The following is a 57,671-nucleotide window of genomic DNA, read 5'->3' on the forward strand; positions in this document are numbered from 1 at the left end:
TGCCGGCGGGGTAGGTGGTGCCTTCGGCCCAGGCCGGCGCGGCGCAGGCCGCGACGGCGACGTCGGGGACGCCGGTCTTCGCGGCGGCGCGGCCGTCCATGGCGGGCACGGCCAGGGCGGCGGTCAGCGCCGCGCCGGCCAGCAGCGCGGGCATCGTACGTCGAAGTCGCATGGCATTCCTCCTCGTCGATGGCGGGAGGCTATCAGTTAACTTTGTTAAGCGTAAGCCGTGGAGCAGGCCGCCCAGGGTGGCGTGCGTCGGCGGCGTCGGGCGGGCGGAGCCCGGTAAAACTTTTCGCCGATATCAATCGCGGTCATGGAGGTAATCGCCGCGACGGGCTACCCTCCTGTGGACCACCTGCCGTCCATCGTGGAGGAGATCGAGCATGCGCAAGGTGATGTCGGCGGTCGGAGCCGGAGCGATGCTGACCGTGGGGCTGCTCGTCGGCGCCAGCCCGGCACAGGCGGCGAGCTGCACGCTCGTGCAGTCCGAGATCTACAACGGGGCCAACATCATCGCGTGGTCGCAGGGCCTGCAGGGCTGCTCCGGCGACGTCTACTGGGAGATCCAGTCGGGCGATGCCGGTGGCTGGCAGGTCGCGCAGAGCGGCACCACGCACTACGACAACGAGGTGCAGAGCTACTACGGCGACATCGAGCTGCCGTGCTACCTGCGGGTCTACGCGAAGTTCGGCACCCAGGAGAAGCTGACCCAGCCGGCGCGCAACAACAACTGCGCGGGCTGACCACCGGGCCGGACGGGGCGAGGTGCGCGCCCCGTCCGGCTCGGTTTCCCGCAGCGGTTACGGGGCCGGGTACCGCGTGACGTAGACGGGCGCGCCGACCCGCGTCGTGTCAGCCGCCGCACCCACGCCGTTGACCACGTGGTCGATCGTGCCGGCGCTCAGGTTCACGGTCATGATGTGGTGCAGCCTGACGCCCGGGGTGACGGGCACCTCGAAGCCGTTCTCGGTGTGGATCGACGGGTTGTTCTGGTTGAACACGTACACCCCGCCGCCGTGCAGCGTGTGGTGCCGCACCCGGTCGCCGACCTTGTAACCGGCCCAGCCCTCGACCCCGCCGTTCATCCAGTCGGCCTGCGTCGGCGGGTCGTACGGCAGCTCGTTCTGGTAGAGGATCGTCGTGCCGTGCTCGCCGTTCCAGACCGTGTTGTACCGCTGGAAGTGCTCGACGAAGAGGCCGGTGGCCGTCACGTGGTCGCCGTTGATGACGGCGCCGTAGCGACCGGTGTTCGTCCGCCAGCGGTCGGTGTCGCCGTTGACGCCCTCGGTGAAGCCCTCGACGCCGTGGTCTCCGCGCCATACCCAGGTGTGGTCGATCAGGACGTGGTCGGCGTTGACCTCCAGCGCGGTGTGCGTCCTGCCGATGTGTGGCCCGCCGACGCGGAAGTACACGTCGGAGAGCGTGATCGGGTTGCCCGGCGTGCTGGCGTTGCGACCGTGCGCGCGCCCCACCCGCAGCAGCACGGGCGACTCGGTGAGGCCGGCGTCGACGGTGACCCCGGCGACGACCACGCCGGGCACGCCGGCGACGTCGAGCGGGACGGCGCCGTCGACGGCGGTCAGCGTGGCGTGGCCGATGCCGAGGACCACCGTGTCGGGCCGTCTGACCTCGATGCTACGGGCGATGTCGTACACGCCGGGGGTGAGCAGCAGGTGCTTGCCGCGGGCGAGCTGGCTGTTGATGACGTGCACGGGATCGGACGGCTTGGCGATGAAGAAGTCCCGGATGCCGATGGTCCGGCCCGGCGTCATGCCGTCGCCCCAGGAGATGCCCCGGCTGTCGCGTCGGGCGGCGGGGACGCGGACGTGGTAGCGGCCACGGTCGTCCACGAACAGGTACGGCTTCTCCCTGCTCACCGGGGTGGTGTCCAGCGTGGTGTACGGCGGGTCGGGGAAGCCGGCGTCGTCGGGAGCGCCCACGGTGCCCGCGAAGACCTGGTTCCACACCGCGTTGGACCAGCTTTCTACCTCGCTGTTGCGGGTCAGCCACTGCTGCTGGGAGCCGTTGGTGGTGGCGGGCAGCCGGGAGTCGGCGATGAAGCCGCCGCTGGCGTACTGCGGGCCGGCGGTGCAGTAGTCCATCAGCGACAGCCCGCCGCCGCTGATGTCGAGGCGGCGCATCGACACCGCCTGTGACACCGCCCAGAAGTTCGCCGAGGAGCGGCAGCCGTCCTGGCCGGTGGCGTTGATGGACAGCGACAGGTTGGACAGAGTGCGCCAGAAGTTGACCAGGGCGATGCAGTTGCCGGTCCCGCCGCCCTCGAGGCAGCGGTTGTAGGTCTCGATCTTGCCCTTGACGGTGACGTCGGTGGGGGAGGCGCCCAGGCCGGAGACCTCGGTGTAGTAGCCGACCTTCACCTGCAGGGGCTGCGCGGCCGTGCCGTAGCTGCCGGGCTTGAAGAGGTACGCGTGCCGCGCGGTGCCCATCTCGGCGTCGACCTGCCGGGCGTGCGCCGCGTCGAGGGTCGCCTGGATCTCGGCGACCGGCGTGTCGGGATCGAAGATCGTCACGTTGGGCCCGAAGTCCGGGGTGCCGTGCCGGGCCGGCCCGGCGGTGGCGGCGGTGCCGGTCGTGCTGGCGACCGCCGTGAGCACCAGGCCGAGCGCGAGCGTCCGGCGGAGTCGCCGTCGCGTGTCGGGGGACTGCTCTCTCATCGTTCGTCCTCTCCGCCGGCCGGGACAGGGCGCGGCGACGCGGTGGGGAGGCCGTCCGGCCGGGCGCGGGTGGGCGCGCCGGTGCCGGCTCGCGGTCGTCGTCGACCCGCCTCATTGGGCGGCGGTGGGGGACAGCGCGCCGGTGAGAGCGCTCTCTCGCCGCCGCGAACTTGTATCACGCCGTGAAAGAAGGGTTGGCATGTTTCTACCCTGTGAACCGGCCCGGCGCTACCGCTGCGCCGTCACGGATCCCGTGAATGGCCTGGCGCTACCGCTGCGCCGTCACGGATCCCGTGAACGGCCCGGCGCGGAGCCGACATGGTGGCAGGCTAGCCGTGCCCGGCCGGCCGGTGCAGCGGCTGCACGAGCACCGGTCGGTACCCGGCCTCGGGCGGCAACGCCACGCCCTCCACCAGGCCGCTGCGAAGATGCAGCCGCACCAGGGGCAGACCGAACTCGTTGCGTCCGTGGTCGGCCGGGACGAGCACGTGCTCCGGGCTCTCCCAGACCGGTCCGCCCGGGACCGGGCTGGTCGCGCTGCCGCCGGGCAGCGGCAGCACCCGGGGCCGGTCGGGGTGCGCCGGGTCGTGCAGGCGCAGGCTCGGCGGCGCGTACACCCAGGAGTACACCTGCCGGCCGCCGGGCACGAGCGCGGCGGCCGGATCCACGGGCAGCGGGACGACCTCGCCGTCGGGCCGGATGAGCAGCGTCGGGTGGCTCCGGTCGCGGGCCAGCGCGACCCCGCTGTACGGGTCGACCTGGCGCAGCGCGTGCGGCAGCGGCTCCGGCTCCTCGCCCGGCACCCAGCGCACCGAGGCCGCGCCGCCGTCGACGCGGGCGTAGACGGCCCCGTCGTGGATCCCGACGACGGAGAGGTTGTCGGCCTCGTTCCACGGCATGCTCTGCCGGGACCCGTCGGCGAGGTCGACGAGGTGCAGCCGGTCCCGGGAGCGTCGGCCGACGTGGAACTCCACGACGGCCAGCCGGTCGCCGGCCGCGTCCAGGACGGCCCGCCAGCCCATGCTCGTGCCGAGCAGGACGAACTCGCCGTCGGGGCGTACCAGCGCGGTCCGGGTGCTGGCGAGCAGCACGGTGCCGTGTCGGCTCTGCATGGCCTGCGTGACCTGGACCCCCGGCCAGCGCGCCAGCACCACCGGCGTGTCGTCGCGCCACACGACCAGCTCGCCGCCGGAGCCGACGAATCCGGCGCGGGGCGGCGGCCCGGAGGGCGGCGCCGACGACCGGGTGCCCCGCTCCGGTGGCTGTCGGATCTTCGTCGCCACCCACGCCATGGTCGGACCGCCGGCCTGGGGTGGCCGGACAGTGTCGTCGGGGCCGGCGTGCGGGCCGGCCCCGACGTCGCTCGGGGCGACGGCGACGGTGCCGAGCGGTCGCCCGAGGCCGGCCGGTCGTCTCACCGGCTGCGGCGGCGATTGCCGGGCCGCGCGCGGGGTCGGCTGGACGACCAGTGCCAACGGCCCGTCGGCGCTGTCGAAGGGGGCGAGCAGCCCGTCGTCGACGGCGTGGCGCAGGATCGCCCGGACGGCGTCCGGCGTGCTGAGCAGCCGGTCTGCGAGCCAGTCGACGGTGACGGTCGCCGCGCCCTCGCGCGCCCACAGCAGCAACGACAGCAGGTCGGAGGTGGCGTACCGGAAGCCTGCGGAGGGACCGCCGCCGCGGGTGCGCAGGGCCGGCTGGGCGAGGTCGTCCTCGCTGAGCAGCGGGCTGCTGCGCGCGATCCATCGAGGCGGCTCGGGGCTGGCGGACTCGGGCCAGAACCGCAGCAGGTAGCTGTCGCCCTCGTCGGCGGGGCGCCGGCAGAAGCGCAACCGGTACAGGCCCGGCTCCCCCAGGCGGAGCGAGTCACGGGGGGAACCGCCGGTCACCATCGCCAGGCCGACCGTCCCGCTGGTGGCGAAGGGCGTCTCGACGACGTCGGCCCAGTCGTCGTCCCCGGGCGGAGGGGCGTCGTGGCTTTCGAGCCGCACCTCGTGGTAGCGGTCCGACGCGCGGCCGTCGACCCAGCCGTCGCCGGCGCGGGCGATCGAGCCGCACGGCTGCGTCTTCACCGCGTACTCGCGCAGCAGCTCGTCGACCCGCACCCGCGCGGGACCCCACGGGTCCGCCTCGCGCAGCAGGAACGTGCCGTACTCCGGCCAGTATTCGCGATCCTCGAACGCCCGTAACAGTGCCACCGTCATTCCTCCCCGTCGCGCTCCGGCACGCTACCGGCCGCCTCCGACGTTCTGTCGCGTCCGTGATCGGGTCGGGGAGCGGGACGGGCCGCTCACCCGTCGACGACCAGCCGGATCGCCACGGTGTCGCCCACCGCCAGCCCTTCGGCCCGTCGCACGGCCGCCTTCACCGGCACGATGTATCGCCCGTCCTTGGGAAACAGTGACGTGCTCCAGCCGGTTTTCCCGATCCGCGCCGCGACGGGGATCATGCCCCAGCCGTAGCTCACCCCCGCGGACCGCGCGGCCAGCTCCTGGCAGCCCTCTTCCGGGACGGTGACGAAGTGCCAGGGCGCGGGGCCTCTCCAGAACCACAGCTCGCCGCTCAACTCCAGGTCCATCGGCCCAGCATAGGAACGGGGACCGACTCTTCCGGACGGGTGAGGCGCCGCCCGGCGACGCCGGCGACGGGCGGCCGGAGGCCGGATTCGCGGTGGCCCCCGCCCGCGCCGGCCCGGCGGCACTCGCGGCGTCAGCGCCCATGGGGGAGCATTCATCCGTGCTGTTGATCGTTCCCGCGGACCCGTTGCGACCGCGCCGCCCGGATGCCCACTTCGCGCCGGAGGCGCGCGCCGCCCAGGACGTCGGCGTCGACGTCGCCGTCGTCGACCACGACGAGTTGGGCCGTGGCGGCGACCTGCCGCGCGCGGTGGCGCGGGTGGCGGTCGAGGGCGTGGCGGTCTACCGCGGCTGGATGCTGCGCAGCGAGCGGTACGCCGCCTTCGCCGACGCGCTGGCCCGCCGGGGTGTCACCCTGCGTACGAGCGGCGAGCAGTACCGGCGCGCCCACGAGCTGCCGGGCTGGTATCCGGACCTGGCCGAGCTGACGCCGGGCTCGGCGTGGACGGCCGGTACGCGGCGCGCCGACTTCGACCGGGTGAGGCGTGCGCTCGGCGGTGGGGCGGCGGTGCTGCGCGACTTCGTCAAGTCCATGAAGCACCACTGGCACGAGGCGGCGTTCATTCCGGACCTCGATGACGGCGAGGCCGCGTGTCGGGTGGCGAGCCGCTTCCTCGACCTGCGCGGGGACGACCTCGTCGGCGGCCTGGTCCTGCGCCGGTTCGAGCGGTTCACCGGCGCCGAGGTCCGCACGTGGTGGGTCGACGGCGTCTGCGTCCTGGTCGGCGCGCATCCCGACAGCCCGCACGACGCGCCGCCCGAGGCGTTCGACCCGCGTCCGGTGAGTGGTTCGGTGGCGGCGCTGGGGCTGCCGTTCGTGACCGTGGACCTGGCTCTGCGCGCCGACGGCGTCTGGCGGATCGTCGAGCTCGGTGACGGGCAGGTCAGCGACCGGCCATCCACCATCGAACCGGCCGCTCTGGTCGATGCCCTGTTCGGCGGGGCGTGAGTTCCGAAACTTCCGGTCCCGTGGCCGCTGTCTGGCTGGCCGGTGGGCAGGTCGGCTCCTGCGACCGAGGGGACGGTGCGAAGCCGGGACATCGAAACAATCCGATAACCAGGCGTTGAGCTTCCGGACGCGTTCCGATACGGTCCGATGGAAGGGCTTCGATCAACTCACGGTGTCGAGTGCTGACGGCGGCGTGGTCTCCGGGCGACCACTCCAGCGGCCCCACGCCGTGGCGGGCGGTTGTCGAGGCGGCCTTCCTCACAATTCGGCTCATCGAAAGGCTCTGTCATGGACAACATGCTCGCCCGTGCCAGCGGGCGCCCGGTGGCCCGCCGGCGGCCGCGCGTCGCGCTGGCGTCGGTCGTGGTCGGTCTCTCCGTCGCCGCCGCGACGATGACGGTGGCGTCCGGTGCCAACGCCGGGACGACCCTGGGGGCGTCCGCCGCCGAGAAGGGGCGCTACTTCGGCGCCGCGGTGGCCGCCAACAAGCTCTCCGACACCACGTACGTCGGGATCCTCAACCGGGAGTTCACCTCGGTCACCCCGGAGAACGAGATGAAGTGGGACGCGACCGAGCCGTCCCAGGGCCAGTTCACGTTCGCCAACGCCGACCGGATCGTCAACCACGCCCGGGCCAACGGGATGCAGGTGCGCGGGCACGCCCTGGCCTGGCACTCCCAGCAGCCGGGGTGGGCGCAGAACCTCAGCGGCAGCGCGCTGCGCCAGGCGATGGTCAACCACGTCACCCAGGTGGCGACCTACTACCGCGGCAAGATCCACTCCTGGGATGTGGTGAACGAGGCGTTCGCCGACGGCGGCAGCGGAACCCGCCGCGACTCGAACCTGCAACGCACCGGCGACGACTGGATCGAGGTGGCGTTCCGCGCCGCGCGCGCCGCCGACCCGACCGCGAAGCTGTGCTACAACGACTACAACACCGACGGGCAGAACGCCAAGAGCAACGCGGTGTACGCCATGGTGCAGGACTTCAAGGCCCGGGGCGTGCCCATCGACTGCGTCGGCTTCCAGTCGCACTTCAACAGCGCCTCGCCGGTGCCCGCCGACTACCAGGCCAACCTGCAACGCTTCGCCAACCTCGGGGTGGACGTGCAGATCACCGAGCTGGACATCGAGGGCTCGGGCCAGACGCAGGCCGACAACTACGGCCGGGTGGTGCGCGCCTGCCTCGCCGTGACCCGCTGCACGGGCATCACCGTGTGGGGGATCCGGGACACCGACTCCTGGCGGGCCAGCGGCACCCCGCTGCTCTTCGACGGCAGCGGCAACAAGAAGCCGGCGTACACCGCCACCCTCGACGCCCTCAACAGCGGCACCACCACGCCGCCCCCGACCACCGCGCCCCCGACGACCCCGACGCCCACCACGCCGCCGCCGTCGGGCGACTGCGCCGCGGCGGTGTCGCTGAACTCGTGGACCGGTGGCTTCGTCGCGACGGTACGCGTCACCGCCGGAGCCGCGGCGATCAACGGCTGGGCGATCGCCGTCACCCTGCCGGGCGGCACCACGGTCACCAACACGTGGAACGCCCGGGGCAGCGGCGCCAGCGGTGCCGTGACGTTCCGCAACGTCGACTACAACGGCCGGCTCTCCGCCGGCGCCGTCACCGAGTTCGGCTTCCAGGGCACCGGAACCGGCCCGACCGGAACGCCCACCTGCACCGCGAGCTGACCCGTCGGCGGCTCGGCGCGGAAAGCCTCCCGCGCCGAGCCGCCGACGTCGCATGCACCCCCGTCGCACCGGAACGGCGCGCGTGCGACGTCGGCGAGCCGGTCGCGCAGGTGCGCCGCCAGGTCGCCGCGCCCGAAGGCGGCGTCCGTCCTGCTAGCCGCTCCTCACGTGGGCCGCGCGGTTCCCGGCCTAACGCTCCGGCTGCTCGGGAGCAGCTGAACCACGGTGGGCAGGTCGGAAACTCGGCTTCACCAGTCGCAGTTGGCGGCCGGGATCCAGCCGTCCTGCCCCGGCGCCTCGGCCCCGTGGCCGTAGTACCAGGTCTGAATGTCGCTGCCGCCGTAGATCGAGTGAACGCGGAAGCCTCGCCCGGGGCTCAAAGTGCGTAGGACGTTGCCCCAGGGCTGGTCGCGCAGCCAGGTGGCCTGGTTGGTCACGCAGATGTCACCAGGGCCATCGCTGGCGGCGGCCGGCGCGGACGCCACCGTCGATCCGGCGGCGACGACGGCCACGACCGCCAGCAGGCGTACGACGTTGCGCTTCATGCGTTTCCTCTCGATCGGGTGCCTTGCGAGCGGATCGATTATGCCCAATGCTCTTGGCATGGCAAGCGCGGCAGCGGATTGGGCGTACCCGATGTGTTGGTGAGGGACTCTCCGGCTTGCCGTTCGGCAGGAACTCCCATCCCCCGGTCAGGAGACAGACTTGATCAGGCATTCGTTCACGTTGGTCGCAGCGGTCGTTCTCGGCCTTTCCGCCTTGGCCGTGCCCGCACAGGCCGCCCCGGCGCCGGCCCACGCGGTGGCGCAGTCCGACCCCGGCGTCCAGGTCGCTCCCACCGGCTGCACGACGTGGGTGGAGTGGGTGCAGGAAGGCAGCAACAGCTACTACTACGGTCGCGGCAACGTGCAGTGCGCCACCGGCCGCTACAAGGTCAAGCTTCAGTGCCGCAACCAGCAGACGGGCGTCGGGTACGTCGTCTACGGAGGCTATGCGGTGAACGCGCCGGGCACGGCCACCACCACCTGCTACAGCGGTAACGTCGCCGAGGGCGTGTACCCCGTCGAGGACCCACTGCCGACGGTCGGCGTCACCGGTTGCGTCTCCTGGGCGGAGTGGGTCCACCAGGGGAGCAGCCACTACTACGGCCGCGGCACCGCCCAGTGCGACACCGGCACCTACCGGGTCCAAATCCAGTGCCGCAACGCGCAGACGGGCCAGCGATACGTCGTCTACGGCCCGGTGGTCACCGCCCCCAGCATCTCCACCACCACCTGCTACCAGGGCAACGTCGCGGACGTCGTGTCGGGCGTGCCGGCGTGACGGCTGCCGTGGGTCGCGCCGCACCGCGCTGACGCGGGCCGTCAGCGCCTGCTGCGTGGAACGCCGTCGCCGTACGCCTTCAGCCGGCGCCGAAGCAGACGAAGGCGGCGGCGGTGGCATGGGCGGCGCCGCCACCGTCGGCGGTGGCGAACGCGCGCTGGGCGTCGGCGAGCGCCATCGCCGGTGCGGTGCCGGCGCGCATCCGGCGGTGCAGGTCGAGCATCAGCGCGGTGGTCAGATCGGCCGGGACCGGCAACACGGTGGCGATCAGGCTGCGGGCACCGAGGGCCAGCAGTACGGCGGTGAAGCCCATGACCTCGTCGCCCGGCCGGACGCCGGAGAGGCCGGAGTCGCAGGCGGAGAGCACCACGCAGCCCGGTGGGCGGGTCAGGCGCTCCAACTCGTACGCGGTCAACGGCCCGTCGGCCAGTTCCAAGGTGGAGAAGAGCGGGTTGTCGGCGCGGAAGGCGCCGTGGGCGGCGATGTGCGCCAGCCCGGTCCCGTTCAGCGCGTCGGTGACGGCGTCGGCGGTGGCGCCGTCGCCGGTCAGGGCGCGGGAGCCGGGCAGGGCCGCGCGGAGCTGGCGTACCTCGGTCTCGGCGGCAGGCAACCGGGGCCCGGCCACCAGCACCGGTGGGCCGGCCGGGACGGCCCGACCGGTGGCGCGCAGCCAGACCGTCGCCGAGGGGGCCACCGTCACCGGGCGGCCGGCGCAGGTCGGCAGGCCCGACCAGGGTACGGCGTGCAGGGCGCCGATCGGGACGATCACCAGTGGTCGGTCGCCGAGCAGCCGGCGTACCGGGTCGAAGAGCTGCTGGTCCAGCGCGGCAGTGGCGAACTCGACGCCGGCCCGGGCGCTGGCCGAGTCGCCGGTGGTGACGAGTCGGCGCAGCCCGAACCGGTGCAGGCGGGCCCGGGCCAGCGCCTCGTCGAGCGGGCCGAGGTCGTGCAGGCTGGTCCGGCCGTCGCGGACCAGGACCGCCCGCAGCCGTGGCCCGTGCGCCACCAGCTCCAGCAGCACGGCGTCGCCGAGCGCGGCGGCGAGGGCGCGTGCCGTGGGCGGTGTCGCCAGGGCGTCGCCGTCGGCTCCCCGGGTTCCGCCGTCGGCTCCCCGGGCCAGTTCCCGGATGCGCTGTTCGAGTCGGCCCTGACTGCGCCGCAGCGCGTGCACCGGGTGGCCGGCGAGCAACGCGTCCTCCAGGGCGGCGCTGACCATCCGCAGCTCGGCCAGGGCGGTGGCGAGCTCGGGGTCCGGCGGCGGCTGCACCGCGCGCATCCGCAGGGCGTTGGCCCGCCAGCGCTCCGCCCAGCTGAGCACCTGGGCGGGCGTGCCGGTGCGGACGGCGATGTCCAGCCCCTCGGCGGCCAGTTCGTGCCCGTACGCCCCGCTGTGTGCGCGTAGCTCGGTGGCGCCCAGGGAGGCCCGGTGGCCGTCGAGCACCGCCAGTCCCCGGCGCAGGGCCCGGGCCGCGCCCCGCAGGTCACCGTCGAGCCGGCGGTGCAGGGCGAGCGCGTACCAGCCCTGGGCCCGGTGGGGCGCGGTGCCCCGGCGGTGCGCGCGGGCCGCCACCGCCAGCAGCCCGGCCGCCCGGGCGGGCCGGCCCAGCGCCTCGGCCAGTCGGGCGGCCTCGATCCGGGTGGTCAGGGCCGGCGAGGGCCAGCCGGTGGCGTCGAGCTGCTCCGCGGTCCGCACCATGGCGGTGAGCAGGCCGGCCGACCGGGTGCCCCGGGCGACGTCGGCGCGCAGCTCGACGTGCCGGGCGAAGGCGGCCCAGGTGCGGCGGCCCTGGCGGCGGAAGCGGACCCGGGCCGAGGCGGCGGCCTCCGCGGCGGTCGCCAGGTCGCCAGCGAGCAGCGCCGCCCGGGCCCGGGCCAGCAGCGCCTCGGCGAGATCCGAGGCCATGCCCCGCCGCCGCAGCTCCCTCACGGCGGAGGTGGCCACCTCGACGGCCTCGTCGATCAGCGGCACCGAGAGCAGCAGTTCGAACCGGTCCAGCAGCAGCGCCGGCCGGGGCACCGACAGCCGGCGGTACTCGTCGTCGACGGTGGCGAAGCTGCGCAGGGCGCCCGCGACGTCGCCGCGCTGGCCGGCGGCGATGCCCATGTTCCAGCGGGCGTCGGCGGCGGCCAGGTCGAGTCCGAGCTGACTGAAGATCGCCGCGGAGCGGACGAGGTCGTCGTCGGCGTCCCGACTGGTGCCCCGGTGGGCGTTGAGCAGCCCACGGTTGTTGCGCGCCCGCGCCTCCAGCAGCAGGTCGCCCTCGCGCTGGGCGATCTCCACCGCGATGCCGTAGTCCCGGACCGCCTCGTCGAACCGCCCCCGGTAGTGCAGCACGACGCCCCGCTGCATGCGGGCCCGGCCGGCGTCGGCGCCGGTCAGCCGGGGGAGGGCCAGGGTCACGGCGCGCAGTGCCGGGCCGGTGCGCCCGGCGTTGGCCAGGACGTACCCGAGGCTCATCCGGGCCAGCGCCCGCACCCGGGGCGAGTCGGCGACCCGCACCGCCCGGCGCAGGTGCCGCAGGGCACCCGGCAGGTCGTTGAGTTCCCGCAGGGCCAGCCCGACGGCGCGTTCGGCGGTGGACCGCTCGTCGGCGTCGGGGCGGCCGGCGATGAGGACCTGCCGACCGATCGCGATCGCCTCGCGGGGGTAGCGTTGCACGGCGTCGAGCGCGCTCTGGGCCGTGACGGCACCGGAAATGGCGCTGTCGGCCATGCCCAGCAGAATCCCGCAGTCGCGCTCCCCGGTCAATCGCGTCGAGGGTGTATCGGACATCAGTCGCCTGACCGACGATCAATTGACACTCGACTATCCTTTGAAATAATCGTCCGGTGCCTCGGAGAGCGCCTCCGTAGCTGCCCCCGGCCCGTCGCCGCCCATGCATCTTCGACCGCCTGGAGGACCGGTGCCGCCTGACGACTCCTTCGCGTCGCGTCCGCCGGCCGGGTTGTCCCGCCGGCAGGTCATGACCTGGTCCACCCTGGCCGCCGCGGCGGCGCCGCTCGGTCTCGTCGGGGGAGGGACCCCTGCCGTTGCCAGCGAGTCGCCCGACGCGACCTACCAGCGCCTCTTCCTGGAGGCCCTGGCCACCGACCCCGACCTGCGCCGGTACGCCGTCGCCGGCCGGGAGTTCCTCTACCGGCCGCGGCAACTCCTGGTGGCCCGTCCCGACGTGCAGCGGGTGATGACTCGGCTGCGCAGCTACGGCCACTCGGTCACCGAGGGCCTCGGCTTCGGCGGGGTCGCCCGGCTCCGCTTCGCCGCCGAGACCGACGTCCCGTCGGTGGTGACCAAGCTCCGCGACCCGCAGCAGTGGCCCGAGCAGCAGGCTCCCCTGGTCCAGCCGCACCACGCACTGCTCGGCTTCGGCAACATCATGGGCAACCCGGGCGGCCCGCCCCGGGTCGCGGGTGCTCTGCCGGCGCCGGATCCCGCGCGCGCGGGTGAGGGCGCGGGAGTGACGGTGGGAATCTGTGACACCGGCATCTGGCGGCAGGCCGGTGCCGAGCATCCGCAGTGGCTGGGCGGCAGCTATCTTCCCGAGGTCGACGACGAGGACACGGTCTACGTCGGCGCCGACGTGTTGGCGCTGCAGGGCGGTCACGGCACCTTCGTCGCCGGCGTGGTCCGGCAGGCGGCGCCGGGCGTACGTCTCGATCCCGAGGCCGCGCTGAACGCCACCGGCGTCGGCGACGAGGAGATGCTGGTCGCCGCCCTCGGCCGGCTCGGTCCGCAGGTGTCGGTCGTCAACCTCTCCCTGGGCTACTTCACCCAGGACGACCAACCTCCGCTGCCACTGGTCAACGCGCTGGCCGGGCTGCCCGGCAGGGCCGTGGCGGCGTCGGCGGGCAACGCCGGCACCAGCCGGCGGGCCTGGCCGGCCGCCCTGGACCGCGTCCTGGCGGTGGGCGCGGTGACCGCCGGGCCCACCGGCCCGAGCCCGGCGCCGTACAGCAACCACGGGTCCTGGGTGGACGCCTGTGCCGTGGGGGAGCGGAGCAGCACCTACGTCAGGGGCCGGCTGGAGTTGCCGGGCCAGCCGACCCGGTACTTCGACGGCTTCGCCGCCTGGGCGGGCACCTCGTTCGCCACCGGCCACGTCGCCGGCCGGCTGGCCGCGCTGATGACCAGCGCCGGGCTCGGTGCCGAGGCGGCCCGCGCCGCGCTGATCGCCGGTCCTCGCTGGCATCCCGACTACGGCGTACTCGTCGCGTGAGGCCGGCATCGGCGCGCGGGGTGGTGTCCCGGTGAGCGAGCCCGGCACAGCCGGGCTGGTCGCCGCCGCCTGTTCCGGTGACGAACTCGCGTGGGGCGAGCTGGTCCACCGCTACACCCCACTGGTGCTCTCGGTGATCCGGTCCTACGGACTCGACCAGGTCGACGCGGCGGACGTGAACCAGACCGTCTGGCTGCGTGCGGTGGAGCACCTGGGACGGCTGCGGGAGTCGAACGCGCTGCCCGCCTGGCTGATCACCACCGCCCGACGCGAGTGCTTCCGGCTGCTGCGCCTCGGCCGGCGGACCCAGCCGTTCGACCCGTACGACGACTCCGTCGACGGGCACGTCGGCGCCTCCCTGCTGGTGGATCCGGTCACCCCGGACGAGGACCTGCTGCGCGCCGAGCGGCAGCAGGCGCTGCGGGAGGCGTTCGCGCAGTTGCCGCCGCGCTGCCGGGACCTGCTCACCCTGCTGATGGCCGATCCGCCGGTCAGCTACCGCGAGATCGGTACGCGGCTGGGCATGCCGGTAGGCAGCGTCGGTCCGACCCAGGCCCGGTGCCTGCACAAGCTGCGGAACTGTCCGGCGCTCGCCCCTTTCGTCAGGGCGTGCGCGGGCGACGACGGGAGCGGAGGTGACCGGGATGGAGCCGTGGCCGCCAGCCACTGACGACGCCCTGCTGGCCGAGTTGAGGGCCGCCGTGCGGGACTCCGACCCGGTGCCGGAGGAGTTCCTGGCCGCCGCCCGGGCCGCGTTCAGTTGGCGGAGCGTCGACGCCGAACTGGCCCTCGCGGAGCTGACCTTCGACTCGGCCTGCGACCCGCAGCCGGCCGGGCTCACCCGGTCCACCGGCTCGGCCCGCACGCTGACGTTCCGCACGGGTGCGGTCGTGGTCGAGATCGAGGTGACCCCGACCGGCGTCGTCGGGCAGCTCTCACCGGCCCGGGGCGGGCGCGTCACCGCCCGGACCTCCGCCGGCCAGTACGAGGAGGTGCCGGTGGACGCGGTGGGCTTCTTCTCGATGGGGGCACCGCCCGCCGGCCCGGTCCAGCTCCGCGCCCACACCGCCGGGTACGCGGTGGCGACCGCCTGGGTCAGCCTGCGCTGAACGGGACATTACCCGGCGCCGGAGGTCCGCCGGTGGCGCCGGCCGGACAGGTGGAGACGGAGGTCGCGGGGCTCCGTCCGCGACCCCCGTCCACACCCCTGCAGGAGTGCTACCTGGTCTGCGGGTCCACCGTGATGTCGTACCGCACGCCGCCGAGGTCGGCCCGCGCGGCGCCGGTGGTGTCCGGGCCGACCTGGGTCACGTTGACGGCCATCTTCTCCCGGGTCGGCACGGCTGCCGCGAAGTTCAGCGAGAAGGCGATCCGCTCACCGGGACCGAGCTCCAGGTTGTCCAGGCTGGCCTGGCCGATGTCGACGATCTCGACCTGGTTGCGGCCCACCTCACGTACACCCTTGCCGGCCTTGCCGCCCTTGACCCAGCGCTCGAACAGGGTCGGTCCGAGGTCGGCGACGAGGCGGCCACCGGCGGCCTGGAAGGGGGTCCCGGTCTGGCTGAACACCACGCTGCTGCGGGCCGCCCGGGTCAGGGTGTTGCCGATGGCGAACGGCCGGGTCTGCCCCTGGCCGCCGGCGGTCAGCGCCACCGAGTCGACGTTACGCCAGGCGATGTTGTTGTTGTTGCGGGTGTTGACGCCGATGTCCGGTCCCTCGAAGGTCATCGGGTCGTTCGGGGAGATCCAGCGGGCGAGCAGGCAGAAGTGACCCGGGCCGGGCACGTTGTCCCACGGGATCGTCACCGAGGTGACGCCCGGGTAGACCGGCACGGCCATCGCCCCGATCTGCGTCCACGCGCCCGGCCAGGCCGCGCCGCCGCCGGGCGTGGTCCGGTAGACCCAGATCGTGCCCTCCTCCATGACACTGTTGCCGTACGGGCCGGGGTTGCGCAGCTTGATGAAGATGTAGTTCCGCTGCCCGACGATCGGGTTCTGGCTGGTCGGGCACTCGACGGCGGTGTGGCAGACCTTGATGTCCGGGCTCTGCCAGAGCGGGTTGAGCGCGTGGGGCTGGAGCCCGAGGTCGGCGGGGGTGTCCTGCATGTACACGTCGACGGCGGCGGTGGTGGTGCCGCCGCGGCTTTCCGCAGGGCCGGCCAGCGGTGCGGCGCCGGCTGCGGTGACGGACAACAGCGTCGCCAGCGCCGCGCCGGTGAGCAGGGCGAGCGTCGAACGGCGCGCTCTTCCCGCGAGACTGGTAGACACATTTCCTCCCGATGATGGGGGATCGCCGTTCGCCCCGAGGTGGTGGCGTGGGCGGGTGGACGTCCTTACGGAGCGCGATCGATGCGAGTAGATACAGCTGTCGTCGACGGGTGATGTCAGATGGCGGGAGTTCGCGTCAAGCCGGCGAAAGCCGCGCAGCGCCCGGCTGTGGGCCGTACGGCGGACGTCGGGGTCCGGCGGCCGGCCTGACGCCGGCCCGCGCTCATCGGCCCGACCATCGCCTGGTGGCCGACCATCCGGCCGACGGCTCCGGACGATGGGCGCACCCACTGTCCGATGGTCGACGTGCTACTGACTGCCGCGGCCGTTCGGGTGCTACCTCTCTGCCAGCGTTCGGCTGACCAGGCCGGGCCGGCAGAGCGAAGGAGCTTCCACATGTTCCCGTTTCCCGACGAAGCGACCAGGAAGGCACTCGATCTCGGCCGGCGCGAGGTGTTCCAGACCTACCGGGTGCTGATGGCCTGCGAGCTGCAGCGGCTGCGTCGCGAGGCCGGTGCGCTGCCGGCAGGGCGGCGCCGCGACCAGTTGACCGCCCGGCTCGACAGGGTTGCCGCCCTGGCCAGCGGGACCTGGATGGAGCAGATCTCGGTACGCGGCGCGACGGTGCAGCAGGCGGCCGCCCTGTTCAAGGAGGTGCAGGACTCCCTCGACGGGGTCGTGCCCTCCGCTGCCGGCAACGCCTGTCTCAGCGCCGCCGTGGACGAACTGAAGAGCAAGATCGTCGACGTCATGAACGACGCCAGGAATCCCACGCACACCGCGGTCAACACCGCGTTCGCGCGTCTGTTCGGGTCCACGTCCTCGGTGGCCAAGGCGCGTTTCGCGCAGACGGTCACGGCACTGCAGGAACTGCTCAAGCGCACCGACGGCCGACGGTCGGGATTCGTGTACAACCCGTCGTTGCCCGACGGAATGGGCGCGCTCGCCAGCGGTCAGGGGGACACCGCGATCATCAACGTGGGCCGCTCCGCGCTCGACGGGACGATGCCCCTGGGGGAGCTCGCCGCCACGCTCCTCCACGAGGGGACGCACGTTCTGGTGGACAACCCCACGGTCGACATCGTCTACCGCCACCGCAACGCCGCCTACTACCTGCAGGGCCAGATCGCCCTGCACAACGCCGCCAACTTCGAGCAGACCGTCTACGAGGTGCTGGGTCAGAGGGGCCCCTTTCCCACCGACGTCGAGGTGGCCGCCATGCGGGGACGCGCCGCGCCCCGGATGGACTCGCTGCACACCGTGCTCGCGTCCCGTATCACCCGTGCGTGGGTGCGCAGCTACGACTTCACCTGCCTCGACTTCACCAGGGTCGACCTGCCCAAGCCGGTCGCCCTCGTGCTCACCGACCTGCCGCAGGACCGGGCGTACGCGCCGCTGGTCAAGGCCTACATGGAGGCACTGCACGGCGCGATGCTGGCGCTGATGCGGGCGGAGGAGCGGCTGGTGGTGCGAACCGAGCCGAAGGTGCTGAACCACTCGACGGTGGTCAACGTGGACGGCACCATCCGGTTCACCATCAACTCCGACCTGGCTGCCCAGGCGCCCATGGCCCAACTCCTGCACTGGATGCTCGACGAACTCGTCGCCGAGGCGAAGTGCCAGATTCCCAAGGACACCACGCAACTGCTGGCCCTCATCCTCGGGATCGAGAACTACGACCGGGACAACGTGCACAACGTGCTCAACGACTTCTACAGCTCCTTCCACTGAGCGGCGGCTGCTGAGCGGCGTCCCCGGGACGGCGCCGCTCAGCGCCAAGCGGCGAGTCGACCTCTCGGGCAGCGGGCCCGCTCCAGCGGCCATGGTGCGGTGGAGTCGCTCGACCTGAGCTAAGCCGTCCCGGCCGGAACGGTAGCGCTCCGTCGGGCGTCCCTGACGAACACGATCCCGTCGGTGCTGGCCACGTGGGTCGGATCGAGCGGGGAGTAACCGAACCAGGGGGACACCCGGGCGGCGGGCGGCACGTCGGCGAGGGTGGTGGCCAGGCGACGGGCGTCGACGATGCAACGCTCCTGCGGGAGCGCGTACAGCAGTCCCTCGATGGTGTCCGGAGGCGGGGCGTCCACACCCTGGTGGGGGATCGTGCCGAGGGCTGTGGCGAGGAAGGCGTACCCCTCGCCCAGGTGGGCGCTGACGATCGCGCCGGCGCTCCACCATTCCAGCGGCAGGCCGCCCATCCGCATCCTGCTCTTGTCGCGCTGGAGGTGACCGTTGTGCGCGTTCACCAGCGCCGGGCCCCGCTCGGCGATGGCGAGCAGGTTGGCGGCCATCATCGAGTCCCGCAGGGCCAGCAGCCGCGCCAGACGACCCGGTGACGTGTCGGCCATCCAGTAGTGGTAGCGCAGCAGCCCGGTGGCGGTGCGCCCGTACAGGCGTGCCCGGTCCCAGTCGTCCGGTGTGGACGCCGCGACCAGCTGTGGCGTCTGCGCGTCGAGCAGCGTCACCAGGTCGTCGGCGAGCAGCCGCAGCTGCCTGGCCTCGGATGTCTGCCCCACGGACCGGGACGGGTCCGTCATCGCGGCGGGATCGGTCCAGCGGTCGTCGGCACCGAGCAGGCGGTCGAGCGTGTCGGCGTCGCAGGGGAGCAGGTCGGCGTCTGCCGATGCGGCGAGGTAGGCGTGGAGTGCGGTGAGGGCCTGCCGGGGGCTCGCGGCGCCGGTGATCTCCAGCGGGCCGTCGAAACCGGCGAAGCGCAGCCGCTCGGAGGCGGGCCGGCCGTCGTTGTACGCGCGCATCCAGCGCACCAGCTCGCGGTTGGCCGGGAAGGCGCCCCACTCGTGACTGAAGCCGCGCTCCATCACCTCGTCGAGGGCACCCGTGCCGGACGTGACGTAGTCGTCCACGACCAGGCCCATCACGCAGTCGCTCTCGATGGCGATCGTCCGGTAGCCCTCCTGCTCCACGAGCTGCCGGAAGAGTTCGTTGCGTACGTCGAGCAGGAGGTCCTCGCCGTGGGTGGGCTCGCCCAGGGCGAGCAGTCGCGGCCGGGTCGGGAGGAGCCGCATGACGGTCGGGGCCTCGACGGGGTGGGCGATGTCTCTGATGCCGGTGGTCATTGCCTCAACGGTATCGTTGAACCTTCGGTGGAAGCTTCTCCGCGACATTGGCAGGACAGTGGGGCGAAACCTTCAAGACGGCGGGCGGCTCAGGCCGATCGACCTGGCACGGGCGCACGGGCTGTCCACCCAGGCAGTCAGGAACTACGAGGCGGCCGGCATCCTTCCGCCCGCCGAACGCACCCCCCACGGCTACCGCACCTACACGCCGCTGCACGCGCAGGCACTGCACGCGTTCCTGGCCCTCGTGCCCGGACACGGGCACCAGACGGCCACGGCGATCATGCGGGCGGTCAACCGGGACGCGACCGAGGACGCGCTCCGGCTCATCGACGAGAGCCACGCCCAGCTTCTCGACGACCGCCGCACCCTCCAGGCCGTCGAGGCCGCTGTCGGTGACCTCGCACCGGTGCCGCAGGAACGCGGCGACACGTTCGTCGGTCCCCTGTCGAGGAGGCTCGGCGTCCGCCCCGCCACGCTTCGCAAATGGGAACGCGCCGGCCTGGTCCAGCCGCGCCGTGACCCCCAGACGGGCTACCGGGTCTACGGCGCGGCCGACGTGCGTGACGCCCGGCTGGCCCACCAGCTCAGGCGGGGCGGCTACCTGCTGGAGCAGATCGCTGCGCTGATCGCCCAGGTCCGCTCCGCCGGAGGCGTCGCGCCGCTGGAGTCGGCGCTGCGCGACTGGCACGCCCGCCTCTCGGCCAGGAGCCGCGCCATGCTCACCGGCGCCGCCGCACTGGACGCCTACCTCGAGACACGCCGACGACGTCGTTGAGAAGAGCTCAGGCACGACTCCGAGAGGCGGGCGCCAGTCGGCGTGGCGGGGCCGTCGAGCGCAGCGCCAGCCGCGGCGGGGTGAGCCGCATGACGGCGTTGCGCGCCGCCTCCCTTCACCCGGTGAGAGCCCGCCGTGGCGGTGGGGTGCCACATCGACCACAATCAGAGGCCGTCACCGTCCACTCTCGAAAGGACACGAGTGAAACGCCGACTTCTGCACGCCCTGACGGTCACGACCGTCGTCCTCGCCGGCTCGGCTGTGGCAGCCGCGCCGGCCTCGGCGAGCGACGCGTGGGGCATCGTCTGCAACCTCCGGGAGAACACCTGGCTGCGTGCCGAGCCGCACGGCCACGTGCTGCTCACCCTGACTGCCGGGCGCGGGTTCCGCTGGCACGGTCAGGCCTCGGCTGTCGACGACGACGTCTGGATCTACGGCCACGGCGCCGAGTACCCGTCCGTGGACGGTTGGGTCCCGGCCCGCAACACCACCTGCTGAACCGGCACCTCCGCCGGGACGGCCGCCGAGCGCTGCCGTCCCGGCGCACGGCGGCAGCCCTGAGCCGCTGAGCCAGGGCACCGGACGCCACCGCGGCGCCGACCCGATCGAGGGCGGCGCCGCGGGTGGTTCCAGCGCAGTCTCGCTTGGGCGCGGCACCCGCGATGCGGAGGCGGCGGCGGGTCGGCCGTTCGTCGCGGTCTGCCCCGCCCTCGACCACGATCACCCGCTGGCGCGCCTCGGCCCGCCGGGCGTACCGAGGCGGCCCAGAGGCTGGTACGTCCGAACCGGCGATCCGAGCGACCTGCTCGTCCGGTTGGCGCCGCTGCTACGGGCTCGTTGGCGTACGCCGGCCGCTCGCCGTCCTGGTGTGACCTAGGTCATTGCCATTGTCTCCCGCCGGGGCGGCGGACGGCCGCGTGCCGTGCGCTCCGGCCGGCCGGACCTGCGCCTTCCGTGGGCCCGCACGGTCGCGTCGCGCGGCCCCCGGGCTCGGCTACTCGGCCGATGGGTCGCGGTCGTGTCGGTCACTACTGTTAGCGTGCCCTCGTTGTCGATCACGGCCGATTCCTCACGAAATCTGCCTGTTTTGCCACTGCGGAGGGTGTTCCTGATGGGCTGGCTACCGGTGGGAGACTCGTACGAGATCTCTCTCGTGGACGGAAAGGTGGCGGCCCGGTCCACCGGCCCGCGGGCCGGTGGCCGTCCACTGAAGACGCTGCCGAAGGCGCTGCGGGACGACCCCGAGGTGGACCGGTTGCGTCAGCTCGCCCAGTGGTTGGACCGGCACTCCGCCGAGTGCCTGGCCCGGGTCGACGCCTGGGTGGTGTCCTCGCTGCCGGTGCCGACCGGGCTGCTGGCCCGGGTCTGGCCGGACCCGGCCTGGCGGGACGCGCTGCGCGACCTCGTGGTGCTCGGGGACGACCCGACCGAGTCGGGCTTCCTGCGGGACGTCACCGACACCGGCGACCTGCGCGTGGTCAACCTCGACGGGGAGACCGTCCGGCTTTCGCCGGTCAGCGCCACGCTGCCCCACCCGGTGCGCCTGCCCGACCTGGCCGACCTGCGCGAGTTCGCCGACGAGCTGGACGTCACCCAGCGGATCGAGCAACTGCACCGGGGCACCTGGGGAAGACCCGACGACCTGAAGCAGCGGGACACGACGGTCACCGACTTCCGCGGCACCACGGTACCGAACCGGCTGGCCGCCCGGGCCGCCACGCTCGGCTTCCGGGTCTCCGGCTCGCAGGTCAAGTGCCGGGTCTGGGAGGCCGGCCGCACGATCGAGGCCGCCCTGCGGTTCGACGAGGACTACTGGGACTCCGAGGCGACCCTGGGCACCCTCTCCTGGTCGGTCGTGGACGGCGCGACGCTGCGGTTGACCGAGGTCGGGCCGGTGGCCTGGTCGGAAGGAATGCGAATGGCGACGGCCCTCTCCGGCGCCGCGACGGGAACGGGGAAGAAGGCGTGACCGGGATGACGACAACGGCTGGCGAGCACCCGGTCGAGAGCCTGCTGACGGCCGGCGCGGTGCTGCCGGCCGACACCGCCGTGGCCGGCGACCTGGCGGTGCCCCTCACCGCCCGCACCTACCGGCACCCGGCCCTCGACGACCGGCCGGTGGTCCGCCTGGTCGACGCCGCCCTGGGCGAGGGCGAGGACATCGCCGCCGGGTTCCTCGGCCTGACGCCGGGTGCCGAGCCCGCCGTCGTCGGGCTGGGCCCCCGCCGCCCGTTGGCCTTCCCCGAATGGGTGCTGGTGCACCATCCGGCGGACGGCCGGCACGCGTTGGCGGTGGTGCCGGAGTTGCAGAAGCTGACCAAGCAGGTCCGGTCGCGGCCGAAGGCGGCCCTGGACGGGCACCAGGCCATCGCCGACCGGCTCGCCCGTACGCTGCCGCACTTCCTGCCGACGTTCTTCGAACAGGCGGCCCGGGTGTTCCTGGCCGCCGGGCAGGACGCGTACGCGACGCAGCTGTTCAACAAGGCGCGCAAGGCGGAGGCGCAGCACGGTCTGCCGGTCGACCTGAACCGGCTGGACGAGGTCTACGTGGAGTTCGCGTCGGCCAAGGTGGTGTCCGCGACCGCGTTGGCCGGCTACGCGAAGGAGCTGTCCGCCCAGTTGCCGGCCGACGAGGCGCTGGAGCGGTTCTGCCGGCTGGCGCTGCGGGCCGCGGCCGCCGGCGTGGTGCCGTCCACGCAGTCGGCCAGCGCGGTGAACCGACTGGTCCGGGCCGCCACCAAGGCCGCCGGCAAGGCCGGCGCCGCCGCCGTGACCGACCGGGAGGCGGCCTACCTGACCGAGCTGCTCCGGTTGCCGGTGGCCGCCGAGGCGCCGGCCGGCTGGTGGAAGGCGCACCTGCCGGCGGTGACGGCGTTGGCCGGCCGTGACCCGGCGATCCGCGGCAGCCTGCTCGACCTGATGCCCACCGACCGGGACGACCTGGTCACCTGGCTGGCCCTGTTGACCGACACGGGTGCGCTCGCCGGACTGTCCGACGCGGACGTGCCGGACCCGGCCCGCCCGCAGGACGGCTCCGTCGGCTGGCTGCGCCGCTTCGTGAGCCGGGCCAACTCCGGCGGCCACCACCGCCGCCGGATGCCGCAGCTGTACCCGCTCGTCGAGCGGATGGCCGACCGGCTGCGCGTCGAACTGGCCGATCGCGGCGAGACCCTCGCCGCCGACGGGGACCTGGAACTGCTCGACCTGCTGCTCGCCCTCGACCTGCCGGTGCCCGCACCGAAGGAGCGCGAAGCCCTGGACCTGGCAGGCTGGGTCAAGGCGGGGGGAGAGCGGGACCTGCTCGCGGTGGCCGGCGACGACCGGTTCGCCGCGGCCCTGCGCCGGGGTCTCGACCAGCTCGACGACCAGCCGCCTGCCCTGCGCCGGATGGTGGAGACGCCGGGCGTCCGGCCGTTGCTGACAGACTGGCTGCGGGCCCGGATCCGCGGCCGGTTCGCCGCCGGGCTGCCGTACCTGCCGGCGTCGGTGGACTGGCTGGGCAGGATCCCGGTGGAGGCGCTGCGCCTGGTCTCCGACGAACTCGACGGCTCCGGTGCACCCGCTCGGGCCGGTGACCTCGGGCACGCGCTCGGCGTCGACCTGGCCGAGCGCGTCGCCCGCAGCCTGCGCGGCGGGCTCATCGACGAGCTGGGCTGGCCGGACTGGGAGCTGGCCTGGCAGGAGGTGACCGGCGGCGACCGCCGGGTCGAGGTGGTCCGGCTGGAAGCCTGGCCGTACGTGATCCTGGGCGGGCCGACCACGGTGCGCGTGCTCGGCGCCGAGGGCATCGTGCTCCGCCACGACCTGCGCATCCCGGCCGGCGACATGTGGGGTCAGCCCGGCTACCACTACGTCGACGGCGAGCTGCTGGTCTACTGGCGTTCCAAGGCGCTCGACTACGACCTGCGCGGCTACTGGCACTCGTCGCCCGGCGAACCGCAGCCCATCCAGGGCGAATACCGCAGCAAACAGCCACGCGGGAAGGGAATCACCCTGCCGCTGGCGGGCGGCGGGCGGACCACCGGCGGTGGCGTGCTGCACGCCGGTGACACCGTGATCCCGTCCGAGCTGCCCGTCATCACCGACGGCACCTCCCACTGGGTCTACCGGCACGGCGAGGAGGACGACACGCTCGGCTGGCGCGAGTACGACCCGGTCACCAACACCCACGGCCGGCGCAGCCTGCCCCGGTTCCTGGCCGACCTCCCGGTCGACGGAAGCGACCTGCGGGAGGGTGCCAGCTGGCTGCGGCCGGCCCTGTCCGACCGGGCCACCCCCGCCGCCGTACCGGTGGACGGTCTGCTCGGCTGGCGCGTCGTCACGCTGCCGGACGGCTCGGTACGCGGTGAGGACCTGGCCGGTCGCACCGTCACCGTGGCCGCCGGACAGGAGCCGATCGCGGCGCTGGTGCTGCCCGGCGACGACCGGCCGCGGGCCGTCCTCAAGGGTCCCGTCCTGGTCGACCCGGACGGGGTGGTGTCGGCCGCAGCCGGGGCGCCGTTCAGCCGGGCCTACCACCCCGACGCCCTCCCGTTGCCGGCATGGCAGTTCCTCGGCAACCTGCTGCCCCGGGACCCGGCCGGCTCCACCGCCCTGCGCGGGGTGGACCGGGAGACCGCCGCCGCGCTGCTCAAGGTCGCCCTCGACGAACGCCGCGCCGCCCTGGCCGAAGAGGCCGCGCGGGCCCGCGCGGCGACCCGGTCCGGGTTGACCGCGGCCACGCAGGCTGTCACCGGCCTGCCCGTCGCCGTCCCGGCGTCCGTGGTCGGCGCCGCCGGCTCCGGACCCGCCGCCACCGCCGACGAGGACGACGCCGACGCGCTGGCCGAGCTGGTCCGCTCGACGTTGCCGACGGTCAGCCACCCCGCGGTGCTGGCCGCGGTGGTCGGGGTGCTGCGGCTGGCCGCCCGGGTGCGCACCGATCTGGACGCGGTGACCGAACGGCTCACCAGGTCGTTGTCCGCCCCGGCGGCCGTGGCGCCGGCGCCCACCGCGACCGGACCCACCGACAGGCAGCTCAGCGCGGCGCTGGACGGTCTGCGGGGCTCGGTGCACGGGGCGTACGACGCGACCCACACCTTCACCCAGTTCCAGGCGTTCACCGCCCGGCGGTCCGCCACCGGCGGGAGCGAGCCCACCGTGCGGCTGCACCTCGACGGGCCGCCGCTGCCGTCGACCCTCGACTGGTGGTCCCTGCTCGGCGGTGTCGCCGCCGTCGCCTACCGGACCGTCGCCGCGGTCACCCCGCAGGAGCACCGGGAGACGCTGCGCGCCCTGCTCGCGGAGCTGGACCGGCTCGACCTGAGCGGGACGGCCGAGCCGGGACGGTGGCGCCGGTGCAGGCTGCACCTGCTCGACGACGAGCTGAAGAACCCCGACGGTTCGCGCCGCTACCCCAGGCCGGGCGTCCTGCCGCTGCCCGACGGGGCGTTCCTCGCCGTCCTCAACTCCAGCGGCACGGCCACCGGCTACTACTTCGACGCGCTGCACCACGACCCGGCCGGCGTGTTCGCCGTACCCGAGCCGTACACGGTGCATTCCTCGGAGCCCGTCGGCGACGGACGACCTGCCGGCTGGCTGGCGGGTTTCCTCGCCGAGGCAGCCGCGCGCGGCCCGCTGCCCTGGCGGCCGGAGGCGGCCGAGCAGTTCGCCGAGCTGACCGGCGTCACCCCCACGGCCGCGAAGCTGGTGCTGGCCGGCCTGCCGTACGCGGACTCGGCGAACACCGTGCCCCCGGAGCTGCGCAAGGCGCTCGGGATCAGGCAGGTCGGCGAGGTCAAGCTGGCCTTCGGGCTGCTGCGCGAGGCCAGGCCAACGCTGCGGCGGGCCGTGGTCTCGGCGCTGCTGCCGGACGAGCCGGCCCGGCTGTGGACCGACGGACCGGACGTGGCCGCCGCCGCGGCGGTGTGGAACGCCGCCCTGGGGCGCCGGGTGGTGGTGCCCGAACAACTGCTCGCCGAAGCGGTGCGCGCGGTGCGCACCGGCTGGGATCCGGCGAAGGCGTTGCCGGCGCTGCTCGACCCGTCCCGTTCGGCCGAGCTGAGCACCGACCTGGCCTTCGAGGTCAGAGGCGACCGGGTCCGGCCGGTCGACAGCCGGACGGCGGGCTTCACCGGTGAGGTGCTGCGCTCCGCGGTCGCCCTGGCGGCCTGGGTCGCCCACCACACGCCGGCCGGCGACCCGTGCCGGGCCGCGCTGCCGGCCGCGCTGGCCGTGCTCCGGGACCGGCTGGCCAACCCCGGCCTGCTGCTCGACCTCGACCAGTACGTCTCGCTGCCCGCGTTCCGGCAGGTGGCGGGCACCCCGTCGGAGACCGGCCCGGGCTGGGAGCGGTACGGCGCCATCGTCCTGGCCACCCACGACAGCCAACCGTCGCCCGCGCTGCGGCCGGACCTGCTCGACGCCGACGGGACGGATCCGTACCTGCCGGCGCTGCGCCAGGACGCGGCCAAGCCGTACCCGACGGAGGTGGCGCTGCGCCTGGTCCGCGACCCGCGCTTCGCGGCGCTGCTCGGCGAGCCGAGTGGGCCCGACGGCGGCGCGCGGGAGGCCGACGGGACCTGGTGGCCGCAGGACCCGACCCGGTCGGTGCCCGACCTGGTCGCCGAGGTGGCCGGGGAACACGGCCTGGGCGCCGACGCGGCGGCGGTGTACCTGATGCTGCTGGCCATGCCGGACCCGACCGACCGCAACACGGCGAAGTGGACCGGCTGGAAGCCGGCCCGGCTGAAGGCGGCGCGCGCCGAACTGGCCGGCACCGACCTGGTCGTCGAGGCCAGCCGGTCCCGGTCCGGCCGGTCGCTGTTCCTGCCCGGACCGTGGCTGGAACGCGGCAGCGGGCAGGCGCCGATCGAGGGCTGGAAGGTCGCCCTGTTCGGCCTCGCACCCGACGGTACGGCCGGGCTCGGCGTGACCGTGCCGTTCGAGCCGGCCGCGGAGCTCTACCGGCGGGCCTGGCAACGCCTGCGCGACGGCGACCGGCCCCGGTTCGACAACCTGCCCACCCGCGGCACCCACCGCTGACCCCGACCCGAACACCCCCATCCGCACCAGAGAAAGATCGAGGAACACCCGTGACCGTGACGGAACACGTCCGCCCCACCGCGGCGCCGGAGACCGCCGCCCAGGTCCTCTCCGCCGAGCAGCGGTACGCCGGCGAGCTGGCCTTCCTGGCCGCGTACGACGACGGGGCCCGGCCGCCGGGCTGGGCGCTGACCCCACGCGCCGTGGTCACCTTCATCCAGGGCAGCGACGGCGAGGCGTTGCAGCTGCCCGCCGACCGGCGTACCGGCCCGGACGGCACCGGACTGCCGGCCAGCATGACCATCCCGGCGAAGTTCGTCGGTGAGCGGAGCCTGGTCGAGCGGTGCGTGGTCACCCTGGCCGGCGAGCGGGGACTGCTGCTGGTCGGCGAGCCCGGCACCGCCAAGTCGATGCTGTCCGAGCTGCTGGCCGCCGCGGTCTGCGGCACCAGCGCGCTGACCGTGCAGGGCACCGCCGGCACCACCGAGGACGCCTTCCGGTACGGCTGGAACTACGCCCTGCTGCTCGCCCAGGGCCCGACCCCGCAGGCGCTTGTCGACTCGCCGGTGCTGACCGCGATGCGTACCGGGCGGGTGGTCCGGATCGAGGAGGTCACCCGCTGCCTGCCCGAGGTGCAGGACGCGCTGGTGTCCATCCTGTCCGACCGGCGGATGAACGTGCCGGAGCTCTCCGGCACCGAGGACGGCCTGATCCGCGCCGCGCCCGGGTTCACCGTGATCGCCACCGCCAACCTGCGGGACCGGGGCGTGTCGGAGATGTCCTCGGCCCTCAAGCGCCGGTTCAACTTCGAGACGATCCACCCGATCTCCGACGCGGACGTCGAGACCGACCTGGTCCGCCAGCAGGCCACCGCCGCCGTGCAGCGCGCCGGCGCGGCGTACACGGTGGACGACGCGGTACTGGACGCCCTGGTCACCGTGTTCCGCGACCTGCGCTCCGGCCGGTCGGGTGAGGGCTGGGACGTGGAGCGGCCCGGCACGGTGATGTCCACCGCCGAGGCGGTGCAGGTGGCGGTGTCGCTCGGCCTCGCCGCCGCGTACCTGCCCGGCGGGGACGCGCTCGACCTGGTGCCCGGGCACCTGCTCGGCGTGGTCCGCAAGGACGACCAGAACGACCACGCCCGGCTGCTCGGCTACTGGGACGGCCCGGTGCGCCGCCGCGCCGAGGACGGCTCGGCGATGTGGCGCCGGCTCTGGGACCTGCGGGAGAACCTGCGGTGACGACCCTCTCCCGTACGCCCGGTGCGGCCCCGCCGACCGCCGACCCGAAGACGGTCGATGCGACGGCGGCCGATCCACGCGCCGTGGTCGACGCCCTCGCCGGTTCCGTCCGGCCGTACCTGATCGGGGTGCGGCATCACAGCCCGGCCCTGGCGGCGGCGGTCCCGGCGCTGCTGGACGCCGCCGGGGCCGAGGTGGTCTGCATCGAGCTGCCGGCCGACTTCCAGCGCTGGCTGCCGTACCTGTCCGATCCGGCCGCCCGGGCCCCACTGGCCCTGGTCGGCAGCCACGGTGCGGACGGGCCGATGGGCTTCTACCCGTTCGCCGACTTCTCCCCGGAGCTGGCCGCGATCCGCTGGGCCCGGCAGCGCGGCGTCGAGGTGGTCTGCTGCGACCTGCCGCTGGCCGACCCCGGCTGGACCGCCGACAGCTCCGACTCCGCCCCGACCGCCGGTGGCGATCCCGACCCGGCCGCGGATCCCGGCCCGGCCGCCGGTGAGCCGGTGCCCGGTCTGCGCCGGTCCTACGCCGCCGCGCTCAGCGCCAGCGGCACCGGCCGCGACGGCGACGACCTGTGGGACCGGGTGGTCGAGGTGCGTGCCCCGGGCTGCCCGCCCGAGGCGGTCCGCCGGGCCGCGCTCGGCGTCGGCTGGGCGATGCGTACCGACAGCGCCAACCGCGACGGCGTGCCGGCGCGGGACCTGGCCCGCGAGCGGCACATGCGCCGGGTGCTGGCCGAGGCCGGCGCCGACGGCCGCCGGGTCGCCGCCGTCGTCGGCGCCTTCCACGCCCCGGCCCTGCTCGCCACCGCGCCGACCGCCGACGTCGACGCCACCGCCGCGCAGACCCGGCCCGGCACCGCGCCGACCGACCCGGTCCGGTCCGTGACGACCCCGCCCGCACCGGCCGGCACCGACGGCGGCGGCACGGCGGTCACCTCGCTGGTGCCGTACGCGTTCGACCTGCTCGACTCCCGGTCCGGCTACCCGGCCGGGATCCGCGACCCGCGCTGGCAGCAGTCCATCTACACCGCGGCCGGCGACCCGGAACGGATCCGCGCCGCCGCCGCGCGGGCGGTCACCGACCTGTGCCGGGAGCTCCGCGCGGCCGGTCACACCGCCGGTACCGGTGAGGCCGCCGAGACGGTACGGCTCGCCGGGGACCTGGCCCGGCTGCGGGACCTGCCCGCCCCCGGTCGGGGCGAGGTGCTGGAGGCGGTGACCACGGTGCTCGGCCAGGGTGAACTGCTCGGCCGTGGCCGGGCGCTGGCCAAGGCCCTGGAGACCGTGCTCGTCGGCGCCGACCGGGGCCGCATCGCCCCCGGCACGCCGCGTTCCGGGCTCGGCCCGGCGGTCGAGGCGGAACTCACCGCACTGCGGCTGCCCAACCCGGACAGCCCGAAGCCCCGCGAGGTCCGCCTGGACCCACTGCGCACCGAGCTGGACGGGCGGCGGGAGATCCTGCTGCAACGCCTCGAAGTCTGCGGCGTCGGTTACGGCGAGGCGATCGCGGTGTCCGGCACCGGCGACGGTGCCGCCCTGACCACCCGTTGGCAGCTGGCCTGGACGCCGTCCGTGGCGGCCCGGCTGGACCTGGTCGGCGTACGCGGGGTGGCCGCGGCGCTGGCCGCGGCCGGCACCCTGCGGGAGCGGTTCCGCCGCGAGGCCGCCGACGGCGGACCCACCGCCGCGCAGTTGCTCACCGGGCTGCGCGACGCCGCCCGGTGCGACCTGCCGGAGCTGGTCAGCGACCGGCTCGAGCTGGCCGCCGTGGTGCTGCCGGGCACCGGCACGCTGCCCGAGCTGCTGGCCGCACTGGACCTGCTGGAGGCGCTGCGCCGCGAACACCTGCCCGGCACCACCTCCGACGGCCGGGCCCGGGCGGCCGAGCTGGCCGTCGTGCTGCTGGACGCGGCGGTGCGCGGGCTGCCCGGCCTGGCCGGCAGCGACGCCGCCGCCGACGCCGCCGCGCTGGTCGACCTCGCGGTCCGGGCCGGCGAGGACCGGATCGGCCTGCGCCTGGACGAGACCCTCGGCCACCTGGCCCGGACGGGTTCGCCGCTGATCCAGGGCGCCGCCCTGGCCGCCCGGGTGCTGCTCGACCTGACCGATCTGGAGACCCTGGGCACCCGGGTGGCCGGCTGGATCGACGCGGCGACGGGACCGGACACCCGGCGGCAGCTGCACCGGACGCTCGGTGGTCTGCTCACCGGGGCGCACCCGCTGCTGCAGTCCGCCCCGGCCGCGCTGGACCCGCTGCTGGAGCGGATCGAGCGGCTCCCCGACGCCGACTTCCTGGACCGGCTGCCGGCGCTGCGTGGCGGGTTCGACGTGCTCACCCCGGCGGCCCGGGAGCGGCTGCTGCACACCGTCACCGAGCGGCTGGGCGACCGGCTCGACCTGACCCTGTCCGCCCCGCCCGAGCTGCTGGCCCGCTGGGCCGCCGCCGACGCGGCCGGCCGGGCCGCCCTGCTCGCCCGCGACATCCCCGTCCCGGGCACGCCGACCGGCTCCACCGACACCCCCGGCGACGCCGGCGGCGCGCCGGGACCGGACACGCCGGACACCGGGCTCACCCCCACCGACCGGTGGCGGCTGCTGCTCGGCCGCCAACCCGACCGGTTGCCGGCCGACGCCCGCCGCTACGCCCGCGCCCTGGACGAGCTGTACGGGGCGGGCCAGGGTGAGGGCGCCACCGACCTCGGCCAGGGGGCCGGCGGCGGCCAGGAGGGATCCTTCCCGACCGCCCGCGAGTGGGCCGACGAACTCGAGGCGCTGTTCGGCACCGCGGTACGCGAGGAGGTCATCGCCCGGGCGGCCGAGAGTGGCCGTACCGACGTGCTCGCCGAGCTCGACCCGGCCGCCGTACGCCCCTCGATGGAGCTGCTGACCTCGGTGCTGTCGCTGGCCGGCGGCCTGCCGGAGGCGCAGCTGACCAAGCTGCGGCCACTGGTCCGGCGGCTGGTCGAGGAGCTGACGAAGCAGCTGGCCACCCAGGTGCGTCCGGCGCTGACCGGGCTGACCAACCCGCGCCCGTCCCGCCGCCCCGGCGGCCGGATCAACCTCGCCCGTACGCTGCGGGCGAACCTGGCGCACACCCAGCGGCTCGGCGACGGCCGGACGGTGGTGGTGCCGGAGCGGCCCATCTTCAACACCCGCACCCGCAGGGAGGCCGACTGGCGGTTGGTGCTGGTGGTCGACGTTTCCGGCTCGATGGAGGCGTCGGTGGTGTGGTCGGCGTTGACCGCCGCGGTGCTGGGCGGGGTGCCCACCCTGTCCACCCACTTCCTCGCGTTCTCCACCGAGGTGGTCGACCTGACCGACCGGGTCGACGACCCGCTGTCGCTGCTGCTGGAGGTGCGCGTGGGCGGCGGTACGCACATCGCCGCCGGGCTGGCCGCCGCCCGCGCGCTGGTGACCGTGCCGAGCCGCACCATCGTCGCGGTGGTCAGCGACTTCGAGGAGGGCTACCCGCTGGCCGGGCTGCTCGGCGAGGTCCGCACGCTGGCCGGCTCCGGCGTGCATCTGCTCGGCTGCGCCGCGCTGAACGACAGGGGAGCGCCCTGCTACTCGGTGCCGGTCGCCGAGCAGCTCGTCGCGGCCGGGATGCCGGTCGCCGCTCTCAGCCCGCTCGAACTCGCCCGCTGGGTGGGCGACCGCATTCGCGGAGGATCACGTTGACGGACCGCACAGCCACCGCCGCAGACACCGACCTGTTGCCGCCGGTACTGCCGGGAGTCGCCGCCGCGGCGGTGGCGGCCCTGCCGCCCCGGCTGCACAGGCGGCTGGACGCCACCGTCGCACGGCTGGCCGCCGTACCGGTCGGCCGGGTCGACGGGGGCGTGTCGGTCGACTGCGGGCCGGAGGCGCTGGTCACCCTGACGCCCGGGCCGACCGGCGCGGTGACCGACCCGCACCAGGCGAGGTGCAGCTGCCTGCTGACGCCCCGCTGCCTGCACCGCACGGCGGTCCTGCTCGCCTGCCCGGTCGCCGACCCGGCCGCCCACCCCGATCCGGCGTCCGCCACGGCCAGGCCGGCCGTCCCGGGCAGCGCCGGCGCGGCTGCCGGCCGGGCCGGGCGTACCGAGAAGGCGGCGGGCGCGGCCGGTCGTGGCAGCCGGAGCGCGGCCCCGACCAAGGCGCAACGGGCCGCCGCCGGCGCGCTGTGGCGGGCAGCCGCCGCGGTGCTCGCGGCCGGCGTGGCGGCCACAGCCCGCCGGCGCGGTGCCCCAGGCCGAACTGCTGCGGGCCGCGCACAGCGCCCGGCTGGCCGGCCTGCCGCGGGCCGAGAGCGCCGCGCTGCGCACGGTGCGTGGCCTGCGCGCACACCGGGGACGACAGAACGGCCACCGGCTGGCCGAACTGGTCGAGGTGCTGCACGACCTGCTGTACGTCGCCGGCCGGCTGGCCGCCGGCGATCCCGACCCGGCGCTGGTCGGCGTCCTCCGGCGGGCCTACCAGCCGGACGGCACGCTGGAGGTGTACGGCGTCTGCCGGGAACCGGTGATCAGCGCGACCGGGTACGCCGGGGTGGTCACCCACCTGGTCGCCGCCGACGGGCGCCAGCTCTCCTTCGGCGACGTGAAGCCGGGTGGCCCGGACCGGGCGCGGGACTGCGCCCGGGCGGTCACCGAGATGGGCGCGGTCGCGGTCAACCACGCGGTGCTGGCCCGCGGCGGCCTGAGGATCACCGGCACCACCGTCTCCCCGGACGGCCGGCTCGGCGCCGGCAAGGGCGTCCGGGCCACCCCGCTCACCGGGATCGACTGGTCCACCGGAGCGCTGGCGGGACTATTCGCCCGCCCGCTCGCCGAGGTGGTGACCGCCCAGCTCGCCACCGACGACCCGGAGGACCCGGCCCGGGCGGGGACCGCGCTGGTCGGCGGTGACCTGATGGTGGTGGGTGCCGTCGGTGACCAGGTGCTGGCCCGCGAGTTGGCCCCCGCCACCGACGGCGGGGCGGAGCGGGCGCCGGTGCCGGACGGGCCGGTGATCCGGTTGGTGCCGGTCGACTCCCACCCGATGCTGGCCCACGTGGCCAACCTGCGGCGGCTCGCCTCCCGGCCCGGCCTGCGGATCCGGGTGGTCGGCCGGCTGGACCCGGACCGGGCCAGCACGCTGCGTCCGCTCGCGGTCGGCCCGGTGCCCGGTGCCGCCGCGACGCTGCGGCTGCCGACGGACTGGCACGGCCGGGCGGACCTCGGCTACGACGAGATCCAGGGCGGCCACCTGCCGCCGCGCGACCCGGACCCGACGACCGGACCGATGCTCGCCGTCGGCGCCGACGCGATTGCGGAGTCCCCGCTGTGGCGGGTCCGCCGGCTGGTGGAGCTGGCCGTCTCCGGTGGTCGCCGCGCCGTCGCCGAGGCGGCCCGCGGCGACGGCACCGGGCTGGCCGGTCCGCTGCGCCGTGCCGGCTTCACCACCGCCGCCGCCGTGGCCGCAGCCCTCGCCGCCGAGTCCGACCGGCGCGGTCGGGACGCGTTCGGCCGGCTCACCGATCCCGACCCGGACCGGTACGCCTGGGCCTGGCTCGCCGTGACCGCCCACCTCGCCGCCGCCGAGCGGGAGCTGATCCGGTCCTCCTGGACCGCCCCACCCGTCGGCTGACCCGCCGGCGCCGACCCGCGGACCGCCGCGTCGCGGTTCTGCGTGGGCGTGTACCGTCGCGGGCCAGCGCCCGACGCGAGTCGGGGCAGGCTGCCCCGGGCACGTGTGGCCCAGGGCAGCTATCCGGATGGAGTGGACGAGAATTCTGCGGACCTACGAGTGGATTCGGACACACGCGGGTGAGATCTGGGTGCCGTTCGTCCATCGCGCCGCGACACACACGTAGCTGTTGTTGGCGAGGTGCCGATTGACGTTGAGGCGGACCTGCGTGGTGTCTGAGGGGGTTCCGGGGTCGCCGTGGCCCCGGTAGTAGATGCCGTCGCCCCACACCTCGATCTCCAGGTAGAGGCCAGTCTGGTATCGGATGGTCCCGACGATGTAGTTGACGTAGGTGCCGCTGCCGTTGACGTACACGCAGCGGTCCACCGGGTAGCCCGAGTAGGTACAGCCGCTCGCGCTGGCGGCTGCCGGCTGGGCGAGCCCGAGGACGCCTGTGATCACCAGTGCGAGCGCGACGAGTATCGAACGGGTCCTCGGCCTCGACCGCGCGCCCCGGCCCGCGGCGCCTGTGCTCGGATGTGCCCTCTCGACCATTGCCTTCACGTGAGTCTCCGTTCTCGGTCGTGTGGCTGACGGGTGGCCCCTCGGTTCGGGCCTGCCGACAGGATCCGTGCCGCTGTCCGCTAGTGGCCGAGGCGTTGCGTACGGTAGTTCACCGTGCAATAAATGGCCGCGTGGGAGCCGGGAGGAGCACCACGGGCCGCCGTGGCCGCCCGTACCGCGCGAGTGCCGGACCGGCCGACCTGCCCGCGCACCAGCACCGGGTGGGCTGGCTGCTGCGGGTCAACCGGCTGTACGGGCCGAGCGAACGGTGGCTGCGGTCAGCGGACTTCGCCGAGGCGTTCCAGGGCGGCTGCTGGCCCGAGCACACCAGCGTCTACCAGGTCTCCCGCTGGGAGACGGCGGCGGTGCGAGCCCCGTACCTGGCCATCCGGCGGTACGAGGAGCTGCTGGACCTGCCGTCGCACCATCTCGTCGCGCTCGTGGACACCATCCACCGGTACGCGGCGTCCACGGAGAACGTGTTGCCGGCGCTGGCGCGGGCGCCGGATCGGATCGCCGGGTCGGAACGCCTCGACGCGCTCGTGGACCGGGCGGTCTCCTCGACGGGCCTGCTGACCGGCGCCGAGTGGGACGAGCTGACGCGACGGTTGGCGGCCGCGCCGGAGGTGGTCATCACGCCGCACCGGGCGTGGGCGGACATCGCCGAGCGGCTGCTCAGCGAGACCCTCGTCGCCGACGGGATCGCCTGGATGCAGCGGTACGAGGCGCTGAGCCGGCTCCTGGCGCATCCCGTCGGTCAGCGGGCGGCGGTCGCCGCCTGCACAAGTCTCGCATCGGACCGCACGAACCAGGTGTTCGTCGAGACGGTGAGCGTGCTGGACGCCAGCGATCATCCGGACGCGAACCGGTACGTGCTCCAGCAGCTGGTCCATCCCACCAACGAGCGTGCCCAGTACGGCGCCCTGCTGGCCAGCGTCCGCAAGCTGCGGCTCGGGCATTTCACCGACGCCGAGATGCCCCGTCTCGTGGCGATCATCCAGGAACTGACCTTCGACTCGACGCGGCGGGACGACATCCAGCCGCTGGCGGCCGAGCTGCTGCGCCGTCTGCCGGACACGATCTCGGCGGCGAGCCGCGCCAGGCTGCGGGCGCTCGCCGCCGACCCGACCCTGGACCAGGTGCTTCGCGCCGGCAGGTTGGCCGATCGGGAGGCGAGCCGGCGGCTGGTGGCCCGGCTCGCGGGCGCGGTGGTGGCGTCGATGCCGCGCGACGTTCCGCACTTCCGCGACGGTGTGCTGCCGGTCCTGTTGGACGAGACGCTGTTCAGCCCGGTGTTCGACGTCCGGTTGCTGGCGGCGATCACGGTCAGCGGCACCCCGTACCGCCGGCCGCTCGCCGCCGTGCTCGCCGCGGAGCTGGCCGGCCCGGCGGTGCTCGGCGCGTCGGTGGCGCCCGCCATGATCGAGGCGCTGCGGGTGCTCGGTGGGGCGGAGCAGCGCACGGTGATCGAGCGGCTGATCACGGCGAGCGGCGTGCCGGCGCGGATCACCGTCGCCTCGGCGCAGGCGATCGGGCACGTCGGTGGGCGCAGCGAGGACCGGTTCTGGAAGCAGGCGATCACCTACCACGCGGGGCTGTGGCGGGACACGCGGCGGCCGGCCAGTTCGGCCGCCCTGAACGGCCTGACCTACGGCCTCGGCATGGCTCGCAACCGGGCGGTGCTGCGCCGGCTCAGGGCCGACGACCGGATGCCGGAGCAGGTGCGTGCCGCCGCCACATGGTGGCTCAACCTGTCCAAGGTGGTGTACGAGGGCGCCAACCGGTAGACCTCGCCTCAGCGGGGCCGGCGGTGTGCGGACGGCCCGCGAACCCGCCTTGCTAATTCGTATTAGCATATTGACGCCGCCGAGAGGGCGCGCGCAGACTCATAGATCAACGAGCCCGTCCGTGACGAGCGTCCACACCGTTCGGCCGCTCAGCGCGGTCGAGTGGCGCCTGCACCGACCACGGCCGGCCCCGCTCCCCATGCCCCCGTCGGCTCGCCCCCCACGCTCGGAGGGAACACGATGACGCGTACCCCTGAAGGCTCCTTCTCCCGACGCACGCTGCTGCGTGGCGCGGCCGCCGCCGGTCTCGCGACCGCGACCACCGGCGCCGGCCTCGCCGCGGCGTCCACGCCGGCGCTCGCCGGACCGGCCGGCTTCCCCAGCTATCGGTACGTGCGCGACGCGTTCGCCAGCCCGTTGCGCTACAACCCGACCGGCGAGTTCATCTTCCCGTGCGTGCGCGGTGTCTACGACAAGATCAGCGGCTATCTCGGCCGCTACTACCTCTACTACGCGCCGCACGACGCGCCCGGCGGGATCTGCCTCGCCTACGCCGACCGGCTCGAGGGCCCCTACACCGAGTACGCCAACAACCCCATCATCGACCGGGTGCTGCCGACCACGACGGTGAGCCACGTGTCGTCCCCGCACGTGGTGTGGGACGCGCCGACCCGGCAGTTCTACCTGTACTTCCACGGCGAGAACCACACGACCCGGGTCGCCCGCTCGACCGACGGTGGCCGCGCGGGATGGGCGGGATCGATGCGGTGGGCCCCACCCTGGACCTGGCGGTCTTCAGCGGTCAGCACGCGCTGCACGCGGTCGACGCAACCGGCGCGCTGCGCTGGAGCGTGCGGCACGGCTGCTGGAGTTCGTCCTGTCTGTCGTTTCACGACTCCTACGAGGAGTACGCGGGCAGCGGCGAGCACCGCCATCCCGATTCCGGCTCGTGCTGGATCAGCGCGGACGGCTCGACGGTCTGGGCCCACGTGCGCACCCCCCTGCCGGACGACGTCGAGCCGGAGCTGGACGAGGAGTGGCTCGTGCTGGACGCCGCCGACGGCCGTCTTCTCGCACGGGCCTCGACCGGCACCGCGGCCGCCGGCTCCCACCACGTCCCACACCCCGACCCCGGCCAGATGGGCCTCAGCATCGGCGAGGGCCAGGACGGTGCGCCGTTGCGGTGGGGTCGGTGGGACGGCACTCGACTCACCGTCACCCGCATCGGTGACGACGACCGCTGCCTCGTCGACGTCAGCCCATCTGGGACGCGGCTCCTCACCATCGCCCACTGGGGGAGGCAGCCGGCGATCCACCGCCTTTCCGACGGTGCGGTGACGCACGAGGTCGCCGCGGACCACCGGTTCCCGCCGCATCCCCAGGCGCCGCCGGACGCCGAGGAGGAGCCCGACTGGGGCTACCAGTGCGGCTTCGTCGACGAGCGCACGGTGGTCGCGAGCACCAAGGAGAGGTACGGGTGTCCGCGGCACTGGCTGATCGACACGGCGCGCGGGGACGTGCTCGGCCAGGTGGAGTACCCGATGCCCGTATCCGAGGACCCGATGGCGCTCGGCGACGGCACCTGGCTCACCTGCGGCGAGGACGACCCCTTCCACGTTTCGCTGTGGGAGCTTCCCGCGGTGGTGGGGGACGGCGTCACGTCCACCGGGACGCAGCCGGATTCTCCCGTGACGGCCCGCGACGGCGGCACCGCCGAGGACGAGGGCGTCGTTGCGAGCGGGCCCTGTTCGAACGGGGGTGCAACGACCCGATCTCCGCTGCGGCCATGGTGATCAACATGCCGTCCTTCGCCAGCCGTCCACGCGCCCACGCCCACCCCGCACCCTACTGCCAGGTGGCGGTGTCGGGGTCGATGTCGTGGGCGCGTGCGCTGGCGTCGATGCTCTGCCGGAACCACGTGACGAGGCCGGCGCGGATGCCGTCGTAGTGGGCGGCGAACGCCGGATCGGCCTCGTACATGCGGCCGAGGCAGACCTGCATCTGCCGGGTGAGGGGGAAGTACGACGTGAACACCTCGCGGTGCCGCTCGACGAGTCGATTGGCTTCCGGGCTGCCAGGGGTGACACCGGCGTCCATCGCGTCCGCGAGGGCACGGTCGAGGTCGGCGACGGCGTCGGCGATGGCCTGCCAATCCTCCGGACTGCGAGCGGCTGAGCGTTCGGCGTACTGCTGCCATTGCGTCGTGTCGCCGTAGCGCTGACGGGCCTGGGCGGGCCAGTCCGGGTCCCACCGGGGGCCGAAGATCGCGGCCTGCTGCTCGACGGTCAGCAGCAGGCCGCGCTCGTGGGCGGCGATCATCCGATCCAGGCCGGTGCTGAGCTGCTGGAGGCGCTCGATCCGTTGGACGACCTGGGTGCGCTGCGCGCGCAGTGCGCCGGGCACGTCTGCGGTCGAGTCGTCCAGGACGTCCCGGATCCTGTCCAGGCCGAGGCCGATCTCCCGGTAGACGACGATGCGGTGCAGGCGTTCCAGGTCGCCGGCGGTGTAGAGCCGGTATCCGCCGGTCGTGCGCAGCGACGGTCGCGCCAGACCGATGTCGTCCCAGTGGTGCAGCGCGCGGACCGTCACGCCCAGACGCGTCGAGACCTGACCGACGGTCAGGCCACCGGCGTCGGTGGCGTCAGGCATGCTCGTCACTGTCGCTGCGGTCGGTGCCCGGTGAGGTGATCCCGATGGCTTCGAGGTTCCGCGCCTCCTGGCTGGCCGGATCGAAGGGCTTCGCCGCGGTGAGGACGATCCGGGCGTTCTCGGGGGTGATCACCTCCACGTCGCGGGTGTTCCAGGGGGTGTCGCGTGGGCCGTCGACCGAGTTCGGGTTCAACGCACGACAGGCCTCGACAAGGGCATCGATCTGGTTGAGCACGCACGCGAAACTGAAGCTCATCGCTGGTGCCTGCGCCGGAACGCCCGCCGCCGAGACGAGGAGTACGTCCTGGAACGCCCACCGGCGCAGATGCACGAGCGTGCCGGGGATGCTGAACAGCTCGAAGAACCCGAGCCCACGAATCCAGAAGTCCACCGACGCCGCCAAGTCGCTCGTGGGGATCGTCGCGAACGCGGGCATTCCGTAGATGCCCCGGAACGGCTCCGGCGCCACCGCATCCGGGCCGGGATCCGGCACGGGACTCATCTCGAAGGCGTTGTAGTAGTCGCTCATGCACCCACCCTCCGGCCTCACGCACCGTGAGGGTCAAGCCGGTCCGTTGCGCGGGGTCGCCGGTGACGCCGGCTCGCGAACTCCTAAGTGGCCGCCCAGGAAGCGAGCAGGGCGACATGATCCGCTGCGCGCCGAGCTGCCTGGCGGCGAGGACCCCCATCAGGCCGACGGCTCCGTCACCGACGACCGCCACGGTCCTGTCCGGCGGCCACGGCGGCCACGGCGGCGAACCAGCCGGTGCCCAGCACGTCGGACGCGGCCAGCAGCGACGGGATCAGCTCCGGGTCCGGCTGGCCGGGCGTGGCACGAGGCCCCATCACCTGGTGGTCGGCAGGCTCGACGCCCCGGTAGGGCCACAGGTCCGACCCGCAGGCGCACGTCGCGGTCAGCCGGACGATCGCGTCCGTTGGCTCGATGATCCTGGGATCGTCACGCTCCTCCACCCGGACGTCACCGGCGGTGTGCATGACACTCCACGCATCAGGTGTCTCCTTGCTCGTGCCTCGACTTCGCGGCACCGGATGCCGCTTGAACAGCACAGCACCTGCGCCGTCGCGATCCATCGAACCCCGGAAACCGTCCGACCTGGGAGGGGCCGACACCCTCCCCAGCCCGATGCCGGCCACGACCGGTCGCGGTGGCGGTCGGCTGAGCGGTTGGCCGTACGCCTCGGGGGAGGGGCGGAGGCCGGGTGCCGGCGAGCCGATGGTCTGCGGTCGGCGGGCACGGCTGGCGCCGAGAGGCCGTAGACTCCCGCGGGTGGCCCACGGGCGAGGGATATTGCTGGTCTTGATGGTGCTGATCGGTCCGCTGCTGTGGTGGACCGGCGTGGCCAGCGCCGCCTACGCCGCGAACGGCGCGCTACCGTCCGGCGACGCGACCATGCCGTACGCCGTCTCCAACTACCGCAGCGGCGGGCTGAGCATGACCGGCCTGTTCGCTTTCCTCAATCTGCTGCTGATCTCGGTGCTGCTGCCGCCGGACCGGCAGGTGCGCGAGGGTCGGACCGGCACGCTCGTCCGCGCGATCATCGGAGCGGTTCTCGTCACCGCCATGGCCTGGTTCGAATACCGGTTCAGTCCGGTGACCTACAACTGGAGCGGCGACCCGGACGCCCAGGACCTGGTCGAGGACCATCTCAGGCCCTGGCACCCCGCGGTCGGGACGCTCTGGATCGTCCTCAACGCGGCAGCCGCCGCCTCGATCGCCGTGCGGATCGTGGTGATCCGTCGGCTGCGACGCTGACAGATGAAGATCCCGTTCCGCGCCCGGCTCTCCGCCTCGTGGGCCGGGCTCACGGATCGACGGTGCGCAGCCTGCTAGCCGCTCCTGCCGGCACTCGGGCTGGTCTCGGGCACCGCAGTCGTCGCCTCGGTGGCGGGGCCGGTCGCTCTCTGCCGCCTTGCGAGAACGACCAGTCCGACCAGCAGAAGCACCAGCCACAGCGGCACCAGCAGGGGAGCGAGTGCCCGCCAGATGGGCCACACCGGCTCGGCGAGCCCGTCCGGGAGGTCCGCCCAGGTGAGGGCGGCGGCCGGGAGCATGGCGACCGTCACCAGCGTGCGGACCAGCCGGGGTACGGGCGGACGTCGCCGCGCCACCAGCCAGAACAGGGCCGCACCAGCGGCAGCGCCGAGAAGGGTGCCGAGGAGCGTGGCGGTGAGGAACCGGTCCGGTGCGGCCGGCGTGACGTTCAGCGCCCACCCGGTCGCGCCGTGGGAGAGGGTGGCCACCAGCCCGTCCGCCTCGACTCGCCAGCCGTCGCACGGGTCGCCCGGCAACCGATGAAGGTTCTGCCACCCCCGCGATGCGGCGTTGCGCCGTAGCTGGTCCGGGAGTGCGCAGTCGGCGCGGACGCCGTAGTGGAACTCAGCCTGAGCGGAACCGAAATCGTCGGTGGTCAGGGCGACGCCGTACCGGAAGCCGCGTACGAACATGCTGCCGCCGGTCGGCTCGGCCCCGGGCAGCAGCTCTGCCGCCACGTCCTGGGCCCGGTCGACGCTGAGCGGTGCGGTGCCGCGACCGCCGTACCAGGAGCCGAGGCTCAGGCCCGCCGTGCCGACGAGCATGGCGCCCAGCAGCAGCATGGCGACGCCGCGTAGCCGATGTCGCACCGACCCTCCCTGGTTCTGGTGCGGCACAGCGTAGCCCTCGACGGTGCGCCCCCGTGCGCCCTGTTCGGGCGGGCGTCGAGGGTCGCCGGCGGGCACCACCTCCCGGACGCGGCGGTCGACATGGCGGTGTTGGTCACCCGGGTCGCTGCTCGACGGTCTCCGCCCGTGTCCGCACTCCTGCCGGAGGCGGGCACGTCAGGCGATCACCGGAGCAGGGCGACGACCGCTGCCTCGACGGGTCCGATGACCGGACCGCCGTGATCCGAGGTGTCCACCTCGACGACGGCGTCGACTGCATCCGGCGGCTCGAAGATCGACCGCTTCAGCTCGCCTCGTCGGAACTGGGCTTCGAGCTGTCTGTCGACAACCGTGCCTTCGGCCGCTCTGGCCCGGAGGCGTCCGCGGATGACTGCCTCGTCGGCGACGACGTGAACAGCGAGCACTCGGGCGCCGCACGTGAGGAGCGCATCCAGCAGCTGCTGGGACAGCACCGAGGACTCCACGACGAAGCTCACGCCGGAGGTCGCGAGCAGTCTGGCGGCGTCGACCATCGCGGCCTCAGCGCGGAGGCTCAAGGGACCGCCGGCGATGTGGAAATCGGGACCGAGCTGAACGCCGTCGTTCTCGGTGGCGGAAGCGGACGACAGTCCGAGACCGGTCTTGAACTCGTCCCGGGACAGCAGCGGCAGTCCGAGGCGACGCGCCGCCGCAGCGGCAACCGTGGTCTTCCCGGCTCCAGGGGACCCACATACGGCGACCGCCACCGGCCTTTCCCTCCCGGACATCCGCCGATGGTGTCAAACGTCCGGCCGCGCTGTCGACGAGCCGTAACGTGGGCATCGCCCGGTTCAGTTTCACGAGGGCAAGCTCGAGGAGTTCAAGCGGTTGTCCGCTCGATGCATGGAGATCGTGCGGACCCGTCGCCGACGTACGCGTGGCACCGGCCCTCGAACGCGTGGACCGACGTGATCCTGACGGGCAGGTCCGCCATCCCCTCAGGCCACGGTCGCGGCGGACGCGGGGGAGGGTGCCGCGGTCGCGGCGGATCCACGACGGACGCCGAGGGCGGTGACGAGCACGGCGAGGACCGCGAACACCACCGGGACGACGAGCCCGTGACGGATCGCCGTCAGACCGAGTCCGTCGCCCGGTGCGCCACCGGCCGCCGCGGCGCTGACCGCCGTCACCGCCGAGATGCCGAGCGCCGTGCCGAACTGCATCGACGTGTACAGCAGGCCCCCGGCCAGCCCGTGCTCGCGCTCGTTGACGCCGTCGGTGGCGGCCATGGTCAGGGGCCCGTACGCGAGCGAGAACGCCAGGCCGATCAGGAGCATGCCGGGCAGCATGGCCGCGTACGTCCAGTCGGCCGAGAGCGGCAGGAACAGCGCGTACGCGAGGACGGCCGACAGCACGCCGCCGAGCAGGACCCGCACGTGGCCGAACCGGTCGACCAGCCGGGGCGTCAGCGTGGGAGACAGGATCATGTCCATCGCGACGACGAGCATCGCCAAGCCGGTCTGCAGCGGGCTCCACCCCCGCAGCTCCTGCAGGTAGATCGTGATCATGAACTGGAAGCCGGCGAAGGCGCCCAGGAACAGCAGCGCGCCGACGTTGGTGCGCACGAGTGGCCCGGAGCGGAGGATGCCCAGCCGCACCAGCGGGTTGGCCGACCGCCGCTCGATCACGACGAAGGCCGCCACGAGGACCAGGCCGGCGGCGAACACCCCGACGGTGGTGCCCGGACCCTCGCCGGTGTGCTCCAGGCGCACCACGCCGTAGGCGAGCAGCAGCATCGCGCCCGTGATGCTCAGCGCGCCGGCGATGTCGAACCCGCCCGCCGGACGGACATCCTCCGCCGTGTCTTTGAGCAGGACGATCGCGGCCACGAGGATGACCGTGGCGAGGAGGACCGGGGCGAAGAACACCCAGCGCCAACCGATGGAGGCCAGCAGGCCGCCGGCGACCAGGCCCAGCGAGAAGCCGCCCGAGCCGATGCCGGCGTACACGCCCAGGGCCCTGGTGCGTTGCGGCCCCTCGGGAAAGGCCCCGGTGGCCAGGGCCAGCCCGGCGGGCGTCATGAACGCGGCGGCGACACCGGTGACGAAGCGCGCCACCAGCAGCGTCCAGCCCTCGGTGGCGAGACCGCCGAGGCCGGAGAAGGCGAGGAAGACGACGAGCCCCAGCAGGAACATCCGGCGGCGGCCGAGCAGATCCGCCGCCCGCCCGCCCAGCAGCATGAAGCCGCCGTAGCCGAGGACGTACGCGCTCACCACACCGCTGAGCGTCCCGGTCGACAGCCCGAGGTCCGCCCGGATCGCCGGCAGCGCCACGTTCAGCATCGCGACGTCGATTCCCTCCAGGAAGATCGCCCCGCAGAGCACGAGCAACACGCTCCACGCCCGGTTGTCCGTGCGGCCGCTTGACGTTGCCATGATCCATCGACCCTTCTCGCTGACCGGGCTGCCTTCGGTTCTCCTCGTGCACCTCGGTTCCTTCTTGTAACCAGGTGCATCGTCAGGCAGCATCGGTGGCCATGGAAGACGGAACTTTGCGGTCCCCTGGTAACTGTGGGGATACCGACGCCAACTACGACGTGTTCCAGTGGGACACCAGGGAGGACTGCGAGGTCCGCCAGATCCTGGACCGCGTGGCCGACAAGTGGTCCCTGCTGGTGATCGCGCTCCTCGACCGGCAGAGCCTCCGCTTCACCGAGCTGCGCCGGCAGATCGACGGGATCAGTCAGCGGATGCTCGCGCGTACGCTGCGGCACCTCGAACGCGACGGCCTGGTCAGCCGCACGGTGTTCCCGACGGTGCCGCCCCGGGTCGACTACGCGCTCACCCCCCTCGGGGCGACCCTGCACGAGACGATCCGGACCCTGGTGACCTGGACGGAGACGCATCAGAACGAGATCGCCGCCGCCCGCGCCGCCTACGACGTACGGGCGGCGGCGGAGCGGGACGAGGCACACCGGGAGGCGGAGGAGCGGGAGAGGGTCGCCCGGCAGGCGACGGCGGGATCACGAGGGCGGACGGCCTGACCGGCGGCGTGCCCGACCCAGCGGCCACCGCACCGGCTCGTGGAAGAAGGCCTGGGGAACAAGACCGGGATCTCGCCGGTAGGGCGTGCGCCGGCGTTCGCGACGGGCCCTCAGCGTCGGTTGCGCGATCGGCGAGCCGCCAGGATCCCGCCGACGATCGCTGCCGCGGTCGGCAGAAGGCAGCAGATCGTCAGGACGAACAGGTGCCACGGCTTGACAGCTCCCATGGCCGCGAGGATAGCCATCGCGGGCCAGTGTCGTCGTGGCGGCGGCAGCCGGGATCGGGAGATGGCGACGACTCACCGCCGCAGCGCTGCATGGAGGACGGCCCGGCCCCACCCTTGCCCGCCTACAGCAACTGGCATGGTGCCGCGCCTCGCCTGTTCGGACCTTGAGCTCGCGACGCTTTGGTCGCTCTGGCGCAAGCCCGACAGGTCGGTGACTCGGCCGCAACGATCACCGCGTCCGGTAGGCTACGTGCCCTATGCGCCGCTTCACGCCGGAATTCCCTTCTACGTCAGACTGCTCCACCAGGGGAGTCGCGGTGTCCATCGTGGCCGTACGTCAGCGCTGGAAGTCGACGAAGCGGGTGAGCCCGACCTCGGGGATGCGTCCCAGTGCGCGGTAGGTCTGCACGGCTTCGTCGAGGGTGGTCGTGGGTACCAGGTGCTTGGCGTGTTCGGCGACGCTGTCGGCCACCAGGTGCGGGTCGAAGACCCAGACCGGGAGGCTGGCCGGCCCGACCCGGGCGACCTCGCCGAACGGGTTGCTCTTGAGAGTGCGGTGCAGCCCGAACTCGCCTCGGCCGGCCTTGAGTACGAGGCTGCCGACCGGGTCGTCGGCCTCGCCGTGTAGCGCGCCCACGCGCTCGATGGCCGGGTAGCTGGGGGCGATGACGCCGCGCAACGCGCCGGCCTTGACCGCGGTGCTCAGGTTGCGGTCCAGTTCCTCGATCTCCATCTCGGCGTCGACGCCGTATCCGGCCAGGCCGAAGTAGGCGCGGCATTGCTGCTGGAGCAGGCCGGCGAGGGTGAGGTGGTCGGCCAGCGAGGTCTGGGTTGGTCGGATCTCGTTGCCGGTGGACAGCGTGTCGGAGCCGACGTCGACGCTGACCAGCAGGTCAGCGCCGTAGTGTGCGACGACCTGCCGTATCCCGTCGGCGACGCCCTGACCGCCGCCACGCAGCGAGATGATGAACGCTTCTCCGCCGAAGTGGCGGGCGACGGTCGCCTCGTGCGGCTGGCGGCCGTCGATCTGCGAGTCCGCAGTGACGATGGCTGCGTGCGCGCCGAGCGGCTTGGCGGGGCTGAGGTCGAGGGGCTGGTAGAAGTCCGGACCGACGGTCATCCGCAGGGCGGTCTTATGTTCACCGGCTGGCGGCCACCATTGGCAGGCGACGCCGCCGAGGATGACGCGCTGTACGCCGAGCCGGCCGAGCCAGTCGGCGACGAGGGAGGCGACCATGCAGTCGCTTCCTCCTCCGTGGCCCATGACCAGGGCGGTCTTGGACTCCAGAGCGGCTTCTTCAATCGTCGGTGTAGTCATCGGCCAGGTCCCTTCTCGGCAGCACCGCTAACGCAAATTGACTATCGCGGTCACGCCACGACATTAGTTCGTACCTTAACTATCTTGCAAGGGGTCGCCGAAGCGTTCGCGGACGAGGCGGCGGAAGCGGGGGACGTCCACGTCGACCGCCAGGGCGACCGGGTTGCCGTCGGCTCGGCGTTGCCATCTGCCGGGAGCTCCGGCCGGCCGGACCGGCAGCGTGCCAGCGGACGTGTGTCGACGACGGCGGACGTGGGTGCCGATGGCGGCGGCCACGTTGGTCAGGGGCCCGAGCGTGAGTAGCCCGGCTCCGGCGGAGACCTCGCGTGCGATCACCTCCGGCGCGCCGGGGGTGCGCGTGGTTCACGGTCGTGCCTTTCGTTCGTCGATGGGGCCGGGCTTCTGGACTGCCGCTGGACAGCGGCGCGGTGACTAGACTGGCGCCATGAGGTCGTCCGCAGGGGTTGGGCACCGGGATGCCGCGAGCTGACACGCCGCATGGCGGTCCCGTCGGTCCGGCCGAGGTGGATGCGGTCCCGTTGGAGGATCTGGAAGAGGCGCTGCGACACCATTCGGCCGGCAATACGCCTGGGTTTCTGTTGCGGCATGCGACGTTGCGCTGGCAGCGCCACGTGGCGGCCGCGCTGGCCGGGATGTCCATGACGCACGTGCAGTTCCTTGTGTTGGGCAGCACGTGGTGGTTGGGGCGTAACGGGGAGGCACCCCGGCAGCGCGACGTGGCCGACCATGCCGGCCTGGAGCCGGTGATGACCTCCCAGGTCCTCAAGGTCCTGGAGCGGGACGGGCACGTGAAGCGGATCCGGGATACCGGCGACGCCCGGGCCGTCCGGGTGATGGTGACGCCGCAGGGCCGTGATCTCGCCCGCCGCTGCGTCGTGATCATGGACCGGATCGACGCTGTGTATTTCGCCGAGGCGCGCGCAACGCCCGGCTTCATGGAGCAGTTGCGCGCGCTGGCCGGGCGCGACAGTGCGGGCAACCCGACCCAGCCCTCGTAGCGTCGGTGCGGCTGCCGCCGGGCTGGCGCGGGTCTCACTGCACGTGACGTGAATGGGGTCGGCACGCCGGCAGGCGCCCGGAACTGCCGATGAGCGGCCGTCGCGACAGGAGCATCCGGCGCGTCTCGGTCAGGGGCATGTGCGGTGCGAGGTAGGGCCGGATGCGGCATTCGCCACGGCAATTTCAGGGGCCTCCAGAGGCTGGTGCCCGGCCTACGATGGGTCAGGGATCGGTCCCTAACGATGAGGCGCATTTACTTGCGCTCACGATATTGGAGGTACCGTGAAGCTCTTGCTGACGTCCGGCGGTGTAACGAACCCAAGCATCCAGTCGGCGCTCGTGCAGCTTCTCGGTAAGCCGGTCTCCGAGTGCCGCGCCCTTTGCGTCCCGACAGCACAGTGGGGTCACCCGATGTGCGGACCGGCATCGGTACGGGGCTTCGTGGCCGCCGACCCCGCTTCCAGTTGGCGGTGCCTGTCCGGCCTGGGCTGGGCTTCGCTCGGTGTCCTCGAGCTCACGGCGCTGCCCAGCATCGGCGCGGAGCGGTGGATTCCCTGGGTCCGGGAGACCGATGTGCTGCTGGTCGACGGTGGCGACGCGACGTACCTGTGCCACTGGATGCGAGAGTCCGGGCTGGCCGATCTGCTGCCCTCGTTGCCTGACACCGTCTGGGTGGGGGTGAGCGCGGGAAGCATGGTGATGACGCCCCGGATCGGGTCGTACTTCGTCGAATGGGCGTCGGCGCCGGACGACCGGGCTTTGGGATTCGTCGACTTCTCGATCTTCCCGCACCTGAACCTCTTCCCCACGAACACCCTGGCCGACGCCGAGCGGTGGGCGGCCGGCATCGGCGTCCCGGCCTACGCCATCGACGAACAGACGGCCATCAAGGTCGTCGACGGCTCCGTCGAAGTGGTTTCTGAAGGGCAGTGGACGAAATTCGGGTGATTGTCATTCGGCGGCCATCCGGATCTGCCGCGAGGTGCGCGTCGGGCCGCTCGCCGATGTCCGCTAATCCTCGAAGTCGAACGCGAAGGTGCCCGCCTCGATACGGTCGATGAGTTCGCCGACATCGTCGGCCTGCCGGATGGCGTTGTCCCATCCGCTGCTGGTGATGTCGACCAGCAGCACCGGGGCGGGGTCGCTGCGCAGGTCGAGCGCGAGCTGTTCGCGGGATCCGTCACCACCGATGATCGCGATGCCGGGGTGCGCGTCGGTGCTCTCGTCCCATGCCTCGTGCAGCTCGAGCATCTCGCGTGGCGTGTTGAGCCAGACATAGGCTCCGCCTGTCATCCACCCTCGCCGGAACCACGACGCACCTTGCAGGTAGGCCCGCCACGCGGCCGGTAGCGCTCTGCCCAGCGCGTGGTGGGCGTCGGTGAACTCCTGGTCGCCCACGGGACCCCGGTAGTCGGCTTCCTCGATGATCGCGCCGACGATGTGGGCGTTGAGGTCGGCAAGCTCCTCCGCGGGTATCCAGTACTCCAGCACGTCGCGGCCACCGACCTGATGAACCTCGTAACGGTCCAGGTACGCACGCTGGACCTCGAACCGGGTCACGTAGCCGACGCCACCGGCAGGGACGTTCCACTCGCGGGCGATCTTCGTGGCGTACCAGCGGTTGAGTACCGGGTAGAAGATCGGCTGGTCCGGCAGGCGTGGTGGCCAAGCCCGCCATCCGGACGCCGCCACAAGGTCGAGTTCGGCCTGCCCGGTGGGCCGCCACAGGGTGATCGTGTCGGAGGCGTCGATGGGTCTGCTCCCTGCAACCATGGGTATCGCGTGATCGTGGCGAGCCACGCCTGCAACCTTCTGATGCTGCCGGCCCCGGACGATATCGCGGCCAGTTCGGTCAGCTCGATGACACCTGGAACCCGGGTGCTCGGATCTGCCGCAGGTCGCGTGTCACCCGACGACGGTGTACGGAGGAGAGACGCCGCGCACGGGCTCTCGTTCAGGCGTTGAGCCCGTAGGTTGCAATGAATTCGAGGAAGTCTCGGGCGACGAGCTCGTCATGGCCGGCGTCGTGAAAGCGAAACCAGACCTGCTCGTGGCAGTGGCCGTCGCTCACCGGGAAGCCCCAGTGGTCGCCGGTGGTTTCCGCGGTCCCTGGAAACCCAATTGACGGAGTACGCCGACGACTGCGTGGCGCTGCTGGGGTCTACCTCGGCGGCCAGCTCTCCGACGCGGCCGACGAGCTGTACCGGCTCAACCCGCACGACGAGACCAAAGCCCTGGCAGTTCCTCGACCACTTCCTGAACTGGGCGCTCATCCGCCGAATGGCGCGCGGCCTGTCTGAACGCCCGGTGTCGCCGCCACAAGTGGAAAATAGGTCAGATGCCCGCATCGAGCGCCAGCGCTGTCGCCTCGCCGCGGGAGCTGACTTCCAACTTCTTCAGCAGACCGGCGACGTGGAACTTCACGGTGCTTTCGGTGATGCCGAGCTCGATGCCGATGGTCTTGTTGCGCTTTCCTTGGGTGACAAGGCGAAGTACCTCGAGTTCCCGCCGGTTCAGGCTGCTCAGCTTGCTTCCGTCGGGACGATCGGGAGCTGGAGCGAGTGGAAGGCTGATGGTGGCGCGGCTGCCCCAGTCGGGCACGGCGTCGAGCTCGACGGTGGCGCCTAGCGTACGGGCACGGCCGTCGAGCTCGCGGCGTAAGGCGTGGGTGTCAAGGCGGCCGGCGCCTTGGTCGCGCACATCGACCCGCAGCGACGTGCCGTCGCAGTCCCAGGCGATACGCAACCGTGCGAGTCCCGGCTGGGCGGTGAAGGCCAGCACGACCGTACGGGTCATGGCGTGCGCCGCGCGGGCGATCTCGCCGGGTAGTGGGCGTACGTCCTTGGGCGGTGGCACGAAATCCAGCTGTGCGTCGTGGTGGCGCAGTACCTGGCGGATCTCCTTGCGCAGCTTGGCGAACACGGCGGGCGCCGGTTCCTCGGACGACGCCAGGTCGGACTCCTGAGCGGTGCGTAACGCCACGAGTGCGGCGGATGCCGTGTCGGTGGCGGCGAGACGGGCGCGGCGATCGTCGAGGCCGGTGGAACGCAGCGTCGTGAGAACGGCGACGAGCGCGGTCTCGTGGGCCGCGGCCATCTCCGCGATCGTGCGTGCCCGCTCGGTCGACGCCGCGCGCGATTCGGCGAGGTAGTCCGGACTGGCCTGGGCAACCTGCTGCCGGATCGACGTCGCGACGATACCGAAGAGCTCCGCCAGGACCTCAGGCTGAGGAAAACGCCTGGCCGCGCTGCGAGGGACGAGGACGAGCAGCGTGTCCACCGGATCCCGCACCACCCACACCGCGTGGGCCTCCCCGGCTATCGTCGCCGTGGTGCAGAGCGGACGGCCGGGTTCGATGCGCGCCTTGAGGTCCTCCAGCTCCGCGAGAGTGACCTTGTTGATCATCTCGATCGCCCCGGCCACCTTGCGAGGGCGACCGGTGCACTCGCGGGTGAAGATGATCAGTGCGGTGTGCGGCCAGCGGTCTGCCAGGAACCGGGAGAACCGCCCGGCGATCTCGTGCAGCGGCCCCTCGATGACCTCACGCAGCCCGGCAAGTTCCGTTCCCATTCGACCACCCTAGCCGAAAGACCAGGTTTCTCTCGTCCACCGGCCAGGTCGAGTACGGGGAGAGCGCGGCTAGTGTCGCTGGAGCATCAACCGCCGATCGAAAGAGGAACCATCTCCATGCCACAGCAGGTGCGCGGTGTCATCGCCCGTTCCAAGGGCGCGCCGGTCGAGCTGACGGACATCGTCATCCCCGACCCCGGTCCCGGTGAGGTCGTGGTCGCGGTGGCCGCCTGCGGGGTATGCCACACGGATCTGACCTACCGCGATGGCGGGATCAACGACGAGTTTCCGTTCCTGCTGGGACACGAGGCCGCGGGCACCGTCGAGAGCGTCGGCGAAGGCGTCGAGTCGGTGCGACCCGGCGACTTCGTCATCCTGAACTGGCGAGCGGTCTGCGGTCAGTGCCGGGCCTGCAAGCGGGGCCGCCCGCAGTACTGCTTCAGCACGTTCAACGCGACCCAGAAGATGACCCTGACCGACGGCACGCAGCTCACCCCCGCCCTGGGCATCGGCGCATTCGCGGACAAGACGCTCGTGCACGCCGGCCAGTGCACGAAGGTTGACCCGTCCGTCGACCCGGCCGTCGCGGGCCTGCTCGGCTGCGGGGTCATGGCCGGCATCGGCGCGGCGATCAACACCGGTGGTGTGGGACGCGGGGATTCCGTGGCCGTCATCGGCTGCGGGGGAGTGGGCGACGCCGCCGTCGCCGGCGCTCGCCTGGCCGGCGCCTCGACGATCATCGCCGTGGACCGTGACGCGCGCAAGCTCGAGTGGGCCCGGGACCTCGGAGCCACCCACACCGTCGACGCCTCAGCCACCGACGCCGTCGCCGCGATCGCGGAGCTGACCGGCGGGTTCGGTGCCGACGTCGTGATCGACGCGGTCGGGCGGCCGGAGACCTGGAAGCAGGCGTTCTACGCCCGCGACCTCGCGGGCACCGTCGTGCTCGTCGGCGTGCCCACCCCGGACATGCGCCTGGAGATGCCGCTGCTCGACATCTTCTCCCGCGGCGGCGCGCTGAAGTCCTCCTGGTACGGCGACTGTCTGCCTGAGCGGGACTTCCCCATGCTGATCGACCTGTACCTGCAGGGCAGGCTGCCGCTGGACAAGTTCGTCACCGAACGCATCGCGATCGACGACGTCGAGAAGGCGTTCCACACCATGCACGCCGGCGAGGTGCTGCGCTCGGTCGTGACGCTATGAGTGGCCCGCTGCGCATCGACCGCGTGGTCACCTCCGGGGTGTTCCAGCTCGACGGCGGCACGTGGGAGGTGGACAACAACGTCTGGCTCGTCGGCGACGACGACGAGGTCGTCATCGTCGACGCCGCTCACGACGCCGAGCCGATCACCGAGGCCGTGGGATCCCGTGCCGTCGTCGCCGTCGTGTGCACACACGGGCACAACGACCACGTCACCGCCGCGCCGCGTCTTGCCAGGGACCGCTACGCGCCGGTCCTGCTGCACCCCGGCGACGAGAAGCTGTGGCAGCAGAGCCACCCTGACGAGAAGTTCTGGCCGGCGACCGACGAGCAGCGGATCGCCGTGGCGGGCACGGAACTGCGGGTGATCCACACTCCGGGGCACTCGCCCGGGTCGATCTGTCTGCACCTGCCCGAAGCGGGGGTCCTGTTCACCGGCGACACCCTGTTCTCCGGCGGTCCCGGCGCCACCGGCCGTTCGTTCTCCGACTTTCCAACGATCATCTCCTCGATCCGGGAAAGGCTGCTCACCATGCCCGGCAACACCCGGGTCCACACCGGTCACGGTGACGGCACCACGATCGCCGCCGAAGCTCCGCACCTGGACGAGTGGATCGCCCGCGGCCATTGAACCGGGTACGTCAGCCCGCCAAAGCTGGAGGGCAGGTGCCGGTGCATCCACTCGATCGAGTCGGCGTAGACGTTCGGCATGGCCATCTCGACGGTGGCCGGCAGGTTGACGATCAGCTTGCGGTCCGGGGTCGGGTCGACCACCTCGATGACCTTGGCGCAGACCTCCAGCGCGTACTCCAGCTCCGTGCCCGTGTAGGACTCGGGCGAGTACTCGTAGTGGATGTCCGTGTCCGGGGTGTGGATCTCCGCGTACTTGCGGCAGAGCCGCGCGCCCTGGGTGGCGGTGTCCGCGATGCCGTCGCGGTCCAGCCCGAAGACCACCCGCCGCTGGAGCGTGGAGGTCGAGTTGTAGAAGTGCACGATCGCCCGCCGCGCGCCGCGCAGCGACTCGAAGGTCCGGTCGATCAGGTGTTCCCGGCGGCACTGGGGGAGCACCTGCGCCGCGCGGGTCAGCTGGCGCTGGCCGCCGGGTCGGAGATGTAGGTATGCGCAGCCGGCTCGCCGCCCGGATGGTCGGGCAGGTCCCGGTCGGCGTGGTCGGCATGGAACAGCGCCTCGGCGAGCAGCGCGCGCACATGGGTGTTGGCGGCGGAGTAGTGCACGTAGGTGCCTTCGCGGCGGCCCTTGACCAGTCCGGCGAGGCGCAGCTTGGCCAGGTGCTGGCTCACTGCGGTTGGCGCGGCGCCGACCAGCTCGGCCAGGCACGCCACCGACGACTCGCCCTGGAGTAACGCCCACAGGATCTTGATGCGGGTGGGGTCGGCGAGCAGCCGGAAGCCTTCGGCGGCGAGGTGGACCTGCTCGTCGTTGGGCATGCGAAATTCCGGCAGCGAGGTATGCACGCCTCCAGAGTAGCGGGAGCCACCATGCTCATCTGCCTAGCTGCTTAGCTATCTGCATCGGTATGCAGGTAGTGTCTGTGGCCGTGACCATGACGACTCATCCGGGCACTGCGCCGGCAGCTCCTGTCCAGGCAGGCCCGCCGCAGCGACTGACGGCACGGTTGTGGGCGCTACCCGAGATCCGGTGGGCGGCCCTGGCCGTGCTGCTGTTCGCGGCCGGCGGCATAGCGCAGCTGGCGGGCGCGCCGGCACCGGTGTGGTGGGCGCTGTATCTGGCCTGCTACGCCGCGGGTGGCTGGGAGCCGGCGCTGGCGGGGCTGCGCGCGTTGCGGGAGCGGACCCTGGATGTGGACCTGCTGATGATCGTCGCGGCGATCGGTGCGGCCGGGATCGGGCAGGTCTTCGACGGGGCGCTGCTGATCGTCATCTTCGCCACCTCCGGCGCCCTCGAAGCGTTCGCCACCGCCCGCACCGCCGACAGCGTCCGGGCCTTGCTGGACCTGGCTCCGGAGCAGGCGACCCGGGTAGAGCCCGACGGCAGCGAGCGCAGTGTGCCCAGCGGCGAGCTGCGCGTCGGGGAGCTGATTCGCATCCGTCCGGGCGAGCGGATCGGCGCTGACGCCGTCGTCGTCGACGGGACCAGTGAGGTCGATCAGGCCACCATCACCGGCGAGCCGCTCCCCGCTGCGAAGGCCGCAGGTGATGAGGTGTTCGCCGGCACCCTGAACGGCACCGGCACCCTGTTGGCCCGGGTACACCGTCCGGCCGGCGATTCGGTGATCGCCCGCATCGTCGCCCTGGTCGAGCAGGCGTCGGCGAGCAAGGCCAGGACTCAGCTGTTCATCGAGAAGGTGGAGCAGCGCTACTCGATCGGCGTCGTGGTCGCGACCCTCGCGCTGTTCGTGATGCCGTTGGTGTTCGGCGCGGACCTTCGGAGCACGCTGCTGCGGGCGATGACCTTCATGATCGTCGCGTCGCCGTGCGCGATCGTCCTCGCGACGATGCCGCCGCTGCTGTCCGCGATAGCTCTGGCCGGCCGGCACGGCGTGCTTGTCAAGTCCGCCGTGGTCATGGAAAAGCTCGCCGACACCAATGTCGTGGCGTTCGACAAGACCGGCACCCTGACCGAGGGCACCCCGCGCGTGGCGGAGATCCATCCCGTTGGGACGATCAGCGGCGAGGATCTGCTGCGGCTGGCCGCCGCAGCCGAGCATCCCAGCGAGCATCCGATCGCCGCGGCCGTGGTGGCCGCCGCCCACGACCGTGGTCTCACCCTGCCGGCGGCCGCCGACTTCGACTCAGCCCCGGGACGCGGTGTGCGCGCCGCTGTCGACGGGCGTCTCGTGCAGGTCGGCAGCCCGATCCTGCTCGACACGGTGACCGCAAACCTGGAGGCCGTGTCGCAGATACGTGCCGCAGTGCGGACCGCGCAGGCCGCCGGGCGCACCGCCGTGGTGGTTCTCGTCGATGGCATCCCGGCCGGCGTCCTGACGCTGGCCGACCGCATCCGCCCCGCCGCCCCATCCACGGTGTCCGCCCTCACCAGGCTCACCAACATCAAGCCGGTGCTCCTCACCGGCGACAACCCTGGAGCCGCGGCCCGCCTCGCAGGCGAAGGTGGGATCAGCGACGTACGCGCCGGACTGCTGCCAGCCGACAAGGTCAACCAGGTCCACGCCCTGCAAACCGGCGGCCGACGGGTGCTACTGGTCGGCGACGGAGTCAACGACGCCCCGGCGCTGGCCGCCGCGGACCTGGGCGTCGCGATGGGGGGCCACGGCTCCGACCTCGCCCTGAACAGCGCCGACGCCGTCCTGGTCCGCGACGACCTGAGCGCCCTGCCCGCAGTCATCGCCCTGTCCCGCCGCGCCCGGCGCGTGGTGATCGCGAACCTGATCATCGCCGCCACGTTCATCACCGTGCTTGTCGCCTGGGACCTCCTTGGACATCTACCCCTGCCGCTCGGTGTCGCCGGACACGAAGGCTCCACCGTCATCGTCGGCCTCAACGGGCTACGGCTGCTGTCCAACCGGGCCTGGCGCCGCGCCGCCGGCCAAACCTCGTGAACCGCCGCCCACGCCGAGCTGCCGCTGTCGACCCGGCAGCCGGCTGCACGGTCACCCTGTGCCGGGGCTGCTGCTGCGGTACCAGCAAGGTCACCGGAATCGACCACGCCGGGCAGCTGGCCCAGCTGCGGCGGACGCTGGCCGGGACGGCGCAGGTCCGCGTCAGCGGCTGCCTGGACGCCTGCGAGCACGCCAACGTCATCGTCGTGCAACCCTCTCGCGATGGCCGTCAAGCCGGCGGCCGACCAGTGTGGCTCGGCCTGGCCAACGATCCGGGTGCCGCCGCCGACATCGCCGCCTGGATCCACGCAGGCGGCCCCGGCCTGGCCGACCCCCCAGGCATGCTTGACCTCTACGTACTCACCCCGGCCCGCCGGGTACGCCAGCAACTGGCCTGACTGTCAGCACGGCGGGGGTCGGTTCAATAGTGGCGAGCTACGCCGAAGGCCATACCGGCAGCGAGGATCTAGGCGCGGTACTTGGCGGACGGCGGCACCGCCGTCAGCTGCCCATCACCGGGGAGTCAAGGGTGTGGTGCGTGCCGGTGGACCGAGAGTTGGTCGGCCAGCAGGCGGGCCAGGGGTTGCCGGTCGCACAGCTCTTCGAAGGTGCCGTCGGCGACGACGCGCCCGGCGTCGAGCATCACGACGCGGTCGGCGCGCATGATCGTGGACAGGCGGTGGGCGATCACCAGGGTCGTCCGCCCGGCGCGGGCGGCGTCGAGAGCCTCAGCCAGGTCACGCTCGGTGCGAGCGTCGAGGTTCGCCACGGCCTCGTCGAGGACGAGGATCGGCGCCTCGGTGAGCAGCGCGCGGGCGACGGCGACCCGGGCCCGCTGGCCACCGGAGAGGGTGCCGCCCCGCTCCCCTACGGGGGTCTCCAGCCCGCGCGGCAGTTCGTCGGCGAACGCGCTGACCTGTGCGGTGTCGGCGGCTCGCCGCAGGTCGGTGTCGGTGGCGTCGGGCCGGCCCAGGCGGATGTTGTCGGCGATCGACCCGGGGAAGAGGTGCACGTCCTGGGGCACGACAGTGACCGTGCGTCGGAGGTCGGCGTCGCTGAGGTTCCGCAGGTCGACGCCGCCGACGGTGATCCGGCCAGCGGTGGGAGCGGCGTAGCGCAACAGCAGGTGGACGCAGGTGGACTTGCCGACGCCGGAGGCGCCGACCAGGGCGACGGTCTCGCCGGGACGGACCGTGAACGAGACGCCCGACAGCACCGGACGGCCAGGCAGGTAGCCGAAGTGCACGTCGTCGAAGGCCACCTCGCCACCGGCAGGCGCCGGCAGTGGGGCGGTCGGGGCGGTGACCGGTGCCGGGGCGCGCAGCAGGGTGTCGATGCGGTCAGCCGCGGCGCGCAGGACGCCGGCCTGCTTGAGCAGCAGCGCGACCTGGGCCGCCGGGCCGAGCACGGTTCCGGCGAGGACCACCGCGACCGGTGCGAGTGCGGGGTCCAGACGGCCCGCACCGACACCGTCGGCCACGACCAGCAGCCCGCCGACGCCGGCCACGGCCAGCAGCGCGTCGACGAGCGCCGTCTCCAGGCCCGCCCGGGCGGCGTTGGCCCGCTGCGCCCGGCCGAGCTGCCGGGTCCGCGCGGCCAGGTGGGCGCGCTGCCGGTCCATCGCCCCGAAGACGGTCAGCTCCCGCAGGCCCTGCACGGTGTCGACGATGTCGGCCGTCATGCTGGCCGTCGCCGCCCGGACCCGCGTGCCGTGCCGGTCGGCGTGGCGGCGCAGCAGCCACGGCACCACCGTGATCAGGCCGGCCAGCGGCAGCACCACGGCGGGCAGCCACGGGTCGATCGACGCGGCGAGCAGCGTGCCGGCGGTCAGGACGACGGTGGCGGTCAGCAGCTGCGCGATCGTGTGCGCGAAGAGCCACTCCAGGGTCTCCACGTCGGACAGCGCGACGGTGGTGAGGTCACCGGAGCGCCTGCCGGCCAGTCCGCCGGGCGCGATCCGGGTGATCGCGTCGTAGACCCGCAGTCGCAGGTCGGCCAGGACCCGGTAGGCCAGGTCGTGCGAGACGAGCATCTCCCACCAGGTGGCCGCGGCGATGACCGCCCCCAGCCCGCCGAGCACCGCGGCAACCACGTCGACCGGTGTGGGATCCCCGCTCACCGCCCGTCCGAGCAGCCACGCGCCGAGGACCGCCGCGCCGGCGATGGCGAGCTGCCCGACGAGGTTCGCCGCCAGGGTCGCCCGGAAGGCGCCGGAGTGCCCCGCGATCGCGGGCAGCAGCCGCCGCACCGCGCCGGGCTGCCGGCCGCCGGGCCCGGGCTCCGCGGCACGGCCGGCCGACGGGACGGCCGGGTCGGCTGCGAGGTCCGTCGTGACCATCAGGGCACCTCCTGGGCGGTGATGAGTTCTGCGTACGCGCGGGTGGTGCGCAGCAGGTCGTCGTGGCTGCCGGTGGCGGTGATCCGGCCGCCGTGCATCAGCGCGATCCGGTCGGCGTGCCGGACGCTGGCGAGACGATGGGCGATGACCAGGCAGGTGCGCCCGCGCGTGGCGTCGGCCAGCGCCGTCACGATCTCGGCTTCCTGTCGTCTGTCCAGGTGGGAGGTGGCCTCGTCGAGGACGAGCACCGGG

The 57,671-nt window shown here is 73.1% G+C and carries 45 protein-coding genes and 2 pseudogenes (1 of these 47 running past the window's edge); 26 read left to right on the plus strand and 21 right to left on the minus strand.

All coding sequences use genetic code 11. The features are described 5' to 3' along the window. Positions 1-386: 386 nt before the first annotated feature. The gene (locus tag ACSNN9_RS00005; RefSeq protein ID WP_436670534.1) at positions 387-746 is read left to right on the plus strand and encodes a hypothetical protein; all 360 of its coding nucleotides are present in this window, start codon (positions 387-389) and stop codon (positions 744-746) included. Between the two features lie 57 nt (positions 747-803). Here the strand turns inward: ACSNN9_RS00005 and ACSNN9_RS00010 are convergent, their stop codons facing one another. The 3 genes from ACSNN9_RS00010 to ACSNN9_RS00020 form a co-directional block, all read right to left on the minus strand. Then, complete coding sequence (locus ACSNN9_RS00010; RefSeq protein ID WP_436670536.1) at positions 804-2,678, minus strand: adenylyl cyclase; 1,875 nt, start codon at positions 2,676-2,678, stop codon at positions 804-806. A gap of 329 nt (positions 2,679-3,007) precedes the next feature. After that, positions 3,008-4,873 (minus strand): hypothetical protein, encoded by a 1,866-nt coding sequence (locus tag ACSNN9_RS00015; protein ID WP_436670538.1) that lies wholly within the window; start codon positions 4,871-4,873, stop codon positions 3,008-3,010. Between the two features lie 92 nt (positions 4,874-4,965). After that, the gene (locus tag ACSNN9_RS00020) at positions 4,966-5,253 is read right to left on the minus strand and encodes a DUF1905 domain-containing protein (RefSeq protein WP_436670539.1); all 288 of its coding nucleotides are present in this window, start codon (positions 5,251-5,253) and stop codon (positions 4,966-4,968) included. Between the two features lie 158 nt (positions 5,254-5,411). Between ACSNN9_RS00020 and ACSNN9_RS00025 the strand changes: the two genes are divergently transcribed. Both ACSNN9_RS00025 and ACSNN9_RS00030 read left to right on the plus strand, forming a co-directional pair. Then, positions 5,412-6,260, plus strand: a complete 849-nt coding sequence (locus ACSNN9_RS00025; RefSeq protein ID WP_436670541.1) for an ATP-grasp domain-containing protein — start codon at positions 5,412-5,414, stop codon at positions 6,258-6,260. Positions 6,261-6,548: 288 nt separating this feature from the next. Beyond that, on the plus strand, positions 6,549-7,949 hold the full coding sequence (locus ACSNN9_RS00030) for an endo-1,4-beta-xylanase (RefSeq protein WP_436670542.1): 1,401 nt from the start codon (positions 6,549-6,551) through the stop codon (positions 7,947-7,949). Between the two features lie 248 nt (positions 7,950-8,197). Here ACSNN9_RS00030 and ACSNN9_RS00035 read toward each other — a convergent pair whose 3' ends face one another. Next, complete coding sequence (locus ACSNN9_RS00035; RefSeq protein WP_436670544.1) at positions 8,198-8,494, minus strand: hypothetical protein; 297 nt, start codon at positions 8,492-8,494, stop codon at positions 8,198-8,200. 220 nt (positions 8,495-8,714) lie between these two features. Between ACSNN9_RS00035 and ACSNN9_RS00040 the strand changes: the two genes are divergently transcribed. Then, positions 8,715-9,272 carry a hypothetical protein gene (locus ACSNN9_RS00040; protein WP_436670545.1) on the plus strand — a complete coding sequence of 186 codons (558 nt, stop codon included), beginning with the start codon at positions 8,715-8,717 and terminating at the stop codon, positions 9,270-9,272. Positions 9,273-9,351: 79 nt separating this feature from the next. Here ACSNN9_RS00040 and ACSNN9_RS00045 read toward each other — a convergent pair whose 3' ends face one another. Next, complete coding sequence (locus ACSNN9_RS00045; protein ID WP_436670547.1) at positions 9,352-12,021, minus strand: CHAT domain-containing protein; 2,670 nt, start codon at positions 12,019-12,021, stop codon at positions 9,352-9,354. Between the two features lie 154 nt (positions 12,022-12,175). Here ACSNN9_RS00045 and ACSNN9_RS00050 point away from each other — a divergent pair, with 154 nt between their 5' ends. Genes ACSNN9_RS00050 through ACSNN9_RS00060 form a run of 3 tightly spaced genes read left to right on the plus strand, consistent with a single transcriptional unit; the run spans position 12,176 to position 14,595 of the window. Beyond that, positions 12,176-13,486, plus strand: coding sequence for a S8 family peptidase (locus tag ACSNN9_RS00050; RefSeq protein WP_436670548.1), 1,311 nt, complete (start codon positions 12,176-12,178; stop codon positions 13,484-13,486). 31 nt (positions 13,487-13,517) lie between these two features. After that, positions 13,518-14,156, plus strand: coding sequence for an RNA polymerase sigma factor (locus ACSNN9_RS00055; protein WP_436670550.1), 639 nt, complete (start codon positions 13,518-13,520; stop codon positions 14,154-14,156). Continuing rightward, entirely contained in the window at positions 14,131-14,595 is a 465-nt protein-coding gene (locus tag ACSNN9_RS00060) for a hypothetical protein (protein WP_436670655.1), read from the plus strand. Before ACSNN9_RS00055 ends, ACSNN9_RS00060 begins: the two co-directional genes overlap by 26 nt. Before the next feature lie 109 nt (positions 14,596-14,704). Here the strand turns inward: ACSNN9_RS00060 and ACSNN9_RS00065 are convergent, their stop codons facing one another. After that, positions 14,705-15,754 carry a hypothetical protein gene (locus ACSNN9_RS00065; RefSeq protein ID WP_436670551.1) on the minus strand — a complete coding sequence of 350 codons (1,050 nt, stop codon included), beginning with the start codon at positions 15,752-15,754 and terminating at the stop codon, positions 14,705-14,707. A 396-nt stretch (positions 15,755-16,150) separates the two neighbouring features. On the opposite strand from ACSNN9_RS00065, the gene ACSNN9_RS00070 reads away from it, so the two are divergent. Next, positions 16,151-17,485: a hypothetical protein gene (locus ACSNN9_RS00070; RefSeq protein WP_436670552.1), complete on the plus strand. Its 1,335-nt coding sequence runs from the start codon at positions 16,151-16,153 to the stop codon at positions 17,483-17,485. 119 nt (positions 17,486-17,604) lie between these two features. Here the strand turns inward: ACSNN9_RS00070 and ACSNN9_RS00075 are convergent, their stop codons facing one another. Further along, positions 17,605-18,831 (minus strand): erythromycin esterase family protein, encoded by a 1,227-nt coding sequence (locus ACSNN9_RS00075; RefSeq protein ID WP_436670553.1) that lies wholly within the window; start codon positions 18,829-18,831, stop codon positions 17,605-17,607. Between ACSNN9_RS00075 and ACSNN9_RS00080 the strand changes: the two genes are divergently transcribed. From ACSNN9_RS00080 to ACSNN9_RS00110, 7 genes are all read left to right on the plus strand, one after another. Next, positions 18,809-19,609, plus strand: a complete 801-nt coding sequence (locus ACSNN9_RS00080; RefSeq protein ID WP_436670555.1) for a TioE family transcriptional regulator — start codon at positions 18,809-18,811, stop codon at positions 19,607-19,609. The two genes, ACSNN9_RS00075 and ACSNN9_RS00080, sit on opposite strands and share 23 nt — an antisense overlap. Positions 19,610-19,810: 201 nt before the next feature. Further along, entirely contained in the window at positions 19,811-20,107 is a 297-nt protein-coding gene (locus ACSNN9_RS00085; RefSeq protein WP_436670557.1) for a hypothetical protein, read from the plus strand. 613 nt (positions 20,108-20,720) lie between these two features. After that, positions 20,721-21,578 carry a DUF4132 domain-containing protein gene (locus ACSNN9_RS00090; protein WP_436670558.1) on the plus strand — a complete coding sequence of 286 codons (858 nt, stop codon included), beginning with the start codon at positions 20,721-20,723 and terminating at the stop codon, positions 21,576-21,578. A 5-nt stretch (positions 21,579-21,583) separates the two neighbouring features. After that, positions 21,584-26,632: a hypothetical protein gene (locus ACSNN9_RS00095; RefSeq protein WP_436670559.1), complete on the plus strand. Its 5,049-nt coding sequence runs from the start codon at positions 21,584-21,586 to the stop codon at positions 26,630-26,632. A 50-nt stretch (positions 26,633-26,682) separates the two neighbouring features. Beyond that, positions 26,683-27,873, plus strand: coding sequence for an ATP-binding protein (locus ACSNN9_RS00100; RefSeq protein ID WP_436670560.1), 1,191 nt, complete (start codon positions 26,683-26,685; stop codon positions 27,871-27,873). Next, the gene (locus ACSNN9_RS00105; protein ID WP_436670562.1) at positions 27,870-31,553 is read left to right on the plus strand and encodes a DUF5682 family protein; all 3,684 of its coding nucleotides are present in this window, start codon (positions 27,870-27,872) and stop codon (positions 31,551-31,553) included. The genes ACSNN9_RS00100 and ACSNN9_RS00105 overlap by 4 nt, the downstream gene beginning before the upstream one ends. A 543-nt stretch (positions 31,554-32,096) precedes the next feature. After that, entirely contained in the window at positions 32,097-33,482 is a 1,386-nt protein-coding gene (locus tag ACSNN9_RS00110; RefSeq protein ID WP_436670563.1) for a hypothetical protein, read from the plus strand. Between the two features lie 153 nt (positions 33,483-33,635). Here ACSNN9_RS00110 and ACSNN9_RS00115 read toward each other — a convergent pair whose 3' ends face one another. Then, positions 33,636-33,983, minus strand: a complete 348-nt coding sequence (locus ACSNN9_RS00115; RefSeq protein ID WP_436670565.1) for a hypothetical protein — start codon at positions 33,981-33,983, stop codon at positions 33,636-33,638. 233 nt (positions 33,984-34,216) lie between these two features. Between ACSNN9_RS00115 and ACSNN9_RS00120 the strand changes: the two genes are divergently transcribed. Beyond that, on the plus strand, positions 34,217-35,872 hold the full coding sequence (locus ACSNN9_RS00120; RefSeq protein WP_436670567.1) for a hypothetical protein: 1,656 nt from the start codon (positions 34,217-34,219) through the stop codon (positions 35,870-35,872). A 749-nt stretch (positions 35,873-36,621) separates the two neighbouring features. After that, positions 36,622-37,665 (plus strand): hypothetical protein, encoded by a 1,044-nt coding sequence (locus ACSNN9_RS00125; protein WP_436670568.1) that lies wholly within the window; start codon positions 36,622-36,624, stop codon positions 37,663-37,665. Between the two features lie 52 nt (positions 37,666-37,717). On the opposite strand, the gene ACSNN9_RS00130 is transcribed toward ACSNN9_RS00125, so the two are convergent. From ACSNN9_RS00130 to ACSNN9_RS00140, 3 genes are all read right to left on the minus strand, one after another. After that, positions 37,718-38,521 (minus strand): MerR family transcriptional regulator, encoded by an 804-nt coding sequence (locus tag ACSNN9_RS00130; protein WP_436670569.1) that lies wholly within the window; start codon positions 38,519-38,521, stop codon positions 37,718-37,720. Then, positions 38,514-39,050 carry a VOC family protein gene (locus ACSNN9_RS00135; RefSeq protein WP_436670570.1) on the minus strand — a complete coding sequence of 179 codons (537 nt, stop codon included), beginning with the start codon at positions 39,048-39,050 and terminating at the stop codon, positions 38,514-38,516. The genes ACSNN9_RS00130 and ACSNN9_RS00135 overlap by 8 nt, the downstream gene beginning before the upstream one ends. A gap of 176 nt (positions 39,051-39,226) precedes the next feature. Further along, positions 39,227-39,517 (minus strand): hypothetical protein, encoded by a 291-nt coding sequence (locus ACSNN9_RS00140; RefSeq protein ID WP_436670571.1) that lies wholly within the window; start codon positions 39,515-39,517, stop codon positions 39,227-39,229. A gap of 313 nt (positions 39,518-39,830) precedes the next feature. Here ACSNN9_RS00140 and ACSNN9_RS00145 point away from each other — a divergent pair, with 313 nt between their 5' ends. Further along, a complete protein-coding gene (locus tag ACSNN9_RS00145; protein ID WP_436670572.1) occupies positions 39,831-40,295 on the plus strand; it encodes a hypothetical protein in 465 nt (154 codons plus the stop codon). Between the two features lie 74 nt (positions 40,296-40,369). On the opposite strand, the gene ACSNN9_RS00150 is transcribed toward ACSNN9_RS00145, so the two are convergent. From ACSNN9_RS00150 to ACSNN9_RS00160, 3 genes are all read right to left on the minus strand, one after another. Then, the gene (locus ACSNN9_RS00150; protein ID WP_436670573.1) at positions 40,370-41,164 is read right to left on the minus strand and encodes a hypothetical protein; all 795 of its coding nucleotides are present in this window, start codon (positions 41,162-41,164) and stop codon (positions 40,370-40,372) included. A 203-nt stretch (positions 41,165-41,367) separates the two neighbouring features. Beyond that, a complete protein-coding gene (locus ACSNN9_RS00155; protein ID WP_436670574.1) occupies positions 41,368-41,949 on the minus strand; it encodes an AAA family ATPase in 582 nt (193 codons plus the stop codon). Between the two features lie 210 nt (positions 41,950-42,159). Beyond that, positions 42,160-43,596 (minus strand): MFS transporter, encoded by a 1,437-nt coding sequence (locus ACSNN9_RS00160; RefSeq protein ID WP_436670575.1) that lies wholly within the window; start codon positions 43,594-43,596, stop codon positions 42,160-42,162. Positions 43,597-43,697: 101 nt separating this feature from the next. Between ACSNN9_RS00160 and ACSNN9_RS00165 the strand changes: the two genes are divergently transcribed. Next, positions 43,698-44,204, plus strand: coding sequence for a winged helix-turn-helix transcriptional regulator (locus ACSNN9_RS00165; protein ID WP_436670576.1), 507 nt, complete (start codon positions 43,698-43,700; stop codon positions 44,202-44,204). A gap of 262 nt (positions 44,205-44,466) precedes the next feature. Further along, on the plus strand, positions 44,467-44,646 hold the full coding sequence (locus tag ACSNN9_RS00170; RefSeq protein ID WP_436670577.1) for a hypothetical protein: 180 nt from the start codon (positions 44,467-44,469) through the stop codon (positions 44,644-44,646). A 122-nt stretch (positions 44,647-44,768) separates the two neighbouring features. On the opposite strand, the gene ACSNN9_RS00175 is transcribed toward ACSNN9_RS00170, so the two are convergent. Then, the gene (locus ACSNN9_RS00175; protein WP_436670578.1) at positions 44,769-45,749 is read right to left on the minus strand and encodes a DUF1152 domain-containing protein; all 981 of its coding nucleotides are present in this window, start codon (positions 45,747-45,749) and stop codon (positions 44,769-44,771) included. Positions 45,750-46,288: 539 nt separating this feature from the next. Here ACSNN9_RS00175 and ACSNN9_RS00180 point away from each other — a divergent pair. Both ACSNN9_RS00180 and ACSNN9_RS00185 read left to right on the plus strand, forming a co-directional pair. Next, the gene (locus tag ACSNN9_RS00180) at positions 46,289-46,768 is read left to right on the plus strand and encodes a MarR family winged helix-turn-helix transcriptional regulator (protein ID WP_436670579.1); all 480 of its coding nucleotides are present in this window, start codon (positions 46,289-46,291) and stop codon (positions 46,766-46,768) included. A gap of 283 nt (positions 46,769-47,051) precedes the next feature. Next, positions 47,052-47,717 carry a Type 1 glutamine amidotransferase-like domain-containing protein gene (locus tag ACSNN9_RS00185; RefSeq protein WP_436670580.1) on the plus strand — a complete coding sequence of 222 codons (666 nt, stop codon included), beginning with the start codon at positions 47,052-47,054 and terminating at the stop codon, positions 47,715-47,717. A gap of 456 nt (positions 47,718-48,173) precedes the next feature. Here the strand turns inward: ACSNN9_RS00185 and ACSNN9_RS00190 are convergent. Both ACSNN9_RS00190 and ACSNN9_RS00195 read right to left on the minus strand, forming a co-directional pair. Next, positions 48,174-48,542: pseudogene (locus tag ACSNN9_RS00190) on the minus strand (ADP-ribosylation/crystallin J1); the annotation flags it as partial. Between the two features lie 561 nt (positions 48,543-49,103). Continuing rightward, a complete protein-coding gene (locus tag ACSNN9_RS00195) occupies positions 49,104-50,339 on the minus strand; it encodes a LuxR C-terminal-related transcriptional regulator (protein ID WP_436670581.1) in 1,236 nt (411 codons plus the stop codon). Between the two features lie 117 nt (positions 50,340-50,456). Between ACSNN9_RS00195 and ACSNN9_RS00200 the strand changes: the two genes are divergently transcribed. Together ACSNN9_RS00200 and ACSNN9_RS00205 are read left to right on the plus strand one after the other, a co-directional pair. Beyond that, positions 50,457-51,542, plus strand: a complete 1,086-nt coding sequence (locus tag ACSNN9_RS00200; RefSeq protein ID WP_357874587.1) for an S-(hydroxymethyl)mycothiol dehydrogenase — start codon at positions 50,457-50,459, stop codon at positions 51,540-51,542. Next, a complete protein-coding gene (locus tag ACSNN9_RS00205; protein WP_436670582.1) occupies positions 51,539-52,171 on the plus strand; it encodes an MBL fold metallo-hydrolase in 633 nt (210 codons plus the stop codon). The genes ACSNN9_RS00200 and ACSNN9_RS00205 overlap by 4 nt, the downstream gene beginning before the upstream one ends. Positions 52,172-52,200: 29 nt before the next feature. Here ACSNN9_RS00205 and ACSNN9_RS00210 read toward each other — a convergent pair. Both ACSNN9_RS00210 and ACSNN9_RS00215 read right to left on the minus strand, forming a co-directional pair. Further along, a pseudogene (locus ACSNN9_RS00210) lies at positions 52,201-52,611 on the minus strand (2-isopropylmalate synthase); the annotation flags it as partial. Positions 52,612-52,622: 11 nt separating this feature from the next. Next, positions 52,623-53,015: an ArsR/SmtB family transcription factor gene (locus tag ACSNN9_RS00215; RefSeq protein WP_436670583.1), complete on the minus strand. Its 393-nt coding sequence runs from the start codon at positions 53,013-53,015 to the stop codon at positions 52,623-52,625. Positions 53,016-53,104: 89 nt separating this feature from the next. Here ACSNN9_RS00215 and ACSNN9_RS00220 point away from each other — a divergent pair, with 89 nt between their 5' ends. Together ACSNN9_RS00220 and ACSNN9_RS00225 are read left to right on the plus strand one after the other, a co-directional pair. Then, complete coding sequence (locus tag ACSNN9_RS00220; RefSeq protein WP_436670656.1) at positions 53,105-55,081, plus strand: heavy metal translocating P-type ATPase; 1,977 nt, start codon at positions 53,105-53,107, stop codon at positions 55,079-55,081. Then, positions 55,078-55,479: a (2Fe-2S) ferredoxin domain-containing protein gene (locus tag ACSNN9_RS00225; RefSeq protein ID WP_436670584.1), complete on the plus strand. Its 402-nt coding sequence runs from the start codon at positions 55,078-55,080 to the stop codon at positions 55,477-55,479. Before ACSNN9_RS00220 ends, ACSNN9_RS00225 begins: the two co-directional genes overlap by 4 nt. A 125-nt stretch (positions 55,480-55,604) precedes the next feature. On the opposite strand, the gene cydC is transcribed toward ACSNN9_RS00225, so the two are convergent. Together cydC and ACSNN9_RS00235 are read right to left on the minus strand one after the other, a co-directional pair. Further along, entirely contained in the window at positions 55,605-57,419 is a 1,815-nt protein-coding gene (gene cydC, locus ACSNN9_RS00230; RefSeq protein WP_436670585.1) for a thiol reductant ABC exporter subunit CydC, read from the minus strand. Further along, positions 57,419-57,671: the final stretch of an ABC transporter ATP-binding protein/permease gene (locus tag ACSNN9_RS00235; protein ID WP_436670586.1), read on the minus strand. It continues 1,469 nt past the right edge of the window; the window shows 253 of its 1,722 coding nt (coding positions 1,470-1,722); its start codon lies beyond the right edge, outside the window; the stop codon is at positions 57,419-57,421. The genes cydC and ACSNN9_RS00235 overlap by 1 nt, the downstream gene beginning before the upstream one ends.

The organism is Micromonospora sp. URMC 107, from assembly GCF_051386315.1.
Classification (GTDB): Bacteria; Actinomycetota; Actinomycetes; order Mycobacteriales; family Micromonosporaceae; genus Micromonospora.

What these genes read in the sequence shown, in the direction of transcription:
- ACSNN9_RS00005 (WP_436670534.1), top strand. Translation starts at nt 387, where the DNA reads ATGCGCAAGGTGATGTCGGCGGTCGGAGCCGGAGCGATGCTGACCGTG.
- ACSNN9_RS00010 (WP_436670536.1), bottom strand. Translation starts at nt 2,678, where the DNA reads ATGAGAGAGCAGTCCCCCGACACGCGACGGCGACTCCGCCGGACGCTC.
- ACSNN9_RS00020 (WP_436670539.1), bottom strand. Translation starts at nt 5,253, where the DNA reads ATGGACCTGGAGTTGAGCGGCGAGCTGTGGTTCTGGAGAGGCCCCGCG.
- ACSNN9_RS00030 (WP_436670542.1), top strand. Translation starts at nt 6,549, where the DNA reads ATGGACAACATGCTCGCCCGTGCCAGCGGGCGCCCGGTGGCCCGCCGG.
- ACSNN9_RS00035 (WP_436670544.1), bottom strand. Translation starts at nt 8,494, where the DNA reads ATGAAGCGCAACGTCGTACGCCTGCTGGCGGTCGTGGCCGTCGTCGCC.
- ACSNN9_RS00060 (WP_436670655.1), top strand. Translation starts at nt 14,131, where the DNA reads ATGGAGCCGTGGCCGCCAGCCACTGACGACGCCCTGCTGGCCGAGTTG.
- ACSNN9_RS00070 (WP_436670552.1), top strand. Translation starts at nt 16,151, where the DNA reads ATGTTCCCGTTTCCCGACGAAGCGACCAGGAAGGCACTCGATCTCGGC.
- ACSNN9_RS00080 (WP_436670555.1), top strand. Translation starts at nt 18,809, where the DNA reads ATGTCTCTGATGCCGGTGGTCATTGCCTCAACGGTATCGTTGAACCTT.
- ACSNN9_RS00075 (WP_436670553.1), bottom strand. Translation starts at nt 18,831, where the DNA reads ATGACCACCGGCATCAGAGACATCGCCCACCCCGTCGAGGCCCCGACC.
- ACSNN9_RS00090 (WP_436670558.1), top strand. Translation starts at nt 20,721, where the DNA reads ATGGGCTGGCTACCGGTGGGAGACTCGTACGAGATCTCTCTCGTGGAC.
- ACSNN9_RS00095 (WP_436670559.1), top strand. Translation starts at nt 21,584, where the DNA reads ATGACGACAACGGCTGGCGAGCACCCGGTCGAGAGCCTGCTGACGGCC.
- ACSNN9_RS00125 (WP_436670568.1), top strand. Translation starts at nt 36,622, where the DNA reads ATGGGCGGGATCGATGCGGTGGGCCCCACCCTGGACCTGGCGGTCTTC.
- ACSNN9_RS00130 (WP_436670569.1), bottom strand. Translation starts at nt 38,521, where the DNA reads ATGCCTGACGCCACCGACGCCGGTGGCCTGACCGTCGGTCAGGTCTCG.
- ACSNN9_RS00135 (WP_436670570.1), bottom strand. Translation starts at nt 39,050, where the DNA reads ATGAGCGACTACTACAACGCCTTCGAGATGAGTCCCGTGCCGGATCCC.
- ACSNN9_RS00140 (WP_436670571.1), bottom strand. Translation starts at nt 39,517, where the DNA reads ATGCACACCGCCGGTGACGTCCGGGTGGAGGAGCGTGACGATCCCAGG.
- ACSNN9_RS00155 (WP_436670574.1), bottom strand. Translation starts at nt 41,949, where the DNA reads ATGTCCGGGAGGGAAAGGCCGGTGGCGGTCGCCGTATGTGGGTCCCCT.
- ACSNN9_RS00160 (WP_436670575.1), bottom strand. Translation starts at nt 43,596, where the DNA reads ATGGCAACGTCAAGCGGCCGCACGGACAACCGGGCGTGGAGCGTGTTG.
- ACSNN9_RS00165 (WP_436670576.1), top strand. Translation starts at nt 43,698, where the DNA reads ATGGAAGACGGAACTTTGCGGTCCCCTGGTAACTGTGGGGATACCGAC.
- ACSNN9_RS00175 (WP_436670578.1), bottom strand. Translation starts at nt 45,749, where the DNA reads ATGACTACACCGACGATTGAAGAAGCCGCTCTGGAGTCCAAGACCGCC.
- ACSNN9_RS00195 (WP_436670581.1), bottom strand. Translation starts at nt 50,339, where the DNA reads ATGGGAACGGAACTTGCCGGGCTGCGTGAGGTCATCGAGGGGCCGCTG.
- ACSNN9_RS00200 (WP_357874587.1), top strand. Translation starts at nt 50,457, where the DNA reads ATGCCACAGCAGGTGCGCGGTGTCATCGCCCGTTCCAAGGGCGCGCCG.
- ACSNN9_RS00205 (WP_436670582.1), top strand. Translation starts at nt 51,539, where the DNA reads ATGAGTGGCCCGCTGCGCATCGACCGCGTGGTCACCTCCGGGGTGTTC.
- ACSNN9_RS00220 (WP_436670656.1), top strand. Translation starts at nt 53,105, where the DNA reads ATGACGACTCATCCGGGCACTGCGCCGGCAGCTCCTGTCCAGGCAGGC.
- cydC (WP_436670585.1), bottom strand. Translation starts at nt 57,419, where the DNA reads ATGGTCACGACGGACCTCGCAGCCGACCCGGCCGTCCCGTCGGCCGGC.